The organism is Streptomyces sp. NPDC088817 (genome assembly GCF_044750345.1).
GTDB lineage: Bacteria > Actinomycetota > Actinomycetes > Streptomycetales > Streptomycetaceae > Streptomyces.
The window spans coordinates 1-56196 of record NZ_JBIVJN010000006.1 but is presented as its reverse complement, the minus strand read 5'-3'; the positions used below and the strand labels follow the sequence as shown (position 1 = coordinate 56196).

50 protein-coding genes and 2 pseudogenes (1 of these 52 only partly in view) are annotated in these 56196 nt (G+C 72.9%); 32 read left to right on the top strand and 20 right to left on the bottom strand.

All coding sequences use genetic code 11. The annotated features are described in order from the left end of the window. Together ACIP4X_RS12855 and ACIP4X_RS12850 are read right to left on the bottom strand one after the other, a co-directional pair. A protein-coding gene (locus ACIP4X_RS12855; protein WP_358732803.1) for a pectate lyase crosses the window boundary here: on the bottom strand, positions 1 to 142 show its 5' portion. The gene continues 662 nt to the left of window position 1, outside the view; 142 of the gene's 804 nt are visible here — the first part of the coding sequence; the start codon lies at positions 140 to 142; its stop codon lies beyond the left edge, outside the window. Between the two features lie 43 nt (positions 143 to 185). Next, a complete protein-coding gene (locus ACIP4X_RS12850; RefSeq protein ID WP_358732805.1) occupies positions 186 to 1160 on the bottom strand; it encodes a polysaccharide lyase family 1 protein in 975 nt (324 codons plus the stop codon). A gap of 438 nt (positions 1161 to 1598) precedes the next feature. Between ACIP4X_RS12850 and ACIP4X_RS12845 the strand changes: the two genes are divergently transcribed. The 3 genes from ACIP4X_RS12845 to ACIP4X_RS12835 all read left to right on the top strand — a co-directional run bounded on the left by ACIP4X_RS12845 (position 1599) and on the right by ACIP4X_RS12835 (position 8373). Continuing rightward, positions 1599 to 2888, top strand: coding sequence for an SGNH/GDSL hydrolase family protein (locus ACIP4X_RS12845; RefSeq protein ID WP_358733038.1), 1290 nt, complete (start codon positions 1599 to 1601; stop codon positions 2886 to 2888). Positions 2889 to 3474: 586 nt separating this feature from the next. Then, on the top strand, positions 3475 to 4044 hold the full coding sequence (locus tag ACIP4X_RS12840) for a hypothetical protein (protein WP_358732807.1): 570 nt from the start codon (positions 3475 to 3477) through the stop codon (positions 4042 to 4044). Between the two features lie 9 nt (positions 4045 to 4053). Then, the gene (locus tag ACIP4X_RS12835) at positions 4054 to 8373 is read left to right on the top strand and encodes a cation-translocating P-type ATPase (protein ID WP_358732809.1); all 4320 of its coding nucleotides are present in this window, start codon (positions 4054 to 4056) and stop codon (positions 8371 to 8373) included. A 226-nt stretch (positions 8374 to 8599) separates the two neighbouring features. Here ACIP4X_RS12835 and ACIP4X_RS12830 read toward each other — a convergent pair whose 3' ends face one another. The 5 genes from ACIP4X_RS12830 to ACIP4X_RS12810 all read right to left on the bottom strand — a co-directional run bounded on the left by ACIP4X_RS12830 (position 8600) and on the right by ACIP4X_RS12810 (position 13381). Further along, positions 8600 to 9946, bottom strand: coding sequence for an FAD-dependent oxidoreductase (locus tag ACIP4X_RS12830; RefSeq protein ID WP_358732811.1), 1347 nt, complete (start codon positions 9944 to 9946; stop codon positions 8600 to 8602). A gap of 148 nt (positions 9947 to 10094) precedes the next feature. Beyond that, positions 10095 to 10772: a helix-turn-helix domain-containing protein gene (locus ACIP4X_RS12825; protein WP_358732813.1), complete on the bottom strand. Its 678-nt coding sequence runs from the start codon at positions 10770 to 10772 to the stop codon at positions 10095 to 10097. Positions 10773 to 10977: 205 nt separating this feature from the next. Continuing rightward, positions 10978 to 11676 carry an HAD-IA family hydrolase gene (locus ACIP4X_RS12820; RefSeq protein ID WP_358732815.1) on the bottom strand — a complete coding sequence of 233 codons (699 nt, stop codon included), beginning with the start codon at positions 11674 to 11676 and terminating at the stop codon, positions 10978 to 10980. Positions 11677 to 11733: 57 nt separating this feature from the next. Next, positions 11734 to 12669, bottom strand: coding sequence for a M56 family metallopeptidase (locus ACIP4X_RS12815; protein ID WP_358732817.1), 936 nt, complete (start codon positions 12667 to 12669; stop codon positions 11734 to 11736). 160 nt (positions 12670 to 12829) lie between these two features. Next, complete coding sequence (locus ACIP4X_RS12810; RefSeq protein WP_358732819.1) at positions 12830 to 13381, bottom strand: DUF5134 domain-containing protein; 552 nt, start codon at positions 13379 to 13381, stop codon at positions 12830 to 12832. Between the two features lie 197 nt (positions 13382 to 13578). On the opposite strand from ACIP4X_RS12810, the gene ACIP4X_RS12805 reads away from it, so the two are divergent. Together ACIP4X_RS12805 and ACIP4X_RS12800 are read left to right on the top strand one after the other, a co-directional pair. Further along, the gene (locus ACIP4X_RS12805; RefSeq protein WP_358732820.1) at positions 13579 to 15258 is read left to right on the top strand and encodes an FUSC family protein; all 1680 of its coding nucleotides are present in this window, start codon (positions 13579 to 13581) and stop codon (positions 15256 to 15258) included. Continuing rightward, a complete protein-coding gene (locus ACIP4X_RS12800; RefSeq protein WP_358732822.1) occupies positions 15255 to 15848 on the top strand; it encodes a MarR family transcriptional regulator in 594 nt (197 codons plus the stop codon). The genes ACIP4X_RS12805 and ACIP4X_RS12800 overlap by 4 nt, the downstream gene beginning before the upstream one ends. An 18-nt stretch (positions 15849 to 15866) precedes the next feature. On the opposite strand, the gene ACIP4X_RS12795 is transcribed toward ACIP4X_RS12800, so the two are convergent. Beyond that, positions 15867 to 16631 (bottom strand): VOC family protein, encoded by a 765-nt coding sequence (locus ACIP4X_RS12795; RefSeq protein WP_358732824.1) that lies wholly within the window; start codon positions 16629 to 16631, stop codon positions 15867 to 15869. Positions 16632 to 16744: 113 nt separating this feature from the next. Beyond that, complete coding sequence (locus tag ACIP4X_RS12790; RefSeq protein ID WP_358732826.1) at positions 16745 to 17137, bottom strand: VOC family protein; 393 nt, start codon at positions 17135 to 17137, stop codon at positions 16745 to 16747. Positions 17138 to 17195: 58 nt separating this feature from the next. Between ACIP4X_RS12790 and ACIP4X_RS12785 the strand changes: the two genes are divergently transcribed. Then, positions 17196 to 17735: a GNAT family N-acetyltransferase gene (locus ACIP4X_RS12785; protein ID WP_358732828.1), complete on the top strand. Its 540-nt coding sequence runs from the start codon at positions 17196 to 17198 to the stop codon at positions 17733 to 17735. 19 nt (positions 17736 to 17754) lie between these two features. On the opposite strand, the gene ACIP4X_RS12780 is transcribed toward ACIP4X_RS12785, so the two are convergent. Next, positions 17755 to 18438: a glycerophosphodiester phosphodiesterase family protein gene (locus ACIP4X_RS12780; RefSeq protein ID WP_358732830.1), complete on the bottom strand. Its 684-nt coding sequence runs from the start codon at positions 18436 to 18438 to the stop codon at positions 17755 to 17757. A 435-nt stretch (positions 18439 to 18873) separates the two neighbouring features. On the opposite strand from ACIP4X_RS12780, the gene ACIP4X_RS12775 reads away from it, so the two are divergent. The 5 genes and pseudogenes from ACIP4X_RS12775 to ACIP4X_RS12755 all read left to right on the top strand — a co-directional run bounded on the left by ACIP4X_RS12775 (position 18874) and on the right by ACIP4X_RS12755 (position 23429). Beyond that, the gene (locus tag ACIP4X_RS12775) at positions 18874 to 20253 is read left to right on the top strand and encodes a DUF6421 family protein (RefSeq protein ID WP_358732831.1); all 1380 of its coding nucleotides are present in this window, start codon (positions 18874 to 18876) and stop codon (positions 20251 to 20253) included. 419 nt (positions 20254 to 20672) lie between these two features. Next, positions 20673 to 21431 (top strand): SDR family NAD(P)-dependent oxidoreductase, encoded by a 759-nt coding sequence (locus tag ACIP4X_RS12770; protein WP_358732833.1) that lies wholly within the window; start codon positions 20673 to 20675, stop codon positions 21429 to 21431. Further along, a complete protein-coding gene (locus tag ACIP4X_RS12765) occupies positions 21428 to 22498 on the top strand; it encodes a low specificity L-threonine aldolase (protein WP_358732835.1) in 1071 nt (356 codons plus the stop codon). The genes ACIP4X_RS12770 and ACIP4X_RS12765 overlap by 4 nt, the downstream gene beginning before the upstream one ends. A 17-nt stretch (positions 22499 to 22515) precedes the next feature. Beyond that, a pseudogene (locus tag ACIP4X_RS12760) lies at positions 22516 to 22716 on the top strand (transglutaminase); the annotation flags it as partial. A 17-nt stretch (positions 22717 to 22733) separates the two neighbouring features. Continuing rightward, entirely contained in the window at positions 22734 to 23429 is a 696-nt protein-coding gene (locus ACIP4X_RS12755) for a phenylalanine--tRNA ligase beta subunit-related protein (RefSeq protein WP_358732836.1), read from the top strand. A 12-nt stretch (positions 23430 to 23441) separates the two neighbouring features. Here the strand turns inward: ACIP4X_RS12755 and ACIP4X_RS12750 are convergent, their stop codons facing one another. Beyond that, positions 23442 to 24170 carry a lysophospholipid acyltransferase family protein gene (locus ACIP4X_RS12750; RefSeq protein WP_358732838.1) on the bottom strand — a complete coding sequence of 243 codons (729 nt, stop codon included), beginning with the start codon at positions 24168 to 24170 and terminating at the stop codon, positions 23442 to 23444. Between the two features lie 264 nt (positions 24171 to 24434). On the opposite strand from ACIP4X_RS12750, the gene ACIP4X_RS12745 reads away from it, so the two are divergent. The 5 genes from ACIP4X_RS12745 (at position 24435) to ACIP4X_RS12725 (ending at position 29081) form a co-directional block, all read left to right on the top strand. Next, positions 24435 to 24830, top strand: coding sequence for a TlpA family protein disulfide reductase (locus ACIP4X_RS12745; protein WP_401348166.1), 396 nt, complete (start codon positions 24435 to 24437; stop codon positions 24828 to 24830). A 231-nt stretch (positions 24831 to 25061) separates the two neighbouring features. Beyond that, the gene (locus ACIP4X_RS12740; protein WP_401348163.1) at positions 25062 to 25580 is read left to right on the top strand and encodes a flavin reductase family protein; all 519 of its coding nucleotides are present in this window, start codon (positions 25062 to 25064) and stop codon (positions 25578 to 25580) included. 217 nt (positions 25581 to 25797) lie between these two features. Then, a complete protein-coding gene (locus tag ACIP4X_RS12735) occupies positions 25798 to 26583 on the top strand; it encodes an electron transfer flavoprotein subunit beta/FixA family protein (RefSeq protein WP_358732843.1) in 786 nt (261 codons plus the stop codon). A 51-nt stretch (positions 26584 to 26634) separates the two neighbouring features. Further along, positions 26635 to 27597, top strand: coding sequence for an electron transfer flavoprotein subunit alpha/FixB family protein (locus ACIP4X_RS12730; protein WP_358732844.1), 963 nt, complete (start codon positions 26635 to 26637; stop codon positions 27595 to 27597). 179 nt (positions 27598 to 27776) lie between these two features. Then, positions 27777 to 29081 carry a DUF6986 family protein gene (locus tag ACIP4X_RS12725; RefSeq protein ID WP_358732846.1) on the top strand — a complete coding sequence of 435 codons (1305 nt, stop codon included), beginning with the start codon at positions 27777 to 27779 and terminating at the stop codon, positions 29079 to 29081. Between the two features lie 102 nt (positions 29082 to 29183). Here the strand turns inward: ACIP4X_RS12725 and ACIP4X_RS12720 are convergent, their stop codons facing one another. Continuing rightward, complete coding sequence (locus ACIP4X_RS12720) at positions 29184 to 30254, bottom strand: LacI family DNA-binding transcriptional regulator (protein WP_358732848.1); 1071 nt, start codon at positions 30252 to 30254, stop codon at positions 29184 to 29186. Positions 30255 to 30479: 225 nt separating this feature from the next. Here ACIP4X_RS12720 and ACIP4X_RS12715 point away from each other — a divergent pair, with 225 nt between their 5' ends. Next, positions 30480 to 31433 (top strand): ROK family protein, encoded by a 954-nt coding sequence (locus ACIP4X_RS12715; protein ID WP_358732850.1) that lies wholly within the window; start codon positions 30480 to 30482, stop codon positions 31431 to 31433. A 267-nt stretch (positions 31434 to 31700) separates the two neighbouring features. Here the strand turns inward: ACIP4X_RS12715 and ACIP4X_RS12710 are convergent, their stop codons facing one another. After that, on the bottom strand, positions 31701 to 33737 hold the full coding sequence (locus ACIP4X_RS12710) for an NPCBM/NEW2 domain-containing protein (RefSeq protein WP_401348157.1): 2037 nt from the start codon (positions 33735 to 33737) through the stop codon (positions 31701 to 31703). Between the two features lie 285 nt (positions 33738 to 34022). On the opposite strand from ACIP4X_RS12710, the pseudogene ACIP4X_RS12705 reads away from it, so the two are divergent. The 5 genes and pseudogenes from ACIP4X_RS12705 to ACIP4X_RS12685 all read left to right on the top strand — a co-directional run. Further along, positions 34023 to 34622, top strand: a pseudogene (locus ACIP4X_RS12705) (ABC transporter substrate-binding protein); the annotation flags it as partial. A gap of 272 nt (positions 34623 to 34894) precedes the next feature. Further along, positions 34895 to 35224: a hypothetical protein gene (locus tag ACIP4X_RS12700; RefSeq protein ID WP_358732854.1), complete on the top strand. Its 330-nt coding sequence runs from the start codon at positions 34895 to 34897 to the stop codon at positions 35222 to 35224. Positions 35225 to 35305: 81 nt separating this feature from the next. Next, entirely contained in the window at positions 35306 to 36055 is a 750-nt protein-coding gene (locus ACIP4X_RS12695; RefSeq protein WP_391454793.1) for an ABC transporter permease subunit, read from the top strand. A gap of 59 nt (positions 36056 to 36114) precedes the next feature. Continuing rightward, a complete protein-coding gene (locus ACIP4X_RS12690; RefSeq protein ID WP_358732856.1) occupies positions 36115 to 36312 on the top strand; it encodes a hypothetical protein in 198 nt (65 codons plus the stop codon). A gap of 135 nt (positions 36313 to 36447) precedes the next feature. Continuing rightward, positions 36448 to 37488 (top strand): NUDIX domain-containing protein, encoded by a 1041-nt coding sequence (locus ACIP4X_RS12685; protein ID WP_358732858.1) that lies wholly within the window; start codon positions 36448 to 36450, stop codon positions 37486 to 37488. Between the two features lie 10 nt (positions 37489 to 37498). On the opposite strand, the gene ACIP4X_RS12680 is transcribed toward ACIP4X_RS12685, so the two are convergent. Next, the gene (locus ACIP4X_RS12680; RefSeq protein ID WP_358732860.1) at positions 37499 to 38551 is read right to left on the bottom strand and encodes a protein kinase family protein; all 1053 of its coding nucleotides are present in this window, start codon (positions 38549 to 38551) and stop codon (positions 37499 to 37501) included. Between the two features lie 160 nt (positions 38552 to 38711). Further along, on the bottom strand, positions 38712 to 40067 hold the full coding sequence (locus ACIP4X_RS12675; RefSeq protein WP_358732861.1) for a dipeptidase: 1356 nt from the start codon (positions 40065 to 40067) through the stop codon (positions 38712 to 38714). A gap of 215 nt (positions 40068 to 40282) precedes the next feature. Here ACIP4X_RS12675 and ACIP4X_RS12670 point away from each other — a divergent pair, with 215 nt between their 5' ends. Beyond that, positions 40283 to 41527: a geranylgeranyl reductase family protein gene (locus tag ACIP4X_RS12670; RefSeq protein WP_358732863.1), complete on the top strand. Its 1245-nt coding sequence runs from the start codon at positions 40283 to 40285 to the stop codon at positions 41525 to 41527. Here ACIP4X_RS12670 and ACIP4X_RS12665 read toward each other — a convergent pair. Continuing rightward, positions 41517 to 42008 carry a nitroreductase family deazaflavin-dependent oxidoreductase gene (locus tag ACIP4X_RS12665; RefSeq protein WP_358732865.1) on the bottom strand — a complete coding sequence of 164 codons (492 nt, stop codon included), beginning with the start codon at positions 42006 to 42008 and terminating at the stop codon, positions 41517 to 41519. The genes ACIP4X_RS12670 and ACIP4X_RS12665 overlap by 11 nt on opposite strands. Positions 42009 to 42142: 134 nt before the next feature. Here ACIP4X_RS12665 and ACIP4X_RS12660 point away from each other — a divergent pair, with 134 nt between their 5' ends. The 4 genes from ACIP4X_RS12660 (at position 42143) to ACIP4X_RS12645 (ending at position 47994) form a co-directional block, all read left to right on the top strand. Continuing rightward, on the top strand, positions 42143 to 42832 hold the full coding sequence (locus ACIP4X_RS12660) for a TetR/AcrR family transcriptional regulator (protein WP_358732867.1): 690 nt from the start codon (positions 42143 to 42145) through the stop codon (positions 42830 to 42832). A 199-nt stretch (positions 42833 to 43031) separates the two neighbouring features. Continuing rightward, positions 43032 to 44267, top strand: a complete 1236-nt coding sequence (locus ACIP4X_RS12655; protein WP_358732869.1) for a sensor histidine kinase — start codon at positions 43032 to 43034, stop codon at positions 44265 to 44267. Then, positions 44264 to 44929 (top strand): response regulator transcription factor, encoded by a 666-nt coding sequence (locus ACIP4X_RS12650; protein ID WP_358732871.1) that lies wholly within the window; start codon positions 44264 to 44266, stop codon positions 44927 to 44929. The genes ACIP4X_RS12655 and ACIP4X_RS12650 overlap by 4 nt, the downstream gene beginning before the upstream one ends. 554 nt (positions 44930 to 45483) lie before the next feature. Then, positions 45484 to 47994, top strand: a complete 2511-nt coding sequence (locus tag ACIP4X_RS12645) for an ATP-dependent Clp protease ATP-binding subunit (protein ID WP_358732873.1) — start codon at positions 45484 to 45486, stop codon at positions 47992 to 47994. A 30-nt stretch (positions 47995 to 48024) separates the two neighbouring features. Here the strand turns inward: ACIP4X_RS12645 and ACIP4X_RS12640 are convergent, their stop codons facing one another. Together ACIP4X_RS12640 and ACIP4X_RS12635 are read right to left on the bottom strand one after the other, a co-directional pair. Then, complete coding sequence (locus ACIP4X_RS12640; RefSeq protein WP_358732875.1) at positions 48025 to 48597, bottom strand: MarR family transcriptional regulator; 573 nt, start codon at positions 48595 to 48597, stop codon at positions 48025 to 48027. Between the two features lie 125 nt (positions 48598 to 48722). Continuing rightward, positions 48723 to 49295 carry a hypothetical protein gene (locus ACIP4X_RS12635; protein WP_358732876.1) on the bottom strand — a complete coding sequence of 191 codons (573 nt, stop codon included), beginning with the start codon at positions 49293 to 49295 and terminating at the stop codon, positions 48723 to 48725. A 232-nt stretch (positions 49296 to 49527) separates the two neighbouring features. Here ACIP4X_RS12635 and ACIP4X_RS12630 point away from each other — a divergent pair, with 232 nt between their 5' ends. Continuing rightward, positions 49528 to 49908, top strand: coding sequence for a luciferase family protein (locus tag ACIP4X_RS12630; protein WP_358732878.1), 381 nt, complete (start codon positions 49528 to 49530; stop codon positions 49906 to 49908). A gap of 22 nt (positions 49909 to 49930) precedes the next feature. On the opposite strand, the gene ACIP4X_RS12625 is transcribed toward ACIP4X_RS12630, so the two are convergent. Further along, complete coding sequence (locus ACIP4X_RS12625; RefSeq protein ID WP_358732880.1) at positions 49931 to 50710, bottom strand: DeoR/GlpR family DNA-binding transcription regulator; 780 nt, start codon at positions 50708 to 50710, stop codon at positions 49931 to 49933. Positions 50711 to 50840: 130 nt separating this feature from the next. Between ACIP4X_RS12625 and ACIP4X_RS12620 the strand changes: the two genes are divergently transcribed. Beyond that, entirely contained in the window at positions 50841 to 51722 is an 882-nt protein-coding gene (locus ACIP4X_RS12620) for an SIS domain-containing protein (protein WP_391454792.1), read from the top strand. A gap of 38 nt (positions 51723 to 51760) precedes the next feature. Further along, positions 51761 to 52633 (top strand): ketose-bisphosphate aldolase, encoded by an 873-nt coding sequence (locus tag ACIP4X_RS12615; protein WP_358732883.1) that lies wholly within the window; start codon positions 51761 to 51763, stop codon positions 52631 to 52633. Here the strand turns inward: ACIP4X_RS12615 and ACIP4X_RS12610 are convergent. Further along, on the bottom strand, positions 52623 to 53756 hold the full coding sequence (locus ACIP4X_RS12610) for a methyltransferase (RefSeq protein ID WP_358733040.1): 1134 nt from the start codon (positions 53754 to 53756) through the stop codon (positions 52623 to 52625). The two genes, ACIP4X_RS12615 and ACIP4X_RS12610, sit on opposite strands and share 11 nt — an antisense overlap. Positions 53757 to 53824: 68 nt before the next feature. On the opposite strand from ACIP4X_RS12610, the gene ACIP4X_RS12605 reads away from it, so the two are divergent. Together ACIP4X_RS12605 and ACIP4X_RS12600 are read left to right on the top strand one after the other, a co-directional pair. After that, positions 53825 to 54475 carry an alpha-ketoglutarate-dependent dioxygenase AlkB gene (locus ACIP4X_RS12605; protein ID WP_358732885.1) on the top strand — a complete coding sequence of 217 codons (651 nt, stop codon included), beginning with the start codon at positions 53825 to 53827 and terminating at the stop codon, positions 54473 to 54475. 60 nt (positions 54476 to 54535) lie between these two features. Further along, positions 54536 to 55774, top strand: coding sequence for an ROK family protein (locus ACIP4X_RS12600; RefSeq protein ID WP_401348143.1), 1239 nt, complete (start codon positions 54536 to 54538; stop codon positions 55772 to 55774). Positions 55775 to 56196 lie beyond the last annotated feature (422 nt).

Genomic DNA, 56196 nt, shown 5'->3' with positions numbered 1-56196 from the left:
GGCTGCCGTTGGCGGTGGGCCAGGTGGCGGCGCTCGCTGACGGCGCCCCTTGCGTCATGAGCATGGCAATCGAGAGGCCGAGTGCGGCCAGGCCGCCGGTCAGCGCGTGCCGTCGCGGGCGCGGTCGTGTTGCGGGTGTCATGTCCGTGTTCCTTCCGTGCGGTCGGATGATGGCCGTGCGGCGGTCAGATCTTCCCGGTGCCCGCGCCCGCCGTCACCGAGGAGGTGACGCTGGACGCAGCCTCCGCCGAGTAGCTGTACGGCGGGCTGGTGAAGGTGCCGGTCTGCGACACCTCGGTCGTGGCGCCGCCGAGGTCGTTGCCCCGCAGGTTGGCGTAACCGTCCTGCTTGCTGTCCCGGTTGGTGGTGACGGCGACCGACGTGCTGCGGAAGACGTTGTTCTCGACCAGCATCTGGGCGCCCATGCGCGAGTGCACGGCGGTCTCTGCGCCCACGACGTAGTTGTCGTAGAAGTGCCCCGTGCCGAAACGCAGGCTCGGGATGCGGGAGTTGACGTTGTTGAACCAGTTGTGGTGGTACGTCACCCGCAGGTGCCCGGTGTCCTCGCTCGCGTTGCTGTCGCTGTGGCCGACCAGCGAGCCCTTGTAGTGGTCCTTGAAGGTGTTCCAGGACACCGTGACGTTGTCCGAGGCGTGCGTGATGTCGAGCAGGCCGTCGTAGTAGTCCTTGCCGTGATCGCGGTCGGAGGACAGGGAGTTGTGGTCGATCCACACCTTGGTCGAGCCCTGGACGGTGATGGCGTCCGTCCCGACGGCCTTGCTGATCTGGAGGTTGCGGACGACGACGTTGCTGACGTTCTTCAGCCGCAGCCCGCCGCCGGTGAACCCGGACGACGAACCGACGCCCAACACCGTGGTGTTGGACCCGACGTCGACCTGACCGCTCAGTGAGATCAGGCCGCTCACCTTGATCACCTTGGCGGTGTTGCCGGTCACGGCCGACTTGAAGGCGCTGAGCGTCGAGACGGTCACCGCCGAGGCGCTGCCGCCGCCGCTCGTGCCGGCGCCGAAACCGACCGGTGAGCTCTCGGCGGCCACGGCCTGCTGCGGCAGGGCGAGTACCGCGAGGGTGGCGGTCGCGGCGACAGCGGCGGCCAGCGCCGTCCTGGGCGCGCGGGGACGTGAGGGGCGAGTACGCATACGGATGCTGTCCCTTCGAAGGACTGGGTGGGGGGCGTATACGAGGGTGCGTCAGGTCGTATACGTGAATGTCGTGCAGCATCTTGAACGATTTGCGCGTCAACGTGGCCCGTGGAGCCTGTAGTAGCGCTCTCCGGTCACGTTGTTGAACGGAACGTAGAGTGCAAGCGCTTTCTAGTCAACGCCTCGCGCAGGTCACATCCGGCCACTCGCGCGCGGAGGGTGGAGCGGGTCGACGCGAGGTGTGGGAGCGCTTCCACGGCGGCCGTGTTCATGCCACCATGCACCAGCGGCAGTCCCGCCGCGGGCGGTTCCGCGCGCCTTGGGCCGCCATGGGTACCCCGTCCGCTCGCACCCCCGCACATCCAACGGAGGACGCACGTGACACCGCCCGGAACTTCCCGCCGCCCAAGTACGCGCCACGCCGACCTGATCGGCATGTGCGTCCTGGTGCTGGCCCTCGTCCTCACCGTCTCGGCCGTCACCGCCCTGGTGCACCGTCCGGACCGGGTGACGGCCTCCGGCCGGCCGCAGGCCGCGACCGCACGGCACTGGGTGAACACCTGGACGGCGATGCCGCAGCTCACCGAGCCCGGCAACCTGCCACCCGCGCCCTTCACCGGCGACCGCGCCGTCCTCGTCGACACCACCGTGCGGCAGACGCTGCACGTCTCCACCGGCGGCCACCGCGTCCGGCTGCGCTTCTCCAACGCCTTCAGCGACACTCCGCTGCCCCTGACCGCCGTGACGGTGGCGCTGCCGCGCGACGGCGCGGCCGGTGTCAGCGCCGTCGAGCCGCGTACGACCCGGAAGGTGACGTTCTCCGGCCGGGCCTCCACGACCGTGCCCGTCGGGGCGCAGGCCGTCTCCGACCCGCTGGACCTCGACCTGCGCGCAGCGTCCGACCTCACCGTGACCACCTACCTGACCGAGGGCCAGCCCTCCCTCGCCCTCACCTCGCACCCGGGCTCGCGCACGACGTCGTACTTCGTCCACGGCGACCACACCCGGGACGCGGATCTGTCCGGGGCGACCCCGGCCGACCACTGGTACCTGATCAGCGGCGTCGAGGTGGAGGCCAAGGCCGCGACCGAGGCCGTGGCGATACTCGGCGACTCGCTCACCGACGGGCGCGGCTCCACCACCAACGCCAATGACCGCTGGCCCGACCAGCTCTACGACCGGCTCCGCTCCCGCCCCGCCACCGCGGACCTCGCCGTCCTGAACCAGGCCGCCGGGGGCAACCGCGTCCTGAACGACGGCCTCGGCCCCAACGTCCTCGCCCGCCTGGACCGCGACATCCTGTCCACCAGCGGCGTCGCCTGGCTCATCGTCTTCGAGGGCGTCAACGACATCGGCACCGCCGACGCCACCCCGGCCGCCCAGCGCCAGGTCACCGAGGACCTGATCGCCGCGTACCAGCAGATCGTGGTGCGCGCCCACGCCCAGGGCATCCGCGTCTACGGCGCCACCCTGCTGCCGTTCGGCGGCAACGACCCCTACGACGACCCGGCCGGTCTGCGGGAGAAGTCCCGCCAGTCGGTCAACGCCTGGATCCGGGCGAGCGGGCACTTCGACGCGCTGATCGACTTCGACCGCGCGGTCCGCGACCCCGCGCGGCCGAACCGGCTGCGGCCCGATCTGCACGCCGGTGACTCGCTGCACCTCAACCCGCAGGGCTACGGGGCTCTCGCCGGGGCGGTGCCCGCGACCCTGTTCCGCCACTGACGGCTCCGCCCCACGGGCTGCCGGGCGGTCGGCCCGTGGGGCGGGTGCCTGGCGGACTCTCCGGTGCTGTCCCGCTCCCGGTGCGCAAATCCTGCTGACGGAGCAGCAGGGGGCTCAACCTCCGGGCCGTCGGACCGCCGGCCTGGGTGGCGGGTGCCTGGCGGCCTCGACAGGGCCGTTCCGCTCCCGAGGGCGTGCGTCGCTGCCTCAGCCGCAGCGGGACGGCTCCGCCGCCGGGCTGCCGGACTGCCGGGCATCGGCCGTTCGGGCGGCGCGGCTGCGAGCGTTTCGGCGGGGTGTTCCGCGCTGCGGGTGCGCCTGTCACGGCAGTGGCGCACGAGCCGTGACAGTGCCGTTTCCGGGAGCTGATGCGCCGGATCCGCCGCGGGCGCAGGCCTGCACCCCCGCCCCTGCCGAGCGTGGGATGCCGCCTGCCGCCGCGGGCTGAAACGGGCCCGTGGCGGCAGGCTGAGCCCGGTGGCGCGGAAGCGGGCCGTGACGTTCTCTGGGAGGGGCGGGGTGACCAGCACGGCTGTGGGCACCCGGTGGCCACGAGGAGTCGATCTCATCCCAGGCGAGGAGAGTCATGGCTGAGCAGAAGTCGTCGTCCGCCCTTGCGGCGCCGCTGCACGGTGCGGCCTCGGTGCTGCGGAGGGTGCCCGGCGCCGGGACGGTGGGCCGGGCCGCGCAGGGGGCGCTGGACAAGGTCGGCGCCGTCTCGCCCCGCGGGCGGCGGCTCGCGGTGTACACGGGGGCCGGGGTGCTCGGTGTCGCCGGAGTGGTGGAGTGGCCGGTGGCGCTCACCGGCGCGGCCGTGGCGTGGCTCACCCAGCCCCGCCCCGAACGGCCTACGGGCGGCGAGGAACAGACACGGACAGAGACGCAGCCACAGACAGCGGAGCGGCCGCCGGCCACAGCCACCTCGGCCCGCAAGTCCGGGAAGAAGCACGGCAGGGCTGCCCAGGAGGCCGCGCGGGACGCCGGCCCCGGGAAGCAGGCGCCCGCGCCCGACACGGACATGGACACGGACACCGGGCCCGACGGGCCGGGCAAGGCCAAGAAGTCCGGGGCCGGCCGAGGCAAGTCCTCGAAGGGGCAGTCGGCGGCCACCGGACCCCTCGGCCCGACGGCGCGGCCCGACCGCACCTCCCTCTGAGGGGGCGTCATGGTGTTCGGACTGCTGACCACCCCGTCGGCCGCCGCCCGGCTGGTCACCCGGGCGGCCGCGCCGGCGGTCGGGGCCGCCGCGGGCGCGGTGGCCGGAACGGCACGGGCGGGCGTACGCGGCGCCGACGCCGCCGTGCGCGTGGCGCGTGTCGCCCGCAACGCCCTGCCCGGCACGGACCGCCAGTGGCGGTCCGGAACCCGGGCGCACCTGTCGCTGCGCTCCCTGGACCCGCAGAAGGTGCTGCACGCGGGCGGGAAGGGGCATCTGGCCCGGCAGATCGCCGGGAAACTGGCCGAACGGCCCGACGTGCTCTTCGCCTGCTGGGACGAGGGCCTCGGACGGCTGATCGTCGCCGTGACGGAGGAGGAGGCCGCCGACGCGGTCGTGGAGCATGCGGCCGGCCTCGCGGCCCAGCACGGGCTCGTCCTGGACGGCGACGATCCGGAGGAGATCACACATCCGGGGGACCCGGCAGGAGTGCGGGCGGCCGCGGCCACGCTGGCCGCCGACGTGGTGGGCATCGGCGTCGCACTGACCTCGTACGCGTTGCGTCTGCCGCCCTCGCCGCGCATGGTGACCGCCGCGGTGACACTACTGAGGGAGAACCCGAGCTTCCGCGCCGGACTGAGCGCCCGGCTGGGCAGGTCCCGCATGGACTTCCTGCTCGCCTGCGCGAACGCCGCCGCCCACGGCAGCGGCCAGACCCCCACCTCGCTGCTCTTGGACGGCGCGCTGCGCGCCGGTCAACTGGCCGACACGGTGGCCCGTACGGCCGCCTTCGACGCGCGGCACGACGAGCTGTGCGCACCCGGCCGCGTCAGCGTCGCCGCGGACGACACCCCGCGCCCGCCGCTGCGTGTCACACCGGCCCAGGAGTACGCCAACCACGCCTCCGCCGGCAGTGTGCTGGGCGCGGCGCTGACCATGCTGGTCAAGCGCAACGGGGCCGAGGCCGCCGAGGCGGTGCTCGCCGGTTCGCCCAAGGCCGCGCGCTACGGACCCGCGATCTTCCACGCCGTGCTCGGCACCCTGCTCGCCCGGACCGGCGTGCTGGTACGCGTGCCGGAGCGGCTGCGGCAGCTGGAGATGGTCGGCACCGTCGTCCTGCACTCCAGCGCGCTGCGCACCGAGGACGGGGAAGCCGACCCGTGGGCCGAACCGGTCCTGGACGCGGCACGCCGGGCCCGCCTGCGGGTGGTCCTGGTCGACGACCCCGCCCTGGAGGACCTCACCGGCCTTGCCGACCAGGTCGTGGACGCCCGGCGGCCGCTTGACGACGTGGTGTACGGGCTGCGCGGCGAGGAGGGCACGGTGCTCACCGTCGCCCGGATGCGCTCCGCCGACGATCACGACGTCCTGGCCGGACTGCGCGGCAGCGACCTCTCCGTCGCCCTCGTTGACGGCGACGCCGCCGTCGTGTGGGGCGCTGACATCCTCGCTCTGCACGGACTGTCCGACGTATGGCGGGTGCTGACGGCCATCCCGGCGGCCCGGTCGACCGGCCACCGCGCCCAGACGCTGGCCCGGTCCGGCGCCGCGCTGTCCGGGCTGCTCGTTGCCATCGGCGAGTCTAAGAGCGGCCGCGGCCGCCGCGCCCTCCTGCCCGGGCTTCGGCACGCGCCGGTCGACGCCGCCGCGGCCGTCGCCCTGTTGTCCGGGACACGCGCCGCCTTCGCCGTGGCGGCGGCGCACGCCCCGCACCCGCGGCCGCGCGTGCACTGGCACGAACTCGACCCCGACGAGGCCCAGGAGCGGCTGACCCACGAGTCGGCCGCCCTGCGCACCCCGTACCAGTGGGCCGCCGCCCAGGTCCGCAAGACGGTCACCGGCATCGTCCGGAACCCGGTCCTTGCCCCGGTCCGCTGGACGTACGAGCTGGGGGAGGCCGTGCGGGGCGAACTGCGGGACCCCCTCACCCCGGTCCTGGCCGTCGGCTCGGCGGCCTCGGCGATCCTCGGCTCCGTGGTGGACGCCCTCCTCGTGGTCGGCGCGCTCGACCTGAACGCCCTGGTCGGCGGATTCCAGCGGCTGCGCGCCGAGCGTGCCCTGTCCGGCCTGATCGCCGAGCAGAAGCGGAAGGCGCGTGTCGCCTCCCCGGACTCCCCGGCCCCGGACGGCTCCACCGTGACCATCGACGCCGGGAAGCTCAAGCCGGGCGACGTGATCGAGCTGAAGGGTGACGAGGTGGTGCCCGCCGACGCCCGGCTGCTGTGGGAGGACGGCCTGGAGGTCGACGAGTCCGCGCTGACCGGGGAGTCGCTCCCGGTGGAGAAGCAGATCGCCCCGACCCCGCACGCCGCGGTCGCGGACCGCAGCTGCATGGTCTTCGAGGGCACGACCGTGGTGGCCGGGGAGGCCCGGGCCGTCGTGGTCGACACCGGTGACACCACCGAGGCCGCCCGCGCCGTGCACCTCGCCGCCCGTACGCCCCCGTCTGCGGGCGTGCAGGCCAGGCTCCAGGAGCTCACCCGCAAGGCACTGCCGCTGACGCTGGCGGGCGGAGCCGTGCTGACCGGTATCGCGCTGCTGCGCGGCACCGCCGTCCGTGAGGCGGTCAGCGGCGGTGTGGCCGTCGCCGTGGCCGCCGTCCCGGAGGGCCTGCCCCTGGTCGCCACCGTGGCCCAGCTGGCGGCGGCCCGGCGGCTCAGCCGCCACGGCGTCCTGGTCCGCACCCCGCGCACGCTGGAGGCGCTGGGCCGGATGGACACCATCTGCTTCGACAAGACCGGCACCCTCACCGAGAACCGGCTGCGCGTGGTGCGGGCGTCCGACGCCGACGGCGAGGTCCACGTGGTGGGGGACGAGGCCTCCGAGCTGACCCTGCGGTCCGCGGCGCGGGCCTGCCCGCGTCTCAACGGCGACTCGGACCGGCCGGTGCACGCCACCGACGAGGCCGTCCTCGACGCGGCCGGTCCCGACCCGGACTGGGCCGAGCTGGAGGATCTCGGCTTCGAGGCCGCCCGCGGATACGCGGCCGCCGTCGGCCGGGTCGCGGGCGGCCCCCGTCTGCTCGTGGTCAAGGGCGCCCCCGAGACGGTGCTGCCGGCCTGCCCCGACCTACCCGCCCACGCCACCCACACCTCGCACGCGCTGGCCGGCGACGGACTGCGGGTGCTGGCCGTGGCGCAGCGGCGGCTCGACGAGCACGAGAGCGAGGAGGACGCGCTCGAACGGATGCTTGAGGGGCTGGAGTTCATCGGTCTGCTGGCACTGTCGGACGTGCCGCGCGACACGTCCATGACACTCGTGAGCGGGCTGTACGAAGAGGGTGTACGGCCGGTCATGCTCACCGGCGACCACCCGCAGACCGCGCGGGCCATCGCCACCGAACTGGGCTGGCCCAAGGACACCACCGTGGTCACCGGGGACGAACTCGCCGCCGCGGACAGGTCGGCCCGCGCCCGGATGCTGCGTGACGCGGGTGTGGTCGCCCGGGTGGCGCCCGAGCAGAAGCTCCAGGTCGTCGAGGCGCTGCGGGACGCCGGCCGGGTGGTCGGCATGGTCGGCGACGGAGCCAACGACGCCGCGGCGATCCGGGCCGCCGACATCGGCGTGGGCATCAGCGCCCGCGGCTCGGCGGCGGCGCGCAACGCCGCCGACATCGTCCTGACCGACGACGACCTGACGGTCCTGATCGACGCGATCGGCGAGGGCCGCGCCCTGTGGCACAGCGTCGCCGACGCCATCGCCATCCTGATCGGCGGCAATGCGGGCGAGATCGGCTTCGGCCTGTTCGGCACGCTGCTGTCGGGCACCGCGCCGCTGTCCACCCGGCAGATGCTCATGGTGAACCTGTTCACGGACCTGTTCCCGGCGATGGCCGTGGCCGTGACCCCGAAGGAGGACGCCGAGCAGGCACGGTCGGCGGCGCCGGAGGACGCGGCGGGCTCCGTCCTGGGCGAGGGGCTGATCCGGCAGATCCGCCACCGTGCCCTGACCACCTGTCTGGGCGCGGTGACGGCCTGGATGATCGGCCGCTGGACACCCGGCACCGCCCGCCGCTCCAGCACCATGGCCCTGTGCGGCGTGGTCGGCACCCAGCTTGCCCAGACCCTGCTCGACCGCCGGGACAGCACGCTGGTCCGGGTGACGTCCGTGGGCTCCGCGCTCGCCCTCGCCGCCCTGATCCAGACGCCCGGCGTCAGTCGGGTCCTGGGCTGCACCCCGCTCGGCCCGGTGGCCTGGACCGGCGTCGCCGCGGCGATCGCCCTGGCCCTGACCGGCCAGCGGTTCCTGCCCCGGCTGGAGGAGACCGTCGTACGGCTGCTGCCGGAGAGCGGTCCCGCGGTGGTACGGGAGCTGACGGCCGGGGGATGAGGGCGGCGGCCCCGGTCCCGCCAGGGCGCCTGGCGGGACCGGGGCCCACGTCCGCTCACTGATGCTGGACCGGGCCGCGTCTGCTTACGGAGTTGGGGACGGGGCCACGCCTGCTCATGGATTCCCGCGGGCGCGTGCCAAGCCCGGTCCCGCCGTCTTCTCGTACCGGCGGGGCGCGGGTCGCCGCGCAGAAGAACGCGTTACGGCGCGGACGGGCTCCCAGGACCTAGGAGATCGCGGAGCCCGCCGCCGCCCGCAGGGACTCCCAGTCCGGCAGCTTGACCACGCTGCGTCCGAGGGAGGCGCCGAGGACCGCCTCGGCCCGCTCGATGGCCTGCCAGCCCTCCCATCGCACGGGCTCGGCGCCCTCGGCCCGCAGCACCGGGAAGCTGTCGTCCGGCACCGGCCTGCCCACGAGTCCGGGCGCGTCCTGGAGCAGCGAGGCGACCGTCTCCTTCGCGCACGGCCGGTTGGTGCCGATGACGCCCGTGGGGCCCCGCTTGATCCAGCCGGCCACGTACTCGCCCGGCGCGACGGCGCCGTCCCGCAGCACGCGCCCGTCCCGGTGCGGCACCGTGCCGGTGCCCGCGTCGAACGGCAGCCCGTCCAGCGGCACCCCGCGGTACCCCACCGAGCGCAGCACCAACTGGGCCGCGATGTCCTCGTACCGCCCTGTCCCGGTGACGCCGCCGTGTCCGTCCGGTGCCGTGCGCTCCAGCCTCACCGCACCCACCCGGCCGTCGTCGGCGAGCAGTTCCACGGGGCGCAGGAAGAAACGCAGCCGGATCCGGCGGGTGCCGCCCCTCGGCGGCGTGGCGGCCCAGCCGCGCAGGACCTCGACGTTGCGGCGCTGGGCGGCGGGCAGCGCCGACGGGTCCGCGCAGGCCGGGTCGAGCGCCAGCTCCTCCGGGTCGACGACGACGTCGGTGTCCGGCAGCGCGCCCAGCTCGCGCAGCTCCTTGGTCGTGAACCGGGCCTGCGAGGGGCCGCGCCGACCCACCATGTGGATCTCGGTGACCCGGCTCGCGGCGAGCGCGGTGAGCGCGCCGTCGGGCATGTCGGTGGGGCTCAGTTCGGCCGGGCCGCGCGCCAGGATGCGCGTGACGTCCACGGCGACGTTGCCCACACCGACGACCACGGCCGACCGCGCGCCCCGCACGAAACCGCTGTCCACGGAGTCGGGGTGGGCGCTGTACCAGGAGACGAACTCGGTCGCCGACCAGCTTCCCGGCAGGTCCTCGCCCGGGATGTGCAGACGGCGGTCGGTGGCCGCGCCCACGCAGTACACCACCGCGTGGTACAGCTCGCGCAGCCGTGCGACGGACAGTCCGCCGGGACCGCCGACCTGGACGCCGCCGAGGAACCGGACCCGTTCGTGCTCAAGGACCGTGCGCAGGTTGTTCTGCAGGGACTTGATCTTCTCGTGGTCCGGCGCCACGCCGTACCGCACGAGCCCGTACGGGCACGGCAGCCGGTCGAGGACGTCGACGCGCACCGAGGGGTCCTGCTGGACCAGGCCCTGAGCGGTGTAGCACCCGCTCGGCCCCGAGCCGACGACGGCGACACGCAGCACGGCGGAACTCCTTACCCCGGGGGCACACAGGCGGATCACAGGAGATCGCTGATGGCTCCAGCATGGCACCAAGCGGCCCGCCGGGGGAGGGAGGCGGCGCGGGATCGCCCGCGTGTCGCGGCCCGCAGCACCGTACGCGGACCGCCGGCTACCGCTCCTGCGGGGGCGCCGGGATCCGGCCGGTCGCGAAGAAGCGGGACAGGTCCGTGTCGCAGGACCCGCCGGGCGGCTGCGCCCCGGGCGGGGTCCCCAGGTCCCAGTCGAGCCCGTAGCGCTCGAACAGCTCGGCCCGTAGTGCCGGTACCGGCATCGGTGCCCCGGGCACCAGCGCGGCGTAGACGGCGCCCATCAGCAGCGCGCGCAGCATCGGGTAGTCGGCGTCGACGTCACGCGAACCGCGCCGGGCCACGGTGTCCCGCAGCAGCTCGGAGAGGCGCTGCTGCTCGGGGCACTGGACGAAGCCCTCCTCGTGCAGGATCCCCGCCATGTGCTGGCGCATCAGCACCGGCCGGTCCCGGGCCAGACCCAGGATCGCGTCGATGGCCCGCGCCAGCCGCTCCCGGCCGTCCTCGGTGTGCGGTTCCCGCTCCAGCGCCTCCTGGAGCGTGCGGTGCATCAGCCGGTGCACGGCCGACTGCACGAGCTGACGCTTGCCGGGGAAGTAGTAGGAGACCAGTCCGCGTGCCGAACCCGCGCGGTCGGTGATGGCGCCGAGTGTCGTCGCGTCGTACCCGTGCTCGCCGACCAGCTCGACCGCCGCCTGGAGGAGCCGCTCCCGGGAACGCCGGCGCAACTCTTCATTGACCGAGGCGCTGCGCGGGGACATGCTGTGACTCCTGCGTTGACTGGCTGCCAGCCAACTATACTCAACGCGAGCGGACCGGCCCCGGGCAGGGGTCCGTCGTGCTGCCGTCCGTCTCGGGCGAAACGGGGGATCGTCCGAGACGGGCGGCTTCTTTTGGTCCCAGGCTCCGTCGAGGGGGTGCCGCGGGGGCCGCGCACGGACTGGTTGCTGAGTCCGTTCGAGTGACTCAGACCGTCGGGCGGAGCAGGTCGAGTACGGGCAGCAGCGCGTCCGGCCGCCGCGTGACCGGCAGGTGGTCCACGAAGTGCACGCCGCAGCCCAGGGCTGCCGCGCCGCCGTCCGCCCGGCGGTCGTCGCCGATCATCAGCACGTCCTTCGGGTCGGTGTCGAGCGCCGCGCAGGCGAGGGCGAACAGGCGCGGGTCCGGCTTCTGGACGCCGTGCTCGTACGACAGCACATAGGTGCCCACGTACGCGTCGAGGCCGTGGGCGCGGAACACCGGGCGCAGGTCCCAGCCGATGTTGCTCACGACGCCCACGCCGATTTCGCGCTCGTGCAGTGTGCGGAGCACCTCGGCCGTGTCCGGGTAGGGGGACCAGGCGGCCGGTGTCATGTGCCGGTCGTACAGGGCGTCGTGCAAGGCGGGTTCGGGCAGCGGTACTTGGTGGGACAGGGCGGTGTAGGCGGCCCGGTGCTCCTCGGCGCTGCGGTCCCGGTTCTTCCACAGCCCGGCCGCCTCGTCGGGCACGCGCAGCGGTGACGCCCCGCCCGGCAGCGCCCCGGCCTCTTCCAGGGCTTGTGCCGCACGGGCCAACTCCTCTTCTCCGAGGGTGAGTTCCGCCGCGTCGAGGGCGGCTCTCAGCCAGGAGTCGCAGGACTCGACGCGGAAGAGGGTCCCGGAGAAGTCGAACAGCACGGCAGTCATGGGCCGATCATGCCCAACTCCGGTTGCCCCGGCCACTGGGCCTCGCAGCGGCTGTCCCTAGCCCAGTGCCCGCAGGCCGGGCGTCACCGCCACCAGGACCGGAATCACCGGCACCAAAGAGGCGACCGCCGTCAGGCGCAGTCGGCGGGCGGCCGGCAGGCGGTTCGGGGGAGTGAGGAGGCGGTGCACGCGCTGGGGGATGTGCGCCTGGGTGGCCGGACGGGGGCCGAACACACCACGGTGCTCGTTGAGTCGGACCAGGGCGAGGGCGGTCGTGAGACGGCCGAACCGACGTGAGGCCATGTCGTCGGCGGAGAGTTCGACCAGGCGGTGCATCTCGTCGCGGAACGCGGCGAACACCGGCACCTGGGGAAAGCCGCCGGCGAGCGCGCCGGAGCAGTGCAGCAGCCAGTCGTGCCGGGCCCGCGCGTGGCCCTGCTCGTGCGCGAGGACGGCGTCCAGCTGGCGTCCGCTCAGCCGGCGCAACGCGGCCGTGTTGATCACCAGTTGGGGCGAAGGGCCGGACAGCCACCAGGCCTCCGGCTGCTCGCCCTCCAGCACCACGAGCCGGTCGGATCCGGGCTCCTCGCCGGGCAACAGCGGCGCGCGCACGAGGAGTTCGGCGCGTCGCAGCCTGCGGCGCGCCCGGGCCCGCACCACCTCGCGGAGCAGCATCGCCGCCGTCCACACCCCGCCGCCCGCGAGCGCCACCGCGGTCGTCGGCGCCCAGGCGCCCGCCGTGCCGAGCGCGTAGGCCTCCACCACCGAACGCGGAACCGGGGCGAACAGCCGGCCGCGCACCGCCTGCCAGGCGGCGGCCGCGCTGAGCGTCATCGACAGCGCGCAGCACAGCAGGACCGCGGCGACCACGCACTGCCACACCCACAGCGCGAGCACCGGTTCACGGTCCGGCCAGTCGGCCCGGGCGAGCAGGCGAGGGGCGGCGACGGCGGTCAGGGCACCGAGCAGCAGCAGGACCGCGGGGACCATCATGCGAGTCAGCCTATGAGCGGCGCCCGGCCCGGCGCGCACGGCTCCGCGGCAAAGTGACACAGGCCACGGGACGGGGGTGCCAGTACCGCCGTCCCTGCTCAGGACGACTGCAACCTGCGGCAGCCGCGGCCCCGTCTCCCCGTGGATCACGGCGCCGCGATCACATGGTCAGCAGCATCGCCACCATCGCGATCCCCATCGACAGCCGGCACGCCTGGGCCAGTTCCGGCCGGTCGCCCCACCTCGTGCCGCCGGGCGCGCCGACGGCGGCCACCGCCCCGGCGGGGACCAGTCGCGCGCCGGACAGCAGGACGTATCCGGTGAAGTACAGCAGCAGCGCGCCGGTGAGCGGTGGGACTCCCGCCCCGCCGTGGTGGTGGGAGCCGGGCGAGACGGCCATCACCACGGACATGTAGACCATGGCCAGCGTGCCCACCAGGTGGTGCCGATGGTGCGGGCTGGTCCGGGCCGGCCACAGCGCGCGCAGCGCGGTCGCGCCGAAGAGTGCCCCGTAGGCCGACCAGGCCCACGCCGGTGGCGTGAACACGACCGCGGGGACGGCCATGGCGGCCATGCCGAAGCCCATGAACGCCTCACCGCCCGCGGCGCGGCGCTGCTCCTCGACGCTGCTGCGCATCCGCAGCAGGCAGTACGCCCCGGTCGCCGCGCACAGCGCGACCAGCAGCCAGCCGGGCGAAACCGATCCGTGCACCCCCCACCTCCCCGTTCGACGGACCGCGGCCGCCGCCGGACGGCCGGTCGGTCAAGCGATGCCCGGCGCGCGCGGTGCGCACACGAGCGCAAGGAGGTATACGGGGCGCGTTCGGGGAGGCACAGCACGTCATGGGTGTCCAGCGGATCACCCGAACAAAATGCTTTACAGGTAAAACACCTGCTAAGGTTGTCGATATGAGCAGTGTGCCCCCCTCCCCCCTGAACCGGATCGTCCGGCATCTTCCGCTGACCGGCGTGCTGCGGCTCGGCGGCCCCTCGGACATCTGGTTCAAGCCCGCCCTGAGCGTCGTCGTCTCGGTCGCCCTGCCGACCCTCACCCTGCTCGTCCTCGGCCGGCTCGACCTCGCCATGTACACGATGGCGGGCTCGCTGTGCGCCCTGTACGCGCACAACCGCCCCTACGCCGCCCGGGCCCGCGCCCTGGCCTGGGTGGTCCTCGGCATGATCGGCGGCCTCGCCGTCGCCCTCGTCACCGCCTCGCTCACCACCGACCCGGTCGTCCTGGTCACCGTCGGCGCCCTGATGGCCGCCGTGCAGAAGGCGCTGTGCGACGCCACCCGCATCGGACCGCCCGGCAACGTCGTCCTCACCTTCATCAGCTCCGCCTCCCTGTTCGCCCCGCAGACCCTCGGCCAGGTCCCCGCCCACCTGGCGCTGGCCCTCGCCGCGGCGGCCTGGGCCTGGCTGGTCGGCATGGCACCCGGACTGCTGCGCCCGCACGGCCCGGAGCGCCGCGCCACCGCGCAGGCGCTGAACGCGGCCGCCGCCCACGCCGCCACCGGTGAATCCGGCGACGGCCACGCCCGCACCCGCGCCGCCGCGGCCGCCGCCGTCCACGCCGCCTGGCGGACGCTGCTGTCCACCGGCGCCCGCACCGCTCCCCGCCGCGCCCTGGAACGGCTTGTCGTACGCGCCGAGGTCGCGCTCGCCGCGCCCGCCGACGCGGACCCCGAGCGGCTGCGCACCTGGGCCCGCCAACTGTGCGGGACCGGTCCGATCCCCGAGGCCGGCGAGACCGCGGCGGACACCGACGAACTGCTCGGCGTGGACGCCGAGACCACAGCCCCGCACCGGCCCTGGTGGACCCTGCTCGGCCCGCTCACCCCGATCGTGGTGCGCACCGCGCTGGGCTGCGCCCTCGCCGGCTACGCCTCCCTCGCGCTCGGTGTCGGGCGCCCCTACTGGGCCCTGGTCACCGCCGCGTCCCTGTACCAGGCCAACATGACCCTGACCTGGAAGCGGGGCATCCAGCGCGTCGTCGGCAACCTCGTCGGCGTCCTCGTCTTCGCCGCCGTCGCCCCGCTCGCGCACATCAGTGGCCTGGCCCTCGTCCTGCTCTGCATGGCCTTCAACTTCGGCGCCGAGGCGCTGATGGGCCGCAACTACTGGCTCGGCAGCATCTGCGTGACTCCGCTGGCGCTGCTCGTCGTCGAGTTCGCCGGGTACCACGAGCCGGGGGAGCTGATCACCGAGCGGGCCGTGGACACCGTCGTCGGCGCGCTGGTCGGCTTCGTGGCCGCCGTCGCCGTCACCAACCGCCGGGCGGGTGATCGCATCGAGCACGCCCTGGCCGCCGTCGACCGGGCCCGCGAACGGGCCGCCCGCCTGCTCGCCGAGGAGCGGCCCGCGCCCGCCGCACTGGAGTCCGCCCGCCGCAGCCTGACCGCCGCGCTGGTCGATCTGCGCGCCACCGCCGACGCCGCGTCCGGCGAGTGGTGGCAACGCGCCCTGCCCCAGGAGCGGGTCGTGCTCACCGAGCAGTCCGCACACCGTACGCTCGCCGCGACGATACGACGCCAGGGCCCACACGCCCCGGCGGGCACGGGCGAGACGACGGAGGACGTACGGCCATGACGGCGAGGAACGCAGGGCCGGCCCACGGGGACGCGGCGACCGGGGACGCGGCGCACGAGCGGACCCGCCCCACGGGGACCGGGCCGGGCGACGACACCGTCGCGGGCGTGGTCCGCCAGTGGCAGGCGGTCCATCCCGACCTGGACACCGCGCCGATGGAGATCATCGGCCGGATCAACCGCTGCGCCGCCCTCCTCCAGCAGGCCGAGGACGCGCCCCTGCGCCGGGCGGGCCTCAGCCGGGCCGAGTTCGACCTGCTCGGGGCGCTGCGGCGGACCGGGGACGAACTCACCCCGAGCGAACTGAGCCGCGAGACGTTCTCCTCGGGAGCCGCCGTCACCAAACGCCTGAAGCAGCTCACCGAGCGCGGCCTCGTGGAGCGCCGCGGCGACACCCGCGACCGCCGGGTCGCCCACGTCCGCCTCACCGACGCCGGACGCGACCTCGTCGACGGCATCCTGCCGGAACAGCTCGCCTACGAACGGGCCGTCCTGTCCGGCCTGGCCAGCCAGGAACGGGACGGCCTCGCCTCGCTCCTCGGCGAGCTGCTCGGCCGGCTGGAGGGCCGCCCCGGCGCCCTGCGCCTCTGAGCCGCCGTTCGCTCCGCCTCAGCTCTCCCGGGCGGACTGGTAGACGCCGAAGGTCGCGCCCTGGGGGTCCCGCAGCACCGCGATGTGGGGCCCGTCCGCGAGGGCGGTGGGCTCCAGCAGGGCCTTGGCGCCGGCCCGCACCGCGACGTCCGTGCTCGCCTCGACGTCCTCGACCGCGAAGTACGGCAGCCAGTGCGGCGGCACGTCGGCCGGGAAGCGGTCGTGCATCGCCGTCACGCCGCCGAAGTCCTCGCCGTGCAGACCCCACTGCGTGTACCACTCCGAGGCGTTGACGCTCCAGCCGAACACGCTCGTGTAGAAGTCCCTGGCCCGCTCGGGATTGCGGGTGACCAGCTCCACCCAGCCGAGCGAACCGGGCCGGTTGAACACCCCGGCACCGGAGAACTCCCTCGGCTCCCACATCTGGAAGGCCGCGCCCGACGGGTCCAGGGCCACGGTGAAACGGCCCTCCTCGAAGATGTCCCGCGGGCCGTGGATCACCGTCCCGCCGGCCTCCACCACCTTGTTCGCCGCGGCGTCCGCGTCCGCGACGGCGAACGAGACGTTCCACGCGACCGGCTGCGACTTCTGGTACAGGGGGGTGATGGCGGCAACCGGCGCGTCCCCCAGGTGAGCGAGGCTGTAGCCACCCGAGGCCAGCCGGGGGTCGCGGCGCATGCGCCAGCCGAAGACCTCCGTGTAGAACCGCGTGGACGCATCCAGATCGCTGGTGCCCAGCTCCGCCCAGCAGGGTCCGCCGACCACAGGCTTGTCGAACTCCATGGCTTTCCTCCGGGAAGCTCGTTCCCACCCACCAGCACGCTAGCCCCGGCCGACGGCGCGGGCCAGTGGGAGCCGCCCGGGCCGGACGCACCGGCCCGCGCCCCGGATCGGGCTCAGATCCCCGGCCGGTACCGCAGCGGATGCCCGGCCGGCACCTCGACGAGGACGATGGGCGTGCCGTCCGGATCGGCGATCCACATCTCGATCAGACCCCACGGCTCGCGCACCGGCTCCCGTGTGATCTCCACGCCCTTGGCGCGCAGCTCCTCGTGGGCCGCCGCCACGTCCTCGACCTGGAGCCACAGCCGCACGGAGGGGGACGGCGGGTCGTCGGAGCGCCCGGAGAGCTCCAGGAAACCGCCACCGAGGAAGTAGACGGTGCCGCGCTCCGGCCCCGTGCCGAACTCGCGGTGGACGGCGAGCCCCAGCCGCTGGCCGTAGAAGACACGGGAGCGCTCGGGGTCCGTGGGCCGGACGAGTGTCCGACTGCTGAGTACGTGCACCATGCTCCCTGAGGCTAATGGCAGGATGGCGCTCGCCCCGCTCGAACCGAAAGGCACGCCCATGACGACCGCCGCCGGTGGACTGACCTTCCGCGACGCCCGCGACACCGATGTCGACACGCTGGTGCGTCTGATCGAGTCGGCGTACCGCGGAGACTCCAGCCGGGCCGGCTGGACCACCGAGGCGGACATCCTCCAGGGGCAGCGCACCGACCCCGAGGGTGTGCTTGAGGTGATCGCGTCGCCCGGCAGCCGGCTGCTGACGGTGGAGCGGGACGGCGACGTGGTCGCCTGCTGCCAGCTCGAGCACAAGGGGGACCACGCCTACTTCGGCATGTTCGCGGTCACCCCCACGCTGCAGGGCGCGGGCCTGGGCAAGGTGGTCATCGCGGAGGCCGAGCGCCGGGCCCGGCAGGAGTGGGGCGTCAGGGAGATGCACATGACCGTGATCTCCGTGCGCGAGGACCTGATCGCCTGGTACGAGCGCCGAGGCTACCGCCGTACAGGAAAGACGACCCCCTTCCCGTACGGCGACGAGCGCTTCGGCATCCCGCAGCGCGACGACCTGGAGTTCGAGCTGCTGGTCAAGGAACTCGCCTGACCGGAGGCCGCGCGGGGGGTCAGGCGGTGAAGCGGCCGGTGAGCTTGATCTCCGGGTAGTCGGTGGTAGCCCCGTCCAGTTCCAGGGCGCGGACCAGGCGCAGGTGGTCCAGGGTGTTGACGACCCAGCCGATGATCCTCAGGTCCGCCTTGCGCGCCTGCTCGACGATCTCCAGGGTGAGCCGGCGGATGTTGAGGCAGACGGTCGCGGCGCCGGCGGCGGTGGCACGCTCGACGACGTCGGCGTCGTAGCGGCTGGCCACGAGCGCGGTGCGCACCCCCGGCACCAGTCGGGCGATCTCGGTGATCGCCTCGTCGTGGAACGAGGACACCTCGACCCGGGAGACCAGGTCGCGCTCGTGCAGGACCCCGGCCAGCGCGCGGGCCGCCGCCACGTCCTTGATCTCGGCCTGGAGCGGCGTCCGCACCGCGTCGAGGACCTCCTCGAAGACCGGGATCCGCTCGCCGCGGCCGGCGTCCAGGGCGCGCAGTTCGGCGAGTGTCTTGTCGGCGATCGCGCCGCTGCCGTCGGTGGTCCGGTCCACCTCCTCGTCGTGCATGACGACGAGGGCGCCGTCCTTGCTCAGGTGCAGATCGAGTTCGATGACGTCCAGTCCGGCCTGCTGGGCGGCGACGAAGGAACGGAGGGTGTTCTCGGGCTCGACACCCATGACTCCGCGGTGACCGATGGTAAGGAAGTTCAAGGTTCAACTCGCTTCCGTCGACGGCGGCTCGGCGCGGCGCGAAGCGGACGGACCTCGTCGTCCGCGCGGTAGTGCCGCAGCCTAATGGCCCACACGCGGGTTGGACCCCCGCGTACACGGCGCAGTGGGGTGACGGCCCGCGGGAACGGGGCCGTACCCGGCACGAGGGTCACTCCGGCGTGGGCGAGTCCTGTGTGCGTTGACCGCCGTGCCGCGCGACCCTCGCACAGTCGCCCGCGGCCGAAACCGCTCGCCGGCGACGTGGCGTCCGTCACTCGACCGGAGCGCCGAGTCTGGCTCAGTCCGGGTGTACGGCAGGAAAATAGCCGGTGACCATGGCTGTGGGCAGAATTATTTCCCGAGGGTGCCCTTGCTGGGAGAAACCCTGTATGTATACCGTCTCCTTACGCGAGGTTGTCCCGTGGAGGATGAGACATGACGGAAATTCTTGTGCAGGTGGGTACGGAGGAGCAGGTTCCTCCGGTGGCGCGGGTGGTTGAGCACCCGGCGTGGCCCGTGCTCAAGGATGCCGTGGAGCGAATCCGGCCATGGCAGTCGAAGGACGGCTCGATCGACTTCACGGCCGAGGGCGCCCCCGGGCGCGCGGACGCCGAGGCCGCCGTGCGCCGTGTGACCGACGCCGTCGAGGAGCTGTCGCCGCTGCTGCCGCACGACGCCGACTACCACGAGGCGCTCGTGCGCGATCTGCGCCGCTGGGCCGAGGGCGGCTTCGAGGTGCCGGACTTCCTGGACTCGCTGCTGGCCTTCCAGCCTGCCGCGAACCGCGCGGACGGCCTCCAGCACCTGGTCGTCTTCCCCATGTACACGCAGAACGGCAACCCGGACCGCAACCTGGAGGCGGTCGTGCTGCGCATGGTCTGGCCGGACTGGCTGGCCGAACTGGAGCGCACCCGCTACGACAACCCGCTGTTCTGCGGCATCACCTTCGAGGACTTCACGGGCGGCTACGACACCAACTCCGCCGTCCTCTTCCCGGAGACCATCGCCGTGCGCGAGGCGCCGGAACGGTTCTCCTGGGGCGGCATCTTCTGCGACCGCGAGGCCGCCCGCTTCCGCCGGGTCACCGCCGCCGCCGTCGACCTGCTGGGCCTCGAACTGCCCGAGGACATCGCGGCCATGGTCCACGACCAGAAGCGCTGCGAGGAGGCCTTCGTGCTGTGGGACATGGTCCACGACCGCACCCACAGCCACGGCGACCTGCCCTTCGACCCGTTCATGATCAAGCAGCGGCAGCCGTTCTGGATGTACGGCCTGGAGGAGCTGCGCTGCGACCTCACCGCCTTCAAGGAGGCCGTGCGGCTCGCCGACGAGGGCGTCCCGCAGGCCCGTGACGTGCAGTACGCGGTCCTCTTCGACCGCATGTTCCGCTTCCCGGTCACCGGCGAGCGCGTGCGCAACTACGACGGCCTCGGCGGTCAGCTGCTCTTCGCCTACCTGCACAAGCACGACGTGGTGCGCTGGACCGACAACAAGCTGACCATCGACTGGGAGCGCGCCCCGCAGGTCACCAACCAGCTGTGCGCCGAGATCGAGCAGCTCTACCGCGACGGCATCGACCGCCCCAAGCTGGTCCACTGGTTCGCCGGCTACGAGCTGGTCTCCACCTACCTCGCCCCGCACCCGGGCTCCAGGTGGGCCAAGGGCCCCGACGCCCTGGACCTCACCCAGCCCCCGCGCAAGCTCGTGGACGACGTCCTCCCGGACGAGTTCCCGCTCAGCATGTTCTACGAGGCCCTGTCCAAGAAGCTGAAGAACGTGATCGCCTCCACGAAGGGGATCGTCGCGGCCGCCTGAGTTTCCGGGAATCGGCCCCCGCCGCACGGTGGGGGCCGATTCCCGGCGGATTCGGTGCGCGAGCCGGGCCGGCAGGACGGGGCCGCCGTCCCGCCCGGCGGCTCCGGCGCGCAACGGGGGCAGGGCGAAGGCATTCTGGCAGGGGGGCCGCAAGCCCGCGCCGGGCAGGCTGCTGTGCCCTGAGGGCATGCGCGCCGACGTCCTGGGCAAGATCGCCCCGTACGAGCGGGCCAGCGGCTGGTGGATACGCTCTGCCTTGCAAAGATTTACGGCGTGAGTGACGTTTTGGTGGAGGAAGAAGTGAAAACTGAAGGACACAGGCACATTGCTTCCACCAGGGGCGTCGTGACGGACAGTGCCGAGCGGGTCGCCGCGTGAGCGGCAGCGAGACTGAGAACACTGCGCAGGAGGCGAGGAACATGGCGGGGAACGGGGCTCTCAGCGGTGCGGTGATCGCGGTGGCCGGCGCGGGCGGGCCGGCCGGCCGGGCGGCGCTGCGCAGGCTCGCCGAGGCGGGAGCGACCGTCGTCGGCGCGGACAACGACCCGGAGCGGCTCTCGCAGGCCGTGGACGCCGCCCGGTACGCCTCCGGCGGCGCCAGCGTCACCGGGGACACCGTCGACCTGCTCGACCTTCAGTCCACCCGTGACTGGGCCGCGCACATCGAGAAGGACTTCGGCCGGGTCGACGGCCTGGTCCACCTCGTGGGCGGCTGGCGCGGCAGCGAGACCTTCACCAAGACCGTCCTGGACGACTGGGACTTCCTGGAGCTGCTGCTCATCCGCACCGTGCAGCACACGTCACTGGCCTTCCACGAGGCGCTTCAGCGCAGCGAGCGCGGCCGGTACGTCCTGATCAGCGCGGCCGGCGCCAGCAAGCCCACCGCCGGCAACGCGGCCTACTCCGCCGCCAAGGCCGCCTCCGAGGCGTGGACGCTGGCCATGGCCGACTACTTCCGCAAGGCGGGGAAGGCCGAGGGCGCCGAAGGGCCGACGTCCGCGGCTGTGATCCTGGTGGTGAAGGCGTTGGTGCACGACGCGATGCGCGCCGACCGGCCCAACGCGAAGTTCGCGGGTTTCACGGACGTCAAGGACCTGGCCGAGGCCATCGTCGACGTGTGGAGCAAGCCCGCCGCGGAAGTGAACGGAAAGCGTCTGTGGCTCACCGAGAAGCCGTGAACCCGCCCAGGACCGACGCGCGTCGCCACCACGACCCCCAGGTCCGCGGGTTCGCCAGCGACAACTACGCGGGGGTCCACCCGGAGGTGTTCGCCGCCCTGGCCCTGGCCAACGGCGGGCACCAGGTCGCGTACGGCGAGGACGACTACACGGAGAACCTCCAGCGGATCGTCCGCAGCCACTTCGGCGCCGCGGCGGAGGCGTTTCCGGTGTTCAACGGGACCGGCGCCAACGTCGTGGCGCTCCAGGCGGTCACCGACCGCTGGGGCGCGGTGATCTGCGCGGAGAGCGCGCACATCAACGTCGACGAGGGTGGCGCTCCCGAGCGCATGGGCGGCCTGAAGCTGCTCACCGTGCCAACGCCCGACGGCAAGCTCACCCCCGAGCTGATCGACCGCCAGGCGTTCGGCTGGGAGGACGAGCACCGGGCGATGCCACAGGCCGTCTCGATCACCCAGAGCACCGAACTCGGCACCCTTTACACGCCCGAGGAGATCCGCGCCATCTGCGAGCACGCGCACGCGCGGGGCATGAAGGTGCACCTGGACGGCTCCCGCATCGCCAACGCGGCGGCCTCCCTGAACGTGCCGATGCGCACGTTCACCAACGCGGTCGGCGTCGACATCCTCTCCCTGGGCGGGACGAAGAACGGCGCGATGTTCGGCGAGGCGGTCGTCGTCCTCAACCGGGACGCCGTCCGCCAGATGAAGCACATCCGCAAGATGAGCATGCAGCTCGCCTCCAAGATGCGTTTCGTCTCGGTGCAGTTGGAGGCGCTGCTCGCCAAGGACCTGTGGCTGCGCAACGCCCGGCACGCCAACGAGATGGCGCAGCGGCTCGCGGAGGGGGTGCGCGCCGTGCACGGGGTGGAGATCCTCTACCCGGTCCAGGCCAACGGCGTCTTCGCCAAGCTCCCGCACGACGTGAGCGAACGTCTGCAGAAGCGGTTCCGCTTCTACTTCTGGGACGAGACGGAGGGCGTCGTGCGCTGGATGTGCGCCTACGACACCACCGAGGACGACGTCGACACGTTCGTGGCCGCACTGAAGGAGGAGATGGCGCGCTAGCGCCGACAGGCACCGGGCAGGACCCGCGCGGCAACAAGACGGGCGTCGATGCCCGGTTCTCTCTCGCCGGTGAGCGTCTGGCCTTCGTGCCGGACTTGAAGTCCAGCGAGATGGACTATCCGGTGCTGTACGCTGAACCACACCCGGCCGTGCCGGCCGCCCTCAAGGCCGCTCCGGACCGGCCGCGGCTGTGGAAGACGCTCCCCGCCGCACTCTGACCGTGAGGCGGGAGAACATGGCACTGACGCTCACTGTGTCCGACGAGGTGCGCGCGCTCGCGCCCGGCTTCACCCATGTGGCCGTCGAGGCCCGCGGGCTGGTGGGCGGACCGAGCACCGAAGGCTCCTCGGCGCTCCTCGACGACGCCGCACGCCGTCTGGCCGTACGCCTGGACGGACGCGCCCCGCACGAGGACCCGCACATGGCCGCCTGGCGCGAGACGTACACGGCGTTCGGCTCCAAGCCCTCCCGCACCCGCAACTCGGCCGAGGCGCTGGCCCGGCGGGCGCTGACCGGCGCCGGCCTGCCCCGCATCAACCTGCTCGTCGACCTCTACAACGCCATCAGCGTCGCCCACCTCATCCCCGTCGGCGGCGAGGACCTCGACCTGATCGAGGGCGGGATGCGCCTTGTGCGTGCCAGTGGCGAGGAGGACTTCGTGACCGTCGCGGGCGGCGAGGAGACCGTCGAACACCCGGACGCGGGCGAGGTGGTGTGGTGCGACGACGCCGGCGTGACCTGCCGCCGCTGGAACTGGCGCCAGGGCCCGCGCACCCGCCTCACCGAGCAGACCGCGTCGGGCATCTTCCTGCTGGAGAGCCTGGCCCCGATGCCGGTCGCCGACGTCGAGGCGGCGGCGGCCGAACTCGCCGAACTGCTGGAGAAGTTCAGCCCGGGCGCCGAGGTCACCGTACGGCCGCCCGCGGCCTAGGATCCCGCGGGGTCAGTGCGCCCCGGCGATGCGGAGCTGGTCCGGGGTCGGGGCCGTGCCGCCGAGGTGGGCGGGCATCCACCAGGTGTCGTCGGCGGACCGGGGGCGGACCGGGTAGGCGCGCTGGGCGGCCTCCAGGAGTTCCTGGACGCGCTCGCGCAGCCGGCGGGTGAGGGCGCCCGCGTACAGCTCGCGGGAGGCCTCCATGGCCTCGCCCACCCGGATCGTGATCGGGATGTGGCTGCGCTTGAAGTTGCGCGGGTGGCCCTTGGTCCACAGTCGCTGCGTGCCCCAGACGGCCATCGGGACCATGGGGACGCCCGCCTCCTGGGCGAGGCGCGCCGCGCCCGACTTGAAGCTTTTCAGCGTGAACGACTGCGAGATCGTGGCCTCCGGGAACACCCCGACCACCTCACCGGACCTCAGCGAGTCCAGCGCACGCGCGTACGCCGCCTCGCCGTTGGCGCGGTCCACCGGGATGTGCTTCATGCCGCGCATCAGGGGGCCGGAGATCCGGTGCCGGAAGACCGACTCCTTCGCCATGAAACGCACCAGGCGGTTCTGCGGGAGCGCCGCGAGCCCGTTGAAGACGAAGTCCAGGTAACTGATGTGATTGCTCACCAGCACGGCTCCGCCCGTGCTGGGAATGTTCTCCGACCCCTGGCAGTCGATCTTGAGGTCCCACGCCTTGAACATCGTGCGGGCGAGACCGATGACGGGGCGGTAGACGAGCTCTGCCATGAGCGGGACGGACCCTTCTCTCTGCCAGGGAAGGGGCTCCCGGCGGAAGTTACGCTGCCGTAGGTTTACGGCCTGTCGCAGATCGTGCCCCAAGAACGGCGCGGGAGCCAGTCCACGTGCCCGTCCATCGCGAGATCCTCGTCACGTCACCCCCCAGATTCCGCCCGACGGCCCATTGCGGACCCGCGGCACAGGCCTCGCAGTCCCCTCGGGACCCCGTTCCGGGCGCCCGGGAATCTCCGTGCTCGCGGGCGCGCTGTACCGGTGGGCGCGAACGCGCGGGGGCGTTCGCGGAAGGATGGCAAGGCGCCGCGGAAGAAGGGGAGAACAAGCGTGCCGGGATGGGACGAGGGCGGACGGCTCGGGTCGGCCGAACTCGGCGAGGACCTCGGAGCGCGGGCCACGCTGGTGCAGTTCTCCAGCGCCTTCTGCGCTCCCTGCCGGGCGACCCGGCGGATCCTCGGCGAGGTGGCCGGCCTGGTCCCCGGGGTGGCGCACGTCGAGGTCGACGCCGAGGCCCGGCTCGACCTCGTGCGCGCGCTCGGGATCCTCAGAACGCCGACCGTGCTCGTCCTCGACGCGGACGGCCGCGTGGTGCGGCGGGCCGCCGGTCAGCCGCGCAAGGCGGACGTCATCGCGGCCCTGGGCGAGGCGTTGTGAGGTCGCCGTCCAGGGTGGTGCGGCCCGGGACCGTGGCGGCGGGAGAGGGCTCGCGGATCCCGGGGCGTACTTGACTGTGCACGCCAACTATCGTGAGCCTGACCGCATGCCCTCGGAACTCCTTCTTCTCGGGCGGCCCCGCGTCGACCCAGCCCGCCCCACGAGCGCGCGCCGTCCGGACTGTTGAGCAGCCGCGGATCCCGCTCGCCCGACCAGCAGAAGGACGGCTCCATGACGGCCCTGTCCGACCTGGGTGCCTCCGGCACCGTCCAGTTCGCCTCCCCCCAGCTGCTGCGTTCCGTCTTCCGGCGGCACGCGGCGGGCGTCGCGGTGATCACCGCCCGGGGTGACGCCGGTCCGGTCGGCTTCACCGCCACCTCGCTCACCTCCGTCTCCGCCGAGCCCCCGATGCTCTCCTTCGGCGTCGGCACCGGCGGTTCGAGCTGGCCCGCCATCGCCACGACCGACCATGTCGGCGTCCACATACTCGGTGAGCACCAGGAGGAACTGGCCGCCACCTTCGCGCGCGGCGGCGCCGACCGCTTCGGAGCGCCGACGGTGTGGCGCGAGGGTCCCGAAGGGGTGCCCGTCCTCGACGGCGTGCTCGCCTGGCTGGTGTGCCGTGTCGTCACACGGGTACCGGCCGGGGACCATCGGATCGTGCTGGCCGAGGTCGTCCTGGGCGATCCGGCGGGCGCCGGTCGTCCGCTTCTCTACCACCAGGGCCGCTTCAGCGCGCTGCGTGATTGATCACCTCGGCCCTCTCCTGCGAAGCCGTCGGGTTCCGGTTACGCTGCGTTGCGAAGGTCACAGTTCAAAGCGCTTGCTCAGCGGGCATGAACTGGGTGTACTGACGAGTAATATTCCGCTCGGAGCGCCTGGTCGCCCTGACCGGGATCGGCCGCTTCAGGCGCCTATGCTGCCTAGGAAGGCAGCCCAGAGAAGACGATGCAGTAGGAGAGCCGGCGTGAGCTTGAGGATCGTTGTCACTGTGAAGTACGTGCCCGACGCCACTGGCGACCGGCACTTCGCCGATGACCTGACCGTCGACCGGGACGACGTGGACGGTCTGCTCTCCGAGCTGGACGAGTACGCCGTCGAGCAGGCGCTGCGGATCGCCGAGGAAGCCGACGACGCCGAGGTGACCGTTCTGACGGTGGGTCCGGAGGACGCCAAGGACGCGCTGCGCAAGGCGCTGTCGATGGGCGCCGACAAGGCGGTCCACGTCGAGGACGACGATCTGCACGGCACGGACGCCATCGGCACCTCGCTGGTGCTGTCCAAGGCGATCGAGAAGGCAGGCTACGACCTGGTGATCTCCGGCATGGCCTCCACCGACGGCTCCATGGGCGTGGTCCCGGCGCTGCTGGCCGAGCGTCTGGGCGTGCCGCAGGTGACGCTGCTTTCGGAGGTGTCGGTCGAGGACGGCACCGTGAAGGGGCGCCGGGACGGGGACGCGGCCTCGGAGCAGCTCGAGGCGTCGCTGCCCGCGGTGGTGTCCGTCACCGACCAGTCGGGCGAGGCCCGTTACCCGTCCTTCAAGGGCATCATGGCGGCCAAGAAGAAGCCGGTTCAGTCCTGGGACCTGTCCGACCTGGACATCGACGAGGACGAGGTCGGCCTGGAGGGTGCCTGGACGGCCGTGGACTCCGCGACGGAGCGTCCGGCCCGTACCGCGGGCACGATCGTCAAGGACGAGGGCGAGGGCGGCAAGCAGCTCGCCGAGTTCCTCGCGAGCCAGAAGTTCATCTGAGTCCGCACCCCGCCGACCGCCCCCCTTCGCAAGCAGGAGAGAAGAAGTCCCATGGCTGAAGTCCTCGTCTACGTCGACCACGTGGACGGTGCCGTCCGCAAGCCGACCCTGGAGCTGCTGACCCTGGCCCGCCGCGTCGGCGAGCCGGTCGCCGTCGCCCTCGGCGCGGGTGCCGCGGACACCGCCGCGACGCTCGCCGAGCACGGCGCCGCGCGGGTCCTGACCCACGACGCGTCCGAGTACGCCGACTACCTGGTCGTGCCCAAGGTGGACGCCCTGCAGGCCGCGGTCGAGGCCGTCTCGCCGGCCGCCGTGCTGGTGCCGTCCTCCACCGAGGGCAAGGAGATCGCCGCGCGTCTGGCGCTGCGCATCGGTTCGGGCATCATCACCGACGCCGTCGACCTGGAGGCCGGCGACGAGGGCCCGGTGGCCACCCAGTCGGTGTTCGCCGCCTCGTACAGCACCAAGTCCCGTGTCTCCAAGGGCACTCCGGTCATCACCGTCAAGCCGAACTCGGCCGCCGTGGAGGCCGCTCCGGCCGCCGGCGCGGTCGAGGCGCTGAGCGTGACGTTCTCGGCCCAGGCGACCGGCACGAAGATCACCGGCCGTACGCCGCGTGAGTCGACGGGCCGCCCCGAGCTGACCGAGGCCGCGATCGTGGTCTCCGGCGGCCGTGGCGTGAACGGCGCGGAGAACTTCGCGGTCATCGAGGCACTCGCCGACTCCCTCGGCGCGGCCGTGGGCGCCTCGCGTGCCGCCGTCGACGCCGGCTGGTACCCGCACACCAGCCAGGTCGGCCAGACCGGCAAGTCCGTGTCCCCGCAGCTCTACATCGCCAACGGCATCTCGGGCGCGATCCAGCACCGCGCCGGTATGCAGACCTCGAAGACGATCGTCGCGGTCAACAAGGACTCCGAGGCCCCGATCTTCGACCTGGTCGACTACGGCGTCGTCGGCGACCTGTTCGAGGTCGTCCCGCAGCTCACCGAGGAGATCAAGGCCCGCAAGGGCTGATGCTCCGGCGTTCGGCCGAGGCCCCCGTGTCCCACCCCTCTTCGGGCGGGACGCGGGGGCCTCGGCTCGTCCTGGCCGCGATTCTGGAAGAAAGACGGTGTTGACCCACGGGAAGATCCACGGATAACTTCGTACTGCGGATTATTGATTCCGGCAAGCGGAAAACAGGAGGGTACGGGATGGGTCAGGGCCAGCAGGAGAACGTGGCGACGAGCCTCGCGGGCGCCGTCAGCGAGGAGATCAGCGCCTCCCTCGCGCCGGTCGACGCCGAACTGGAGCGCCTCTACCCGGGCGACCCCGGCACCCGCCGGCCCGTGCACACCGTCTACGTGCCCGGCGACGTCTTCGAGGCCGGCACCATCCGCTCCTGGGGCGACCGGGCGCTCGCCGCGCTCGACGAACACGCCCCGGACGCCGCGTCCTTCGCCGCCGTCCTCGGCCTGAGCGACGAGCTGGCCGTTCCCGTGTACGACCGCGTCCGCGCCAAGCTGGAGCGGGAGCCGATCGAGGACCTGCGGATCGACTTCGAGGACGGGTACGGCCCCCGGCCCGACGCGGAGGAGGACGAGGCGGCCGCCCGCGCCGCCAGGCTGGTCGCCGAGGCGTACCGGAACGGGACGGCGGCCCCGTACATGGGCATCCGCATGAAGTGCTTCGAGGCGGCGGTCCGCGACCGCGGCATCCGCACCCTCGACATCTTCCTCACCGGCCTGATGGAGGCCGGCGGCCTGCCCGGCGGGCTGGTCCTGACCCTGCCGAAGGTGACCTACCCCGAGCAGGTCACCGCCATGGCCCGGCTGCTGGAGGCCTTCGAGAAGGCCCATGGGCTGACGCCCGGACACCTCGGCTTCGAGCTCCAGATCGAGACCAGCCAGTCCATCCTGGCCGCCGACGGCACCGCCACGGTCGCCCGGATGATCCAGGCCGCCGGGGGTCGCGCCACCGGACTGCACTACGGCACCTTCGACTACAGCGCCTGCCTCGGAGTCTCCGCCGCCTACCAGGCCGGCGACCACCCGGCCGCCGACTACGCCAAGGCCGTGATGCAGGTCGCCGCCGCGGGCACGGGCGTACGTGTCTCGGACGGCTCCACCAACGTCCTGCCGGTCGGCCCGACCGAGAAGGTGCACGACGCCTGGCGGCTGCACTTCGGCCTCACCCGCCGCGCCCTGGCCCGCGCCTACTACCAGGGCTGGGACATGCACCCCGGCCACATCCCCACGCGGTACGCGGCCGTGTTCGCCTTCTACCGCGAGGGCTTCGAGCAGGCGGCGGCCCGCCTCGCCCGCTACGTCAGCCGCGCCGGCGGCGACGTCATGGACGAGCCCGCCACCGCCAAGGCGCTCAGCGGCTACCTGCTGCGCGGCCTGGACTGCGGCGCCCTCGACTCCGCCGAGGTCGCCGAGCGCACCGGCCTGACCCGCGCCGGCCTCGAATCCTTCGCGGCCCCGCGCCGCGGCGACCTGACCGCGTCGGCGCAGTAGCCGGACGGCACCGCACATCGAAGGGGGCGTGACCCCGGGGCTCCGTCCCCGTGGTCACGCCCCGTCCTGTGCGCCCTCGGCCCGCGTGGCGTGGGGCGGGCGTCAGACCAGTGGCGGCAGTTCGCCCGAGCCTCGGGTGATCAGGCGGGTCGGGAGCTCGATGCGTTCCGGGGCGAGGAGGGTGCCGTCCAGTTGCCGGAAGAGGCGCTCGGCGGCGGTTCGGCCGAGGGCCGCCGAGTCCTGGGCGACGACGGTGACTCCCGGCTGGAGCAGGTCGGCGAGCTCGATGTCGTCGAAGCCGACGAGGGCGACCCGCCGCGCCTGTTCGGCCAGTACGCGGATCACGGTGACGGTCACCCGGTTGTTGCCAGCGAAGACCGCGGTGACCGGGTCGGGCCCGGACAGCATCGTCTCGGTGGCCCGGCGCACCCGCTCCGGGTCCGTGACGCCCAGCGACATCCAGGAGTTCTCGACCGGTATGCCCGCGTCCTCCATCGCCGCCCGGTAGCCGCGCAGGCGCTCGGCGGCCGTGTGGATGCGGGGCATGTCGCCGATGAAGCCGATGCGGCGATGGCCGTGGGCGATCAGGTGGGCGACACCGTCGCGGGCGCCGCCGAAGTTGTCCGACAGCACGACGTCGGCCTCGATGTTCCCGGCCGGGCGGTCCACGAACACGGTCGCGACGCCCGCCTTGAGCTCGGGCTCCAGATAGCGGTGGTCGTCACCGGCCGGGATCACGACCAGCCCGTCCACCCGCCGTGCGCACAGCGCCAGCGCGAGTTCCTGCTCCCGCTCCGGGTCCTCCGCGCTGGAACCGTTGATGAGCAGGGCGCCGTGCGCGCGGGCGACCTCCTCCACCGAGCGGCTCAGCGGCCCGTAGAACGGGTCGGCGAGGTCTTCCAGGATCAGCCCCACGCTCGCCGTACGGCCCTTGCGCAGCACGCGCGCGCTGTCGTTGCGGCGGAAACCCAGGGCCGCGATGGCGTCCTGGACGCGCCGCTCCGTGTCCGGGGTGACGCCGGGCTCACCGTTGACCACGCGGGAGACGGTTTTCAGGCCGACGCCCGCGCGCGCCGCCACGTCCTTCATGGTCGGACGGCTGCCGTAGCGGTTCCCCGCCCCGCGGTCCGGGCGGTCTGCGGGGCGGTCTGCTCGACGGGCGGTCTCGGGCACGGTGCGGCGTCCTGTCCTGTCGTCCACGGGGACGAATCGCGTCCACGGGGATGCGTCGGTCCATGGGTTCGTATGAGGATGTGGCGTCGAGCATAGAACCTGGACAACGTTGTCATAGGCACGAGAGACTGTCCACCGAACACTCCGGCCCGCGCCGCCCCACGGCGATACCGGACCGCGCCCACCTCTTGGTTTTCTCATGGTTGACGGGGAGATCTGACTCTGATGCACACCCACCTCGTGGCCGCTCTGGACATCGGCGGCACCAAGATCGCCGGAGCGCTGGTGGACGGCCGCGGCGGCATCCTGGTGCGCGCGCAGCGCCCGACGCCCGCGCAGGAGGACGGCGACACCGTGATGCGGGCCGTGGAGGAGGTGCTCGGCGAGCTGGGCGCCTCGCCGCTGTGGGGGCGTGCCACGGCCCTTGGCATCGGGAGCGCGGGCCCGGTCGACGCCTCCGCGGGCACGGTCAGCCCCGTCAACGTGCCCGGCTGGCGGGAGTACCCGTTGGTCGAGCGGGCCCGCGCCGCGACCGGCGGCCTGCCCGTGGAGCTGATCGGCGACGGCGTGGCCATCACGGCGGCCGAGCACTGGCAGGGCGCCGCCCGGGGACACGACAACGCGCTGTGCATGGTGGTCTCCACGGGTGTCGGGGGCGGCCTGGTCCTCAACGGGCGGCTCCACCCCGGCCCGACCGGCAACTCCGGGCACATCGGCCACATCAGCGTCGACCTCGACGGCGACCCGTGCCCGTGCGGTTCGCGCGGCTGCGTGGAGCGCCTGGCGAGCGGCCCGAACATCGCCCGCCGGGCCCTGGAACAGGGCTGGCGCCCGGGCCCCGACGGCGACACCTCGGCCGCCGCGGTGGCCGCCGCCGCGCGCGCCGGGGACCCGGTCGCCGTGGCCTCCTTCGCCCGCGCCGCCCGCGCCCTGGCCGCGGGCATCGCCGCCACCGCGACGCTGGTCGAGATCGACATCGCGGTGATCGGCGGCGGAGTGGCCAAGGCGGGGGACGTGCTCCTCGCCCCGCTGCGCCGGGCCCTGACCGACTACGCCACCCTTTCCTTCGTACGGCGTCTCACGGTCGCCCCGGCCCAGACCGGCACGGACGCCGGTCTGGTGGGAGCGGCGGCGGCAGCGCTCACGGCGCGGACGGACGTCACGGCGGCCGGGGTCTGAGGCGACGGATGGCGGCCGGCGCTCCGGCTCTGAACCGCCGGCCGGCGACCCGGGGCTGAGCCGGCGCCCGACTGACCAGGAGTTGAGTCGGCGGCCGGCGGGTCGGGGGAGCGGGCGGTGGTCCAGGGGTTGAGCCCGGGGACGACGGTCTGAAGCTACGGACGCCGTTCCCGGCCCGGGGCGGCGGCCGGCGATCCGGGGGGCGGATCGCCGACCACCCCGCAATCGCTCACCACTCCCTGGTCAGCCCTGGACCACCGGGGCCGCTCAGCACACCAGTCGGGCGTCCGCCCAGTCCGCGTGGTCGGAGTCGATGCCGTCGCCGCCGTCGGTGACGACGAGGCGGATCACCTGGGCGCCGGTCACGTCCGCCGACAGCGGGCGGGCGCCCATCGCGTTGGTGAGCACTCCGGTGGCGGCCGCCTTCCGGCCGTCCGCCCAGATCTCGAACGCCACCGTACCCCTGCCGTCCTTCTCGTCGTCGACGCCGACGTCCGCGGTGACCGTCCGGCAGCCCCCGCCCGTGTAGAACTCGACGGCGCTGTCCGCGTGGACGCCGAGCCCCTTGGCGTACACGACCCCGCCGAGGGTGATCGGATGGCCGTCGCCCGCGGCGCTCTCGCCGTTGCTGGTGTCGCGCTCCACCGGGCCGTAGCCGTTGGCGGCCGACAGCCAGGGGAGGTCACTGAGGTACGACGTCCCGGCGGGTGGCCGCACCACCACACCGGCGGCGAGGGCCAGGGCGCTGTCGACGCGTACGCCGCCGGGGGAGCGGTGGCTCGCCCTGAGCGTCAGGTCGTACGAGCCCGTCGGGGTTCCCGCCGGTGCGGTGACCGTCCAGCGGGTGCGCAGTGCCTTCCCCGTCGGTACGGCCGGGGCCCGCACCGCCGACTCGGGCCGTACCGTCCAGCCCGCGGGGCCGGTCAGCGCCACGGAGACCTGCGTGGCGGGCGTACGGCCCAGGTCGGTCACGGTCGTGGTGAGCGTCGCCGGCTTGCCCGCCTCCAGCAACAGGTTGCCGTCCAGGCCTAGTTCGACGGCGGGCGGATTCGCGGCCCAGTGGCGGTCGGGGCGGACCCGGACCAGGACGGTGCCGTGCGCCGGAACGGTCGCCGAGATCGTGCCCGCGGTGTTGTAGGAGCGGTGCTCCCACAGGTCGCGCAGGGTGTAGGCGGCGGCGCCGGGCAGGCCCACGGCCCGCGCGGTGGTGGCGACGCGCTGCGGGCTGCCCGTCTCGTTGAACAGGGCGACGGCGCGGCTGCCGTCCTTCATCTCCTTGGCCACGACCCAGCGTCCGTCCTCGGAGGAGACGACGGCGCCCTGCTTGCCCAGCGGGTCCTGGTCGACGGCGATGACCTCCTCGTTGCCCAGGATGCCGAGGGTCGCCTCGGAGGCCTTGCGCAGGTCCGAGCCGATGAGGAGGGGTGCGGCCATGATGGACCACATCGAGAAGTGCGTGCGGTACTCGGTGTCCGTCATGCCGCCGTTGCCGACCTCCAGCATGTCGGGGTCGTTCCAGTGGCCCGGACCGGCGTACGGGGCGAGCGGCAGGTTCTGCTTGAGGATTGACAGCATCGAGCCCCAGTTGTCGCTGATGTCATCGGTGGTGCGCCACAAATGCCCGATGTCGGCGGCCCATTCCCAGGGTCTGTTCTGGCCCCATTCGCAGATGCTGTAGACGATGGGCCGGCCGGTCGCCTTCAGGGCGTCCCGCATGGTGGTGTACCGGAGCCTGGCGTCCACGCCCTGGTTGTTGCAGTTGTCGTACTTGAGGTAGTCCACGCCCCAGTCGGCGAACTGCTGGGCGTCGCTGTACTCGTGGCCGAGCGCGCCGGGGAAACCCGCGTTGTTGCACGTCTTGGTACCGGCGCTGGTGTAGATGCCGAGCTTGAGCCCCTTGGAGTGCACGTAGTCGGCGACGGCTCCGATGCCGTGGGGGAATCTGACCGGGTCGGGCACGAGCTTGCCGTTCGCGTCGCGGGCGGGCAGGGCCCAGCAGTCGTCGAGGTTGACGTACTGGTACCCGGCGTCCTTCAGCCCCTTGGCGACGAAGAGGTCGGCGATGCCCTTGACCATGGGCTCGTCGAACTCGGCCCGGCAGTTGGTGGAGTTCCAGTTGTTGAAGCCCATGGGAGGCGTGAGGGCGAGTCCGTCGGCCCGCGCGGGCGTGACGGAGGCCCGTGCGGAGGCCGCCGGGGCGGGCGCGGCGACGGCGGGGACGGCGAGCCCCGTGGTGCACAGCAGTCCTGCGGCCAGGGCCCCGACCAGGGTGCGGCGGGCGGTGCGCGTGTGCGGGTGACGCATGAGAACGCTCCTCCGTACTCGCGAAAGGCGGGATGACGTCATGTCCGCGTCATCAGTGCGCGGTTATGGTAGGACGTGTCCATCTCTGTTGGAAGAGAAGTCGTAACGGTTGTTCGATATACCGTCAGATCCTCTGACTGCCCCGTCAGTTGGCGGTGAAATCCCACTCTCGCGTTCGGTTGTGTTGAGGTGACACCCCGAGGAGGGGGACATGACGCAGTCATCGTTCAACCGCCTCGTCCCGCCGACCGGTGAGGCAGGACAGCGGATCTCCCGGCGCAATGTCTGCGCGGCGCGGCCGCCGGAGCGGGCGTGGTCACCCTTCCCGCCCTGCTGTCCGCCTGCGGCTCCGGCCCCGGCGGAGGCAAGGACGAGGTCACCGTCGGGTCGAACGCCTCGGACGCGGTGCCGAAGAAGGCGTACACGGCGGCGTTCGACGCCTACCGGAAGCAGTCCGGCAAGAAGGTCAAGGTCAACACCAAGGACCACAACGACTTCCAGGAGAACATCAACCGGTATCTCCAGGGCCGACCCGACGACGTCTTCATGTGGTTTGCCGGGTATCGGATGCAGTACTTCGCGGAGAAGGGGCTGCTGACCGACATCAGCGACGTGTGGTCGTCGTTCTCCGGGTTCTCCGACGCCCTCAAGGCGCAGTCGACGCACGACGGCCGGCAGTTCTTCGTGCCGTACTACTACTATCCGTGGGCCGTCTTCCACCGGAAGAGCCTGTTCCAGCAGAAGGGCTACCAACAGCCCAAGACCTGGGACCAGTTCATCGCGCTGGCCAAGGAGATGTCCAAGGACGGCACCCCGGTCGCCTTCAGCGACAAGGACGGCCGGCCCGCCATGGGCACCTTCGACTACATCAACCTGCGCCTGAACCCGGATCCACCGGTTGATGTGCGGCGGTGATGTTGCCGGGAACGAGGAAGTGCCCTGTGACCTGCGATGATGGGAGTTCTTCAGGCTTCCAGCACGCACGACCATGGACCGGCTGCGGCACGGAGCGATGAAGCGCCTGTTCACCGGGGTGCGGGCACTGTCCACGCTGGGCAGCTTCCTGCGGTCCTTCACCCACGGGCACGTGAAGCAACTGCACGCCGTCTTCCGCCGGTTCCTGCCACGCCTGGCCGCACACCCCGCTGCTGCCCGGCATGGGCACGGTCGCCTACCTCGATCTGGACGACACCATCAAGCCGACCCACGGCTATGCCAAGCAGGGCGTCGGCTACGGATACAACAAGGTCAAGGGCCTGAACGCGCTGATCGCGACGCTCTCCACGCCACTCGCCGCCCCGGTCATCGCCGCCACCCGCTTGCGCCGGGGCGGTGTGAACTCCGTGCGTGGGGCGGACTCGTTCGCCGCCGAGGCCATCCGCACCGCCCGTGCCTGCGGCGTGGCCGGCATGCTGATCGTGCGGGCGGACTCGGCCTACTACGCCGCCGACGTGATTGCCGCCTGCCGGGCCCTGGATGACCGATGACGGCGGACATCCGCACCACCGCGCCCGTACACCGCCCGGCGCCGTCGCCCGCGGGACCCCCGGCGGCGGGGCCGCTGGGGCGTGCAGATCTTCCTCGCGGCGGTGTCGCTGGCGTTCGTCGCGCCGCTGCTGCTCGCGGTCTACGCCTCACTGCGCCCGTACCAGGACACCGCGCGGCACGGCTACTTCTCCTGGCCCAGCCATCTGTCCTTCGCGTACTACCGGCAGGCCTACACCGAGTCCGGCATGGGCAGGTACTTCGTCAACACGCTGATCATCGCGGTGCCCGCGGTGCTCGTCACCCTGTTCCTGGCCGCGTTCGTGGCGTTCGCGGTCTCGCGCCTGAGACTGCGCGGCGGCCTCGTCCTGCTGGTCTTCTTCACGGCGGGCAACCTGCTCCCGCAGCAGGTGATCGTCACGCCCCTCTACGTCCTGTTCAACCGCATCCCGCTGCCGTGGTGGATGTCCGGCTCACTGACGATGTACGACTCCTACTGGGCCGTCATCGTCGTCAACATCGGCTTCCAGCCGGGCTTCTGCGTCTTCGTCCTGGCCAACTTCATGCGCACGCTGCCCCAGGAGATCCTGGAGGCGGCGATCGTCGACGGCGCCGGCGTGTGGACCCGGTTCTGGCGCATCACCCTGCCGCTGTGCCGCCCGGCCCTCGCGGCCCTGGCCACCCTGGAGTTCACCTGGGTCTACAACGACTTCCTGTGGGCCCTGATCTTCATCTCCGACCCCGACAAGCTCCCGATCACCTCCTCCCTGGTCTTCCTGCTCCTGCAACGCCACTTCGTCGCCGGCCTGACCCTGGGCTCGACGAAGGGCTGAGTGCTCCCGGTCGGGTGCACGGCCGTGACCCCCTGGCGGCCGGCGCAGTTGAACCGAGCATGAAGAAGCGCAGCATGCTCGCCCTCGCGTCCCTGGCCACCGGTTTCGTCGTGGCCGCCGTCTCTCCGTCGCACGCCGTCGACCACGACGGGCTCGGCGATCGCAGCGTGAAGGACATCGTGGGCACCGTCGACCAGGTCGTCGGTCAGGAAGGCCTCGCCACGGACGACGACGCCTCCGGGCAGCACCACGGCTGACCCCCGTCCGCCCGGCGCCGGCACCCCCGCCGCGGGGGTGCCGGCGCCGTCCCGTGGGCAGTCCTCAACTGGGGCTGGTTTCCGTGGCAGGGTGGAGCGGGCAAGCCACAGGGGGCCGACAGCAGAGGGGGACCCGTGATCGTCTGGATCAACGGCGCTTTCGGTGCGGGGAAGACGACCACCGCACGGGAACTGATCGAACTGATCCCGAACAGTACGCTCTTCGACCCCGAGGTCATCGGCGGTGCGCTGACGTATCTGCTGCCGCCCAAGCACCTCGCCGAGGCCGGCGACTACCAGGACCTGCCGATCTGGCGGCGCATGGTGATCGACACGGCGGCCGCGATGCTCGCCGAGCTGGGCGGGACCCTCGTGGTGCCCATGACCCTGCTGCGCCAGGAGTACCGCGACGAGATCTTCGGCGGGCTCGCCGCCCGCCGCGTCGCCGTACGGCACGTGCTCCTGGCACCGGCCGAAACGATCCTGCGTGAGCGCATAGCCCATCGGGAGGTCCCGCCCGACCTGCCCGACGGCGAGATACGCGTCCGCCAGTGGGCCTACGACCACATCGAGCCCTACCGGACCGCCCTGGCCTCCTGGCTCACCGCCGACGCCCACCCCGTCGACACCAGCGCGCTCACCCCGCACGAGACGGCCGTCCGCATCGTCGAGGCCGTCAGCAACGGTGCCGCGCCCGTCTGCGACATCGTGCAGACCCCGGAGCCCACGGCCGAGACCGTCGCCTCCGGAGTGCTCCTGTTCGACGAACAAGACCGTGTGCTGCTCGTCGACCCCACCTACAAGCCCGGCTGGGAGTTCCCCGGCGGTGTCGTCGAACCCGGCGAGGCCCCGGCCCGCGCGGGCATGCGCGAGGTCGCCGAGGAGACGGGCGTACGGCTGGACGAGATGCCCCGGCTCCTCGTCGTGGACTGGGAGCCGCCCGCGCCGCCCGCCTTCGGCGGTCTGCGCTTCCTCTTCGACGGCGGCCGGCTGGACTCGGCGGCGGCCAGGCGCCTGCTGCTGCCCGGACCCGAGCTGCGCGACTGCCGCTTCGTCACCGAGCAAGAGGCGGCCGACCTGCTCCCGCCCGTCCGCTACGCCCGGCTGTGCTGGGCGCTGCGGGCCCGTGAGCGCGGCTCGGCGGTGTACCTGGAGGCGGGCGTCCCGGTCGGCTGAGGCCGCGTGCCTACGCCGACCGCACGGCGTTGTCGCGGACGTCTCGCAGTTCCTCGTACGGGTAGGGGGTCAGCCTGCTCTCCTTGCGCAGACGGTCGTGGAAGGCGTTCAGGCGCGCGGCGACCGGCGCGTGGCGGGTCAGGAGCGTCGCGGCCGCCGCCGGGACGCCCTCGGGCCGTGCTCCTTCCGCGCAGGCGCGGACGAAGGCGCGGCGCTCCTCCAGGTCGTACGTGTACAGGGCGTTGACGAGCCAGTTCACCAGGTGCGTGACGGTGTAGGCGCGGTCGTAGCCGCGGTGCCGGCCGAAGAACTCCCGCTCCGGGTCGGTGAGCCGGAACCGGTCGCTCAGCGCGAGGCCGAAGTCGGAGAGGTACAGGCGGGTGCCGTCGGTGAGGATGTTGTGGAAGTGCGCGTCCAGATGCAGCAGCCGGTGCTCGTGCAGGAAGCCGGTGAGGGCCTCGAGACCGGTTTCGACGAACTCGCACGCGCTGTCCGCCGCGTCGCCGTCGAGCCGGGCGGCGAGCCACTCGTCCGCGGTGTAGGGCACGTACTCCAAAAACAGGACCAGGCTCGCGGTCGCCGTGCGCAGGGCCTCGATGCGGTCCTCCACCTGCGGGGCACCGCCCCAGTAGGCGACCGTCCGCTCCACGTCGGCCAGCAGCTCCGGCATCGGTCCCGGGGTGTCGGGCAGCGCCCGCCAGTGGTGCAGCAGGGGGAAGCCGGAGAAGCGGCCCGAGAGAACCCAGTCGGTCGTCATGCGGTGCGCGGCGAGTTCGCGCCACGCCCCGAGTCCGGGGCTGCCGATGCCGTAGTGGAAGTAGGGCGGCAGGTCGAAGAGGTTCGCGGTCGACCGCAGGTGGTCGGGGTGCCGTTCGACGTCGGTCAGGCGCACGTACTTGACGAAGACCTGGTGGCCGTCCACGTCGACGATCGCGGAACGGCCGCCGATCCCGGTACCGAACGGCTTGCCGCCCGCCAGGAGTTGAGCGAGCTCGCCGTCGCTGTGGAGGGAGAGCGTGGTGGCGATGTCGGCATGGGCGGCGATGCGGGTGGAGTGGTTCATGATCCCATCCTCGGCCGGACGCCGGGTACCCGTCAGCTTCTTCTGCCCCGCGAACTGCGCACCATGGCAGGGGAGATGAACGGCAAGGCTGTTCCGAGTGCGTCCGCGGCCCGGGGCGCCGCCGTGCGGCGAAGGACCCGGGCCGTGGACGGAGCGAGGGTCAGCTCGCCGCGTAGTTGCGCAGGAACAGCGCCTCCGCGACCGACAGGCGCTCCAGTTCCTCGGGGGAGACGCTCTCGTTCAGGGCGTGGATCTGCGCCTCCGGCTCGCTCAGGCCGATCAGCAGGATCTCGGCCTGCGGGTAGAGGGCGGCGAGGGTGTTGCACAGCGGGATGGAGCCGCCCTGACCGGCGTACTGCATGTCCTGGCCGGGGTAGGCGACCGCCATCGCGTCGGCCATCGCCCGGTAGGCCGGGCTGGTGGTGTCGGCGCGGAAGGCCTGGCCCTGGCCGATCTGCTCGGTGCGCACCCGGGCGCCCCACGGGGTGTGGGCCTCCAGGTGGGCCTGGAGCAGCTTGGTCGCCTCGCCCGCGTCGACGCCCGGCGGCACCCGCAGGCTGACCAGGGCACGGGCGCCGGCCTGCACGGACGGGGTGGCGCCGACGACCGGCGGGCAGTCGATGCCGAGCACGGTCACGGCGGGGCGGGCCCAGATGCGGTCGGCGACCGTGCCGGAGCCGATCAGCTCCACGCCGTCCAGCACCTTGGCGTCCTTGCGGAACTGCTCCTCCTCGTAGGCCAGGCCGTCCCAGACGGAGTCGCCGGCCAGGCCGTCGACGGCCGTCGAGCCGTCCTCGGCGCGCAGCGAGTCGAGGACCCGGATCAGCGCGGCGAGCGCGTCCGGGGCGGCACCGCCGAACTGGCCGGAGTGCAGGTTGCCTTCGAGGGTGTCGACCTGGATCCGGACCATGGTCATGCCGCGCAGGGTGCTGGTGACGGTGGGCAGACCGACGCGGAAGTTGCCGGTGTCGCCGATGACGATGGTGTCGGCGGTCAGGAGTTCGGGGTGCTCCTCGGCGTAGCGCTCCAGGCCGCCGGTGCCCTGCTCCTCGGAGCCCTCGGCTATCACCTTGACGTTGACCGGGACGCCGCCGTCGGCCTTCAGGGCGCGCAGGGCGAGCAGGTGCATGATGAGGCCGCCCTTGCAGTCGGCGGCGCCTCGTCCGAACCAGCGGCCGTCGCGCTCGGTCAGCTCGAAGGGCGGGCTGGTCCAGCCGGCCTCGTCCAGCGGCGGCTGCACGTCGTAGTGGGCGTAGAGCAGGACCGTCCTCGCGCCCTCCGGACCCGGCAGGCAGCCGTAGACCGACTGGGTGCCGTCCGGAGTGTCGAGCAGCGCCACGTCAGTGAAGCCCTCGGCGCGCAGCGCGCCGGCGATCCAGTTCGCGGCGCCCTCGCTCTCGCTCCTCGGGTACTGGTCGAAGTCCGCCACCGACCGGAAGGCCACCAGCTCGGCGAGTTCCTCCCGCGCCCTGGGCATCAGGGACGCGACGGTCTCCGCGACCGGATTAGTCGACATGGGCACGCTCCTTGTAGGTGCGAAGGAGAACTCGTGAGCATCGGGGAGATGCTTCCGAGCACTTCTGTATTCCGGATGATCGTGTCAGCGTAGGCGCGACCCTGTGTACGGGGCACGTACGCTGCTGATCCTCCCACAGCGGCCCACCGCCGGGGCCGCCGTAGGATGCGGGAGACAGCAGCGGCAGGCGGCTTGATCGGGAGCGGTAGACCATCGTGAGCAGCGACAACTCTTCGGCGGAAGACGTGCAGCGGGTGTGGGACGTCGTCGTGGTGGGCGCGGGACCCGCGGGGGCCTCGGCCGCCTACGCGGCGGCGGTCGCGGGACGGCGTGTGCTGTTGCTGGAGAAGGCGGAGCTGCCCCGGTACAAGACGTGCGGCGGCGGCATCATCGGACCCTCGCGCGACTCGCTGCCGCCCGGCTTCGAGCTGCCGCTGAAGGACCGCGTGCACGCGGTGACCTTCTCCCACAACGGCCGCTTCACCCGCACCCGCCGCTCCAAGCAGATGCTGTTCGGCCTGATCAACCGGCCCGAGTTCGACCAGCAGTTGGTCGAGCACGCGCAGAAGGCCGGCGCCGAGCTGCGGACCGGCGCCGCGGTCTCGCGGGTCGAGCAGCACGGTTCGGCGGTGCCGGACCGGCGCACGGTCGCCGTGGTGCTCCAGGGCGGTGAGACGGTGCTCGCGCGCGCGGTGGTCGGCGCCGACGGCAGCGCCGGCCGGATAGGAGCCCATGTCGGGGTGAAGATGGACCAGGTGGACCTCGGCCTGGAGGCGGAGATCCCGGTGCCCGAGACCGTCGCCGAGGACTGGCGCGGGCGGGTGCTCATCGACTGGGGGCCGATGCCCGGCAGTTACGGCTGGGTCTTCCCCAAGGCGGACACGCTGACCGTCGGGGTGATCTCGGCGCGCGGCGAAGGCGCGGCCACCAAGCGGTACTTGGAAGACTTCATCGCCCGGCTGGGCCTGGCCGGGTTCGAACCGAGCATCTCCTCGGGGCATCTGACGCGCTGCCGGGCCGAGGACTCGCCGCTCTCGCGCGGGCGGGTGCTGGTGTGCGGAGACGCTGCCGGACTCCTCGAACCGTGGACGCGTGAGGGCATCTCCTTCGCGCTCAGGTCCGGGCGGCTCGCGGGGGAGTGGGCTGTGCGTGTCGCCGAGGCGCACGACGCGGTGGACACCCGGCGCCAGGCCCTGAACTACGCGTTCGCGATCAAGGCGGGGCTGGGCGTGGAGATGGCCGTGGGCAAGCGGATGCTCGCGGCGTTCGAGCGCCGGCCGGGGATCTTCCACGCCGTCCTGACCGGCTTCCGGCCGGCCTGGAAGGCGTTCAAGGAGATCACTCAGGGTTCGACCTCGCTCGGTGAGCTCGTGCGCACCCACCCCATGGCCCACCGCGCCCTGACGGCGCTGGACCGGCGGCCGGCCCCGCCCGCCGCCGAGGACCCGGTCAGTTCCTGACCGTGATGCGGAAGACCGGGTGGTCGGGGGCGGCCGCGGTGATCTCCTCGTCGGAGGACTTCGCCGTGACGCCCTTGAAGTACCCGTCGACCTGCCAGCCCCACCGCTCCAGGTAGGTCCGCAGGACCGGGAGCTTCTCGGCGTCGGGCAGCTCCACCGCGGTGAACTCGCGGACCTTCCGCCCGACGCGCAGCTCCCCGCCGCCCGCCGCGCGCATGTTGCGCACCCACTGGGAGTGGCCGCGCGCCGAGACGAGGTACTGCGCGCCCTCGTACGTGTGCGGGTTGACGGGAATGCGCTGCTGCTTGCCGCTCGTACGGCCGCGCACCGTCAGCTCGGCCGAGCCGGCGAGGCTCAGCCCGCGGCGGGCCAGCCAGCCGATGACGCCGTTGAGCCGGACGGCCGTCGGGCTGCCCTTGAGGTAGTACGGCGAGGACGACGAAGAAGACGACGAAGACGACGAAGACGACGCGGACGACATGGTGACCCCCATGGGTTCGGTTGGGGAGAGCAGTGCTCTCGCTCGACGAACAGTGTGGAGTGGATCGGTGATCCAAAGCAAGAGCACTGCTCTTTTTTGTGTGCGGTGCTCTGCATTCATGGAACACTGGGGGCATGAGCACAGCACAGGGAGCCCGCGCCCGGGCCAGGACGGAGATCACCGCGGCGATCAAGGACGAGGCCCGCAGACAGCTCGCGGCCGAGGGCGCCGCGAAACTCTCCCTGCGCGCCGTGGCACGCGCACTCGGCATGGTCTCCTCCGCGCTGTACCGGTACTTCCCGAGCCGCGACGACCTGCTGACCGCGCTCATCATCGACGCCTACGACTCCGTGGGCGAGGCCGCGGAGGCGGCGAACGCGGAGGCGGCCGGCGCCGAGCCCCTGACGCGCTGGACCGCCGTGTGCGAGGCGGTGCGCGACTGGGCGCTCGCCCACCCGCACGAGTACGCCCTCATCTACGGCACCCCCGTGCCCGGTTACACCGCCCCGATGACGACGGTCCCCGCCGCGGCCCGCGTCGGCCTGGTCCTCATCGGCATCGTGCGCGACGCCCATGAACGGGACGGGCTGACGGAGCCGCCGCTCCCCGCCGAGCTGCGGGGCGAGGCCGAGCGGATCACCGCGGACCTGGCGCCCGGCCTGCCGCCCGAGGTGGGGCCCGCGCTCGTCGCCGCGTGGGCGCAGCTGTTCGGGCTGGTCGGGTTCGAGCTGTTCGGCCAGTTCAACCGGTTGGTGGAGGACCGCGAGCCGTTCTTCCGGCACGCGGTGGCGCGACTCGCGCACGGAATCGGACTGCGGGCCTGACCGCAGCGGGGACCGGCCGGGAAACCGCGCGGTGCGCCGGTGCGACGTCCCGGGCGCTCACGCGGCGCGGGTTTCCCCGAGGCTCGCGAGAGCGCCGTGTTTTCGGGGCGGCCATGACGGCGCGTACTTCCCGGGGAGTACGTGTGATCACCTCGTCCGGCTGACGCCCCGGCGGCGCCGGGCGTTTAGCGTGGCGGTCATGACGGAGCAGCGCGTACGCCGGGGCGGCCCGCCGCAGTGGTGGCGGCACGGCCCCCCGTGGTGGCACCGCGCCGCCGACGAGGAGGCGGTGCCCGGCCATCGCCGGCCGTGGCTCTCCACCGCGCTGTTCACCGCCTTCGTGCTGGTCGGCACCCACTTCTCGGCCCACAACCAGCACGGCCACCGGGTGCCCGTCGACGCCTTCGGCCTCGCGCTGCTGCTCGTGACCTCGGGAATGCTGCTGTGGCGCAAGCGGTATCCGGCGTTCGTGGTGTGCGGCACGGCGGCGACCACCCTCGTCTACTTCGCCGCCGGATACCCGTACGGGCCCGTCCTCCTGGCCGTCGTGATCAGCTGCTTCAGCGCCGTCGTCTCCGGGCACCGCAGGGCCGCGTGGGCGGCGGTGGGCGCCCTGTGGGCCGCGCACGCGCTGATCGCGCTCTGGCTGTACCGCTGGCTGCCCCCGCCCGGGGACACCGCCGCCTCCTGGGGGCAGGAACTGGCCGTCGCCACCTGGGTGGTGGCCGTCGTCGCGGTCTCGGAGCTGGCCCGTGTGCGCCGCGAGCAGTGGGCCAAGGAACGCGCCGAGCGCACCCAGGCCGCTCGGCGGCGGGCCGACGAGGAACGGCTGCGGATCGCCCGCGAACTGCACGACGTCCTCGCCCACAGCATCTCCGTCATCAACGTGCAGGCGGGCGTCGGCCTCGCCCTGCTCGACACCGACCCGGAGCAGGCGCGTACGGCGCTGGCCACCATCAAGGTCGCCAGCAAGGAGGCGCTGGGGGAGGTGCGGCAGGTGCTCGACACCCTGCGCACCCCCGGTGACGCCCCCCGTGCTCCCGCGCCAGGCCTGGACCGGCTGTCCGAGCTGGTGGACCAGGCGGCGACAGCCGGGCTCACCGTCGAGGTGCGGGGGGCGCCGCCGCGGCTGCCGCCGGGCACGGACCTCGCCGCCTTCCGCATCGTGCAGGAGGCGCTCACCAACGTCGTACGCCACTCGGGCTCACGGCACGCGCGCGTGCGCCTCGACCACGACCGCCGCGCGCTGCGGCTGCGCGTCGACGACGACGGGCCCGCCACCGGGGCGGACGCCGGTGGCAGCGGCAACGGCCTGGCCGGGATGCGGGAGCGGGCCGCCGCGCTCGGTGGCACCATCGACGCGGGCGCGCGCCCCGACGGCGGCTGGCGGGTGCTGGCCGTACTGCCCCTGACGACCGAGGAGGAGAACCGGTGATCCGGGTACTGCTGGCCGACGACCAGTCGCTGGTGCGGGCCGGCTTCAGGGCGCTGCTCGACGCCCAGCCGGACATCGAGGTCGCCGGGGAGGCGGCGGACGGGGAGGAGGCCCTGCGCAAGGTGCGCGAGCTGAGCCCCGACGTGGTGCTCATGGACATCCGCATGCCGCTGCTCGACGGACTGGCCGCCACCCGCCGTATCACGGGCGAGCCTCGGCTGAAGGACGTCAAGGTGGTCATGCTCACCACCTTCGAGCTCGACGAGTACGTCTTCGAGGCGATCCGCTCGGGCGCCTCCGGCTTCCTGGTCAAGGACACCGAACCCGACGAACTCCTGCGCGCGGTACGGGCGGTGGTCGGCGGCGACGCCCTGCTCTCTCCCGGTGTGACACGGCGCCTGATCGCCGAGTTCGCCGCCCGCTCCAAGGAACCGGCGGCCGCCGACGCCCTCGCGCAGCTCACCGAGCGCGAACGCGAGGTGATGGCCCTGGTCGGCATCGGCCTGTCCAACGAGGAGATCGCCCGCCGTCTGGTCGTCAGCCCCCTCACCGCCAAGACCCACGTCAGCCGCACCATGGTCAAACTCGGCGCCCGCGACCGCGCCCAACTGGTCGTCCTGGCCTACGAATCGGGCCTGGTACGCCCAGGCTGGCTGGGCTGACCATTTGGAGCGGCGCCCGGCAGCCCGTCGACGCCGTCCACGGCGAAGCCCGTCCCGAACGCGTCGGGTCGCCGCCGGGAGAAAGTCCGGTATGCGGCCGTGGGCGGCGACGTGGGGTGCCGGTCCACCACCGCGGCGCCCCCGGCACGGTGACATGCGGGGGGCCCGCGCCTCGGCCGCGCACCCGCGCCCGTGCTGCAGAGCCCCTGTGGCCGCCCCCGCTGCGGCGGCGGGCCCGGGCCGCTCGGCGGTGGGGGCCGGTTTGGCGGCCGGTCCGGGCGTCGCGGTGGTGTGCGGAGGGTCTGCGGCCCGGCCGCTCACCGTGGCCGTGCGGCAGCAGGCCCCTGTGGGTGCCCTTCGGGCACGCCCGCACCGCGGCGCCGGGCCCGGCCGTTCGGCGGTGGGTGCCGGTCCGGCGGTCGGCCCGGGCGGGACGGTGTGCCGCGGGCTCCGCCGGAGGCGACCGCACCGGACCGGCGTAGGTCGCGTTGCGATACTCCATTCGGCGGGTTGGGCTGGAAGGTGACTCATTGCCCACGTTCCGGACGGCGATCATGACGATGTCCCCCTTCGGCGCCTCCTTCGGCGGCCAGGACCCGTTCTCCGAGATCCTCAACCGTTTCTTCGGCATGACGCCGGGCGCGGCGCCCCCGCAGGTGCAGCGGGTGCCGATCGGGCGGCTGCTGACCGACTCCGCGCGCGAGCTGATCAACCAGGCCACCGGGCGGGCGGCCGAGGACGGCAGCTCCGACCTGGACACCGAGCATCTGCTCTGGGCGTGCACCCAGGTGGAGCCGGCCCGCGGCCTGCTCGCCCAGGCCGGAGCCGACCCGGACCGCCTCGGCGCGGCCCTCGCCGAGGCGCTGCCCGGCGAGAGCGGCACCCCCTCCGCGCAGCCCGGCCTCACCCCGGCCGCCAAGCGGGTGCTGCTGCGCGCCTACGAGCACTCCCGGGCGGCCGGAGTGTCGTACATCGGCCCCGAGCACATCCTCGGCGCGCTCCTCGACACCCCGGGCGCCGCGGCGGCACGCGCCCTCAGCGCCCACGGCATCGAGACGGACCAGCTGCGCCGCAGCGCCGACGCCGTCTCCCGCCCCGACACGGCACCCGGCGGCGCCGAACCCCCGAGCGACACCCCGACCCTGGACCAGTACGGGCGCGACCTGACCCAGGAGGCCCGCGCCGCGAAGCTGGACCCGGTGGTGGGGCGGGCCGCGGAGATCGAGCAGACCGTCGAGGTCCTCTCCCGCCGGACGAAGAACAACCCCGTCCTGATCGGCGAGCCCGGCGTCGGCAAGACCGCGATCGTCGAGGGGCTGGCCCAGCGGATCGTCAACGAGGACGTGCCGAAGACCCTGGAGAACAAGCGGGTGGTCGCCCTGGACCTCACCGGACTGGTGGCGGGCGCCCAGTACCGGGGCCAGTTCGAGGAGCGGCTGAAGAACGTCATCGACGAGGTCAAGGCGGCCTCCGAGTCGACGATCCTGTTCCTGGACGAACTGCACACCGTCGTCGGCGCCGGCGCCACGGGCGAGGGCGCCATGGACGCGGGCAACATCCTCAAACCGGCCCTCGCCCGCGGTGAGCTGCATGTCGTCGGAGCCACCACCCTCGACGAGTACCGGCGGTACGTGGAGAAGGACGCCGCCCTGGAACGCCGCTTCCAGCCCGTCATGGTGCCCGAGCCGAGCGTCGAGGAGACCGTGCAGATCCTGGAGGGGCTGCGCGACTCCTACGAGGCCCACCACCAGGTCCGCTACAGCGACGACGCCCTCATCGCCGCGGCCGAGCTGTCGGACCGCTACGTCAGCGACCGGTTCCTGCCCGACAAGGCCATCGACCTGCTCGACCAGGCCGGCGCCCGGGTGCGGCTGCGGTCCCTGGGCCGGTCCACCGAGGTCGTCGAACGCGAGGACCGGCTGGCCAAGCTGCGCCGCGAGAAGGACCAGGCCGTCGCCGCCGAGGCCTTCGAACGGGCCTCCGAGATCAAGGACCGGATCGCCGAAGTGGAGACGGAACTGGAGGGTCTCGCCGAGCGCCGCGAGGGCGTCCTCGAGGTGACCGTCGAGGACATCGCCGACGTGCTGTCCCGGCATACCGGCATCCCCGTCGCCCAGCTCACCGAGAGCGAGAAGGAGCGGCTGCTGAAGCTGGAGGACGCGCTGCACTCACGGATCGTCGGCCAGGACGAGGCCGTCACCGCGATCGCGCAGGCGGTGCGCCGCAGCCGCGCCGGCATGAGCGACCCCAACCGGCCCGTCGGCTCCTTCCTGTTCCTCGGCCCCACCGGGGTCGGCAAGACCGAACTGGCCAAGGCGCTCGCCGAGTTGCTGTTCGGGGACGAGGACCGGATGGTCCGCTTCGACATGAGCGAGTTCCAGGAGAAGCACACCGTCTCCCGGCTCGTCGGCGCCCCGCCCGGCTACGTCGGCCACGAGGAGGCCGGCCAGCTCACCGAGAAGGTGCGCCGCCAGCCCTACAGCGTGCTGCTCTTCGACGAGGTGGAGAAGGCCCACCCGGACGTCTTCAACACCCTGCTCCAGGTCCTCGACGACGGCCGCCTCACCGACGCCCAGGGCCGTACCGTCGACTTCCGCAACACCGTGGTCATCATGACCTCCAACATCGGCGCCCAGCGGATCCTCGTCCACCACGGGAACGTCGCCGCCATCAAGGACCAGCTGATGGAGGATCTGCGCGGACGCTTCCTGCCCGAGTTCCTCAACCGCATCGACGACATCATCATCTTCCACGGCCTCAGCGAGGACGACCTCGGCCGGATCCTGGACCTGCTCCTCGACCACAGCCGCCGGCGTGTGCGCGCCCAGGGCCTGGACCTGGAGGTCACCGACGCGGCGAAGAAGCTGCTGATCGCCCACGGCCACCAGCCCGAGTTCGGCGCCCGTCCGCTGCGTCGCACCATCCAGGCCGAACTCGACAACCGCATCGCCTCCCTGCTGCTGAGCGACTCGGCCGACCCCGGTGACACGATCGTCGCGGACGTCGTGAAGGACGCCCTGGTCTGCCGGGTCGAACACCCGGAGGTGCCCGGCCGGATGACCTGACGAGGCGGGCCGGCGCGGAACCCGTCGGGGTCAGCCCTTGGCGCGGCGCCCGCTGCGGCGCGGCGCCGGGTCCGCGCCGTCCAGCAGCGAGCGGCGGCGTTCCTCGCCGTGGTCCTCGACCTGAAGGACCACACGCCGCAGCATCCCCGCCAGACTCCGGCACTCCTCGCCGGTCAACCGCGCGGTGACGAAGGCCTCTTCCTCGTTGAACTCGGGGAAGACCCGGCTCATGAACTCCTCGCCCTCGGCGCTGAGCGAGAGCAGGACGAGCCGGCCGTCGGTGGGGTGCCCGGTGCGGCGCAGCAGCCCGCGCGACTCCAGCGTGTGGGAGACACCCGTCAGGGTGCCCTTGGAGATGCCGGCCTCCTCGGCCACGTGCCGGGTCTCCGACTCGCCCCACACCCAGACCACCCAGAGCACGACGAACGCGGTCCAGGTCAGGTCCGAGCCGCGCAGCACGGAGTTCTCCAGGTGCTGGCGGACCGCGGAGGCGGCCCGGTGGATGCCCGCGACCGCCGCCATCTGCTCCCGTCGCAGGTGGACGCCGCCGAGCTTGGCCTGTGCGAGCTTCTCCGCCTCGGTGGTGGAACGGTGGCCGGGCATGGGCACTTCCTCGCTCTGATCGCGGGAACCCGGCGGGCCGGTGCCGTCCGCCGGGTCGTTCGGGCTCGAAGTCCAGGGCGATCAGTTCGGGGCGGGGCGCCCTTCCCCCGGTCCTCCACCTGCAGTCAGCCGGTCTTCCACCCCCAGGGCGTGTCCACGCGCGCCCACTCCTCGTCCCACTGGGTGAAGCGCCTGCGGTCGAGCCGGATCCGGGCCAGCTTGGCACCGCCGATGACGACACCCGCCGTGGTCGTTCCCGCCCAGAGGCCGCCCAGGGTCGTCTGGAAGGCGATGTCGGCCGCCGAGGCCGGCGGGGGCGTCAGCGTGCCCTGCCCGTTCGCCCACACCGTGACGTGGTCGCCGGGGGTCGCGGAGACCGGGACCCTGGTCCGGCCCGTGTGCGCCGAGCCGTCCGCGTCCGTCCAGCGGACCGTACCCCAGCCCAGGACGCTGCCCACCGGCCGGACCGCCCCGCGGGTCGCCTCCTGCGTCACCATGGCCGGCACCGAGTGGGTGTCGGCGCGTACCCGGTCCGCGGCCTGCTGCATCGCGCCCGCCGTCAGCACGCCCGCGAGGACGCCGCCGGCCACGGCCAGGACCCAGGCGACGAGCAGGATCCAGGCCTCGACCACGTCACTGGTGCGCCTGAGCGGATTGCGCCGCCAGCGCCACAGCCACACTCCCGCACGACGTGCCACCTTCGGCACCCCCTCGTGAGCATCGACGGCCCCTACTGCCAGTGTGCCCCCCGGCGGGGGTCCAAGGCCTCCGGGGAGCCCGGAACGGGACGGCCGGGGCCGGTGGCACGGCCTCCTCGGGACCGCCGTGGAGCGCACGGGCCGACGGACGGCGCCGGGCCTTTCGGACACGGATCGGTTAAGGCTTTCTCACAGGGTCGTTGCCGTACGGTGAGCACGCCATGATGGATCCATGACGCTCGCCGCGCGCGCACTCGCTCAGCTGGCAACCTGGCCGGACCTCTCGGAGGCGGTGCCGAGCTGCGGAAACGGGCAGGCGCTCAGTTCGGCGGGCGAGGAGATCGCCCACTTCCACTCCGACCGGGACGTCGACCTGCGTCTGACCGTCCGGGCGATCCGCCGCCTGGAGCGCGACCTGCGGCGCTTCGCCGCGATCCGCGTCGTGCCGGGCTCCCCGTGGGTGACGGTCCGCCTCGACGGCTCGGCCGACGTCGATCTGCTGATGAGTCTGACGAGCGTGGCGCTCAAGGCCCAGCAGGGGCCGCCGGACGACGGCCGGACCACCCCCTGCGGCTGCAACGACGTCCGGGGCGTGGGCTTCGTGCGGCTGTGACCCGGACGCGGGAGGGGCGCCGTCAGACGATCAGCACCCGCAGGCCCGCCTCCTCGAACGCGCGCACCGTCTCCGGCCCCGCCGCAGTGTCCGTGACCAGGGTGTCCACCGACTCGGCCGCGCAGATGCGGGCGAAGGCCCGCCGGCCCAGCTTGCTGGAGTCGGCGGCCACGACGACACGCTCGGCGCGCTCGCACAGCAGCCGGTTGACGGCGGCCTCGGCCTCGTCGTGCGCCGCCGCGCCGTGCGCGGCGTCGAAGCCGACCACCCCGAGCACCGCCACGTCGAGCGTGATCTGACTCAGCACCCCGTCCGCCAGCGGCCCGACGAGCTCGTACGACTGCGGCCGCGCGACCCCTCCGGTCAGCACGATCTTGAACTGGGGCCGGACGGCGAGTTCGTTGGCGATGTTGAGCGCGTTGGTCACCACGGTCAGCGCGGGCGAGCCGGAGGCCAGGTCGGCGCGCACCGCCAGGGCGCGGGCGACTTCCGTGGTCGTCGTGCCGCCGGTCAGGCCGACCGCCTCGCCGGGCGCCACGAGCTCGGCGACCGCCTTGGCGATCCGCTGCTTCTCGGAGGCGTGGCGGGCGGTCTTGTACCGCAGCGGCAGCTCGTAGGAGACGCCGTGCACCACGGCCCCGCCCCGGGTGCGGACCAGCATCTGCTGCTCGGCGAGCTGGTCGAAGTCCCGCCGGATCGTCGCGGCCGACACGCCCAGCACGGTCGCGGCGTCCTCGACGTCCAGCCGGCCGCGCTCCACGAGCAGCTCCAGCAGCGCCTTCCAGCGGGCGTCGCGCGACATCCGCCTCCTCCGTTTCCTCGATCCCTCGTGACCCTAACGCACCGGGCCCACCTCAAGATGCTTGATTATGCTCGAAATTCGGCGCTATCTTGCAGTAAAACGCATCCGGGTGCGAGCAGGAGGAGGGGCCGTGAGCCATGTCGAGGACGAACTGACCAGCCAGCACGAGTGCTGGGCCCGCGTCGCGGCCGACGTCGCCGTCCACGCCCGGGCGCTGCCCGCGCCGGGGGAGCGGGTCGCGATCGTCGGCTGCGGCACGTCGTACTTCATGGCCCAGGCCGTCGCGGCGCTGCGCGAGGGCTCCGGGCAGGGGGAGACCGACGCCTTCGCCGCCTCGGAGTTCCCCCACGCACGTGCCTACGACCGGGTCCTCGCCCTCACCCGCTCCGGAACCACCACCGAAGTGCTCGACGTGCTGAGGGAGTTGAAGGGGCGCACCCGGACGACGGCGATCACCGCCGACCCCGGCACCCCCGTGATGGACGCTGCCGACGAGACCGTGGTCCTGGACTTCGCGGACGAACGCTCCGTGGTGCAGACCCGGTTCGCGACCACAGCCCTCACCCTGCTGCGCGCCCATCTCGGCCTGCACACCGACGAGGTCGTCGTCGACGCCCGCACCGCCCTGTCCGCTCCGCTGCCCGAACAACTCGTCGCCTGCGCGCAGTTCACCTTCCTGGGCCGGGGCTGGACCGTCGGACTGGCCAACGAGGCCGGGCTGAAGATGCGCGAGGCCTCGCTGTCCTGGACCGAGGCCTACCCGGCGATGGAGTACCGACACGGCCCCATCAGCGTCACCACGGAGGGCACGGCCACCTGGATGCTCGGCCGGGCACCGGAAGGGCTCGCCGAACAGGTCCGCGCCACGGGCGGGCTGTGGATCGAGGGTGAACTCGATCCACTCGCCGAACTGATCCGCGCCCAGCGGCTCGCCGTCGCCGTCGCCGCCGCCCGGGGCCTCGACCCGGACCGGCCCCGCCACCTCACCCGCTCGGTGATCCTCACTCCCTGACGCACCGTCACCCGATCCAGCACCGGAAAGGACAGACCGTGCCGCTTGCAGCCACCGGCGAGCTGGTCGCCCGGGCCGCCGCCGCGCGCTCCGCAGTCGTCGCCTTCAACATCATCACGCTGGAACACGTCGAGGCCGTCGTCGCCGGCGCCGAGGCGGCGGGCGCACCCGTCGTCCTCCAAGTCAGTGAGAACGCCGTCTCGTTCCGCTACGGACGGCTGCTGCCACTCGCCCGCGCCGCCGCCGCGGCGGCCGAACGCGCAACCGTGCCCGTCTCGTTGCACCTCGACCATGTGCAGAGCGACGACCTGCTGCGCCAGGCGGCCGACGCCGGCTTCAGCTCCGTGATGTACGACGCCTCCCGGCTGCCCTACACGCACAACCTCGCCGCGACCAGCGCCGCCGCGGCCTGGGCCCATGCCCAAGGGCTGTGGATCGAGGCCGAGTTGGGTGAGGTCGGCGGAAAGAACGGCGCGCCGCCGCTGGACGCCCACGCCCCCGGCGCGCGCACCGACCCCGCCGAGGCGCGCGCGTTCGTCGCCGACTCCGGGGTGGACGCCCTGGCCGTGGCCGTGGGCAACTCCCACGCCATGACCGAGCGCACCGCGGCCCTCGACCACGACCTGGTCAAACGGCTTGCCGGAGCGCTGGACGTGCCACTCGTCCTGCACGGATCCTCCGGCGTCCCCGACGGCGAGCTGACCGCCGCCGTCGCCGGGGGCATCGCCAAGGTCAACGTCGGCACCGCCCTCAACATCGCGATGACCGCCGCGATCCGTGACTTCCTCGCCGCGCACCCGGAGGCCGTCGACTCCCGCAAGTACCTGAGTGTGGGCCGCGAGGCCATGGTGGGGGAGGTGGAGCGCCTCATCGGCGTGATCGGCACACGCCGTACCGCGCCTACCTCTTGACGGCCCGCAGCACCACGAACTTCGGATCGCTCGCGACGAGCCGGCTGTTGCCGAACAGCCGGCGCAGCTTGACGTGGTAGCCGAGGTGGCGGTTGCCGATCACCCACAGCTCGCCGCCGGGGCGCAGCGCGCGCCGCGCCCCGGTGAACATCCGCCAGGCCGTCTCGTCCGTGGTCGCCTGGTGCGAGTGGAAGGGCGGGTTGTTCAGCACCAGGTCCACGCTGCCGGCCGGCACCCCGGCCAGCGCGTCGCCGACCCGGAACTCGGCCTGTCCCGGAACGCCGTTCGCCCTGTACGTGTCCTCAGCGGAGGCGACGGCCTGGAACGACTCGTCCGTGAACAGCACTTCGGCACCGGGATTCGCCAGCGCCAGAGCCGTACCGACGACGCCGTTGCCGCAGCCCAGGTCCACCACCCGGTTGGAGTCTCCGACTTCCGGCAGGTGCCCCAGGAAGAACCGGGTGCCGATGTCGAGCCGGTCGGCGCAGAAGACGCCCGCGTGGTTGACGACGGTCCGCCCGGAGACGGCGCCGATGCCGTCGGGCAGCGTGTAGGTGTGCGGCCACGGGTTCGCCGGCCGCTCCAGTGAGGGGTCCGGCGTGCAGAGGATCAGGCGGGCCTTGCGCCGCGCGAGCGAGGTCCGGGTGGGGCCGAGGATCCGCTCGAACAGCGCCAGCGTGGAGGTGTGGATCTCCTTCACCATCCCGGTGCCCACGACGACCGTGCCCTCGTGCACCGCGGGCGCCAGGCGCAGCAACTGGTCCTCCAGCAGCGCCAGACTCCTGGGCACCCGCACCAGCAGCACGTCGATCCGGCCGGGCGGGGAATCCTGCGTCGTCAGCAGGCGCACCGCGCCGGACTCCGCACCGCGCCGGGCGAGGTTGGCGCGGGTCGCCTCCTGGGTGAGGCAGGAGTCGGTGATCTGCACCGGCCGGTGCGCGGCCAGCGCCGTGACCAGGGCGCCCCAGCGGTCGCCGACGACCACGACGGTCCCGGACAGATCGGTGCCCTGCTCGTCGAGGTGCCCGAGCAGATACTCGTCGGAGGCGTCCCAGGCCCGGAGCCGGTCACGCGGATCCTGCGGGAACCGGGCGAGCTCCAGCTCGCCCCACGGTGTGGTCATACGGTCGTTCATCGCCCGACAAGGCTAGCGGAGCCCCAGCTCACGCCGTCTCCGGCAGGATGGGAACCATGGACGCCGAGCTGTTCCCGCGCGACCGCAGGCAGATCGCGCCGGGCGCCGTGCACCTGCCGGACTGGCTGGATCCCGGCCGGCAGCGCGCGCTGCTCGCCGCCTGCCGCGAGTGGGCCCGCCCGCCGGCCGGCCTGCGCACGGTGCGCACGCCCGGCGGCGGCACGATGACCGCCCGGCAGGTCTGCCTGGGCCGGCACTGGTACCCGTACGGCTACGCCGACACCGTCGTCGACGGCGACGGCGCCCCGGTGAAGCCGTTCCCCGCGTGGCTGGACGAACTGGCCCACGACGCCGTGCGCGACGCCCTGGGCCCCGGCGCGGCCGGTCCGGCGCCGTACGACATCGCCCTGATCAACTTCTACGACGCCGAGGCGCACATGGGCATGCACCGCGACAGCGACGAGAAGTCCGGCGCGCCCGTGGTGTCGCTGAGCCTCGGCGACACGTGCGTGTTCCGCTTCGGCAACCCCGAGACCCGCACCCGGCCCTGGACCGACGTCGAACTGCGCAGCGGCGACCTGTTCGTGTTCGGCGGTCCGTCCCGTCTCGCCCACCACGGCGTGCCGCGCGTCCATCCGGGCACGGCACCGCCCGAGTTGGGGCTGACCGGACGGCTGAACCTCACCCTCAGGGTGAGCGGCTTCTGACCGGGGCGGCCGGACGAGTCGCCGGTCGACGGGTGTGCGGATCATGGGAGACTCACCCTCATGAGCGGCAAGGCGGACCCCCGGACGCCGGGGGAAGGGAGCACCTCCAGGACACGGCTGGACCGGGGGCGCGGCGCGCTCGGGCCCGCGTTGGAGCTCGTGCACACCGGCCGTGCCCCCACGCGCGCGGTCCTCACCGCCGAGCTGGGGGTGACCCGGGCGACGGCCGGCGCGGTGGCCGCAGAGCTGGAGGCGCTGGGCCTGATCCGGGTCGACGCCCGGCCCGCCGCGGCGGCCGGTTCCCAGGGCCGCCCCTCGCACCGCCTGGCGGTCGCCGAGGACGGGCCCGTCGCCCTCGCCGCGCAGGTGCACGCCGACGGCTTCCGCGCCGCCCTGGTGGGCCTCGGCGGCCGGATCGTGGCGACCGCGCCCGGCTGCGAGACCGTCGACGCCGATCCCGCGAAGGTGCTCGGCTCCGTCGTCGAGGCCGGCGCCGAGCTGCTGCGCACGACCGGCCGGCGCTGCGTCGGCGCCGGGCTCGCCGTGCCGTCCGCCGTCGCCGAACCGGACGGCCTCGCCCTCAACCCGCTCCACCTGGACTGGCCCGCGGGAGCGCCGGTCCGCCGTATCTTCGCGCAGTGCGTGCGCGCCGCCGGGATCACCGGGCCCGCCTTCGCCGCCAACGACGTCAACCTCGCCGCGCTCGCCGAGCACCGGCACGGCGCCGGGCGCGGTGCGCGCGACCTGCTGTGCGTGGCGACCGGGCACCGGGGCGTGGGCGGCGCGCTGGTCCTGGACGGGCGGCTGCACACGGGCAGTTCGGGCCTGGCGCTGGAGGTCGGCCACATCACCGTCAATCCCGAGGGCCGTCCCTGCCACTGCGGCAGCCGCGGCTGCCTGGACGTCGAGACGGATCCGCTGGCGTTCCTCACCGCCGCCGGCCGCGACATCGGTCCTGAGGCGTCCCTGCTGCGGCAGGCCGAGGACCTGGTCCGCGACCACTACGACGACCCGGCCGTGCGCGGGGCCGTCGAGACCCTCGTCGACCGCCTGGGTCTGGGCCTGGCCGGGCTGGTGAACATCCTCAACCCGGACCGGATCATCCTCGGCGGGCTGCACCGCACCCTGCTCGACGCCGCCCCCGACCGACTGCGCGCCGTCGTCGCCGACCGCAGCCTGTGGGGCCAGAGCGGCGTCGTCCCGATCCTCTCCTGCACCCTCGACCACAACAGCCTGGTCGGCGCCGCCGAACTGGCCTGGCAACCAGTCCTCGACGACCCACTGACAGCCCTGACCTGACTTGACCCGGCCCCCGGGCCCTGGAGCCACGGGGGCGCGGACCCGCGTACGGCGCCTGGTGACCACGCTCCTCCGTGCGCCGGGGGCGCCCACGGTGGGCCGCATCTCCGCGCCCGCCGGGCCGCGGCCCGCACCGGATACGCCTCACAAGCCGGGACATGCCGTGCAGGAGCAGCCGCCGCAAGCCCCCGTACTCCACGGGAGGTAGCCGCACTGCCGCTGGCCGTACGACGACCCGGACCACCTCCGCGGGCCACTCTCGACGCAGCACCGGAGAACTCTCCGCGGCTTCGAGGCAGACCCCTAGTAGTACTTCGTTAGGTTGGTTGGCGTGGGTGGTGTTCTGGCGGAGCTGAAGCGGGGATGCTGCGGTGGCAGGTGGGGCATGTGCCGGTCCATGCGCGTATGAGGTCCTGGAGCGT

Coding starts and splice junctions, on each gene's coding strand:
- ACIP4X_RS12800 (WP_358732822.1), top strand. CDS start 15,255: ATGACGGCGAGGAACGCAGGGCCGGCCCACGGGGACGCGGCGACCGGG.
- ACIP4X_RS12815 (WP_358732817.1), bottom strand. CDS start 12,669: ATGATGGTCCCCGCGGTCCTGCTGCTGCTCGGTGCCCTGACCGCCGTC.
- ACIP4X_RS12675 (WP_358732861.1), bottom strand. CDS start 40,067: ATGTCGACTAATCCGGTCGCGGAGACCGTCGCGTCCCTGATGCCCAGG.
- ACIP4X_RS12825 (WP_358732813.1), bottom strand. CDS start 10,772: ATGTCCCCGCGCAGCGCCTCGGTCAATGAAGAGTTGCGCCGGCGTTCC.
- ACIP4X_RS12770 (WP_358732833.1), top strand. CDS start 20,673: ATGGCGGGGAACGGGGCTCTCAGCGGTGCGGTGATCGCGGTGGCCGGC.
- ACIP4X_RS12740 (WP_401348163.1), top strand. CDS start 25,062: ATGACGGCCCTGTCCGACCTGGGTGCCTCCGGCACCGTCCAGTTCGCC.
- ACIP4X_RS12605 (WP_358732885.1), top strand. CDS start 53,825: ATGGACGCCGAGCTGTTCCCGCGCGACCGCAGGCAGATCGCGCCGGGC.
- ACIP4X_RS12660 (WP_358732867.1), top strand. CDS start 42,143: ATGAGCACAGCACAGGGAGCCCGCGCCCGGGCCAGGACGGAGATCACC.
- ACIP4X_RS12730 (WP_358732844.1), top strand. CDS start 26,635: ATGGCTGAAGTCCTCGTCTACGTCGACCACGTGGACGGTGCCGTCCGC.
- ACIP4X_RS12785 (WP_358732828.1), top strand. CDS start 17,196: ATGACGACCGCCGCCGGTGGACTGACCTTCCGCGACGCCCGCGACACC.
- ACIP4X_RS12790 (WP_358732826.1), bottom strand. CDS start 17,137: ATGGTGCACGTACTCAGCAGTCGGACACTCGTCCGGCCCACGGACCCC.
- ACIP4X_RS12625 (WP_358732880.1), bottom strand. CDS start 50,710: ATGTCGCGCGACGCCCGCTGGAAGGCGCTGCTGGAGCTGCTCGTGGAG.
- ACIP4X_RS12600 (WP_401348143.1), top strand. CDS start 54,536: ATGAGCGGCAAGGCGGACCCCCGGACGCCGGGGGAAGGGAGCACCTCC.
- ACIP4X_RS12710 (WP_401348157.1), bottom strand. CDS start 33,737: ATGCGTCACCCGCACACGCGCACCGCCCGCCGCACCCTGGTCGGGGCC.
- ACIP4X_RS12655 (WP_358732869.1), top strand. CDS start 43,032: ATGACGGAGCAGCGCGTACGCCGGGGCGGCCCGCCGCAGTGGTGGCGG.
- ACIP4X_RS12665 (WP_358732865.1), bottom strand. CDS start 42,008: ATGTCGTCCGCGTCGTCTTCGTCGTCTTCGTCGTCTTCTTCGTCGTCC.
- ACIP4X_RS12645 (WP_358732873.1), top strand. CDS start 45,484: ATGACGATGTCCCCCTTCGGCGCCTCCTTCGGCGGCCAGGACCCGTTC.
- ACIP4X_RS12845 (WP_358733038.1), top strand. CDS start 1,599: ATGTGCGTCCTGGTGCTGGCCCTCGTCCTCACCGTCTCGGCCGTCACC.
- ACIP4X_RS12700 (WP_358732854.1), top strand. CDS start 34,895: ATGGGCACGGTCGCCTACCTCGATCTGGACGACACCATCAAGCCGACC.
- ACIP4X_RS12690 (WP_358732856.1), top strand. CDS start 36,115: ATGAAGAAGCGCAGCATGCTCGCCCTCGCGTCCCTGGCCACCGGTTTC.
- ACIP4X_RS12680 (WP_358732860.1), bottom strand. CDS start 38,551: ATGAACCACTCCACCCGCATCGCCGCCCATGCCGACATCGCCACCACG.
- ACIP4X_RS12795 (WP_358732824.1), bottom strand. CDS start 16,631: ATGGAGTTCGACAAGCCTGTGGTCGGCGGACCCTGCTGGGCGGAGCTG.
- ACIP4X_RS12820 (WP_358732815.1), bottom strand. CDS start 11,676: ATGACTGCCGTGCTGTTCGACTTCTCCGGGACCCTCTTCCGCGTCGAG.
- ACIP4X_RS12850 (WP_358732805.1), bottom strand. CDS start 1,160: ATGCGTACTCGCCCCTCACGTCCCCGCGCGCCCAGGACGGCGCTGGCC.
- ACIP4X_RS12715 (WP_358732850.1), top strand. CDS start 30,480: ATGCACACCCACCTCGTGGCCGCTCTGGACATCGGCGGCACCAAGATC.
- ACIP4X_RS12610 (WP_358733040.1), bottom strand. CDS start 53,756: ATGACCACACCGTGGGGCGAGCTGGAGCTCGCCCGGTTCCCGCAGGAT.
- ACIP4X_RS12840 (WP_358732807.1), top strand. CDS start 3,475: ATGGCTGAGCAGAAGTCGTCGTCCGCCCTTGCGGCGCCGCTGCACGGT.
- ACIP4X_RS12750 (WP_358732838.1), bottom strand. CDS start 24,170: ATGGCAGAGCTCGTCTACCGCCCCGTCATCGGTCTCGCCCGCACGATG.
- ACIP4X_RS12805 (WP_358732820.1), top strand. CDS start 13,579: ATGAGCAGTGTGCCCCCCTCCCCCCTGAACCGGATCGTCCGGCATCTT.
- ACIP4X_RS12755 (WP_358732836.1), top strand. CDS start 22,734: ATGGCACTGACGCTCACTGTGTCCGACGAGGTGCGCGCGCTCGCGCCC.
- ACIP4X_RS12835 (WP_358732809.1), top strand. CDS start 4,054: ATGGTGTTCGGACTGCTGACCACCCCGTCGGCCGCCGCCCGGCTGGTC.
- ACIP4X_RS12640 (WP_358732875.1), bottom strand. CDS start 48,597: ATGCCCGGCCACCGTTCCACCACCGAGGCGGAGAAGCTCGCACAGGCC.
- ACIP4X_RS12630 (WP_358732878.1), top strand. CDS start 49,528: ATGACGCTCGCCGCGCGCGCACTCGCTCAGCTGGCAACCTGGCCGGAC.
- ACIP4X_RS12725 (WP_358732846.1), top strand. CDS start 27,777: ATGGGTCAGGGCCAGCAGGAGAACGTGGCGACGAGCCTCGCGGGCGCC.
- ACIP4X_RS12775 (WP_358732831.1), top strand. CDS start 18,874: ATGACGGAAATTCTTGTGCAGGTGGGTACGGAGGAGCAGGTTCCTCCG.